This window comes from Kitasatospora sp. NPDC127067 (genome assembly GCF_042724755.1).
GTDB classification, from domain to species: Bacteria; Actinomycetota; Actinomycetes; order Streptomycetales; family Streptomycetaceae; genus Kitasatospora; species Kitasatospora lactacystinica.
The window spans coordinates 1-57,671 of sequence record NZ_JBHXEM010000040.1 but is presented as its reverse complement, the minus strand read 5'-3'; the positions used below and the strand labels follow the sequence as shown (position 1 = coordinate 57,671).

General features: G+C 76.6%; 20 protein-coding genes and 1 pseudogene (1 of these 21 running past the window's edge). 13 read left to right on the top strand and 8 right to left on the bottom strand.

Annotated elements, in window-relative coordinates; genetic code table 11:
• Positions 1–1,349, bottom strand: partial view of a Y4yA family PLP-dependent enzyme gene (locus ACFWJ4_RS18335; protein WP_380545111.1) — the 5' portion only. 181 nt of this gene lie to the left of the window's left edge; the window shows 1,349 of its 1,530 coding nt (coding positions 1–1,349); it begins with the start codon at positions 1,347–1,349; its stop codon lies off the left edge, out of view.
• Between the two features lie 293 nt (positions 1,350–1,642).
• Positions 1,643–2,401, bottom strand: a complete 759-nt coding sequence (locus ACFWJ4_RS18330; protein ID WP_380545109.1) for a class I SAM-dependent methyltransferase — start codon at positions 2,399–2,401, stop codon at positions 1,643–1,645.
• A 313-nt stretch (positions 2,402–2,714) separates the two neighbouring features.
• On the opposite strand from ACFWJ4_RS18330, the gene ACFWJ4_RS18325 reads away from it, so the two are divergent.
• Entirely contained in the window at positions 2,715–3,173 is a 459-nt protein-coding gene (locus ACFWJ4_RS18325) for a universal stress protein (protein WP_380545108.1), read from the top strand.
• 36 nt (positions 3,174–3,209) lie between these two features.
• Here ACFWJ4_RS18325 and ACFWJ4_RS18320 read toward each other — a convergent pair whose 3' ends face one another.
• Positions 3,210–4,256: a lactonase family protein gene (locus tag ACFWJ4_RS18320; protein WP_380545106.1), complete on the bottom strand. Its 1,047-nt coding sequence runs from the start codon at positions 4,254–4,256 to the stop codon at positions 3,210–3,212.
• 273 nt (positions 4,257–4,529) lie between these two features.
• Between ACFWJ4_RS18320 and ACFWJ4_RS18315 the strand changes: the two genes are divergently transcribed.
• The 12 genes from ACFWJ4_RS18315 to ACFWJ4_RS18260 all read left to right on the top strand — a co-directional run bounded on the left by ACFWJ4_RS18315 (position 4,530) and on the right by ACFWJ4_RS18260 (position 53,942).
• Positions 4,530–6,359, top strand: a complete 1,830-nt coding sequence (locus ACFWJ4_RS18315; RefSeq protein ID WP_380545104.1) for a glycoside hydrolase family 15 protein — start codon at positions 4,530–4,532, stop codon at positions 6,357–6,359.
• Complete coding sequence (locus ACFWJ4_RS18310; protein WP_380545102.1) at positions 6,356–7,726, top strand: glucose-6-phosphate dehydrogenase; 1,371 nt, start codon at positions 6,356–6,358, stop codon at positions 7,724–7,726. Before ACFWJ4_RS18315 ends, ACFWJ4_RS18310 begins: the two co-directional genes overlap by 4 nt.
• A gap of 8 nt (positions 7,727–7,734) precedes the next feature.
• The gene (locus ACFWJ4_RS18305) at positions 7,735–8,286 is read left to right on the top strand and encodes a gluconokinase (protein ID WP_380545100.1); all 552 of its coding nucleotides are present in this window, start codon (positions 7,735–7,737) and stop codon (positions 8,284–8,286) included.
• A gap of 798 nt (positions 8,287–9,084) precedes the next feature.
• A complete protein-coding gene (locus ACFWJ4_RS18300) occupies positions 9,085–10,452 on the top strand; it encodes a serine hydrolase domain-containing protein (protein WP_380545098.1) in 1,368 nt (455 codons plus the stop codon).
• Positions 10,453–10,603: 151 nt separating this feature from the next.
• The gene (locus ACFWJ4_RS18295; protein ID WP_380545096.1) at positions 10,604–28,315 is read left to right on the top strand and encodes a non-ribosomal peptide synthase/polyketide synthase; all 17,712 of its coding nucleotides are present in this window, start codon (positions 10,604–10,606) and stop codon (positions 28,313–28,315) included.
• A 10-nt stretch (positions 28,316–28,325) separates the two neighbouring features.
• Entirely contained in the window at positions 28,326–48,293 is a 19,968-nt protein-coding gene (locus ACFWJ4_RS18290) for a non-ribosomal peptide synthase/polyketide synthase (RefSeq protein ID WP_380545094.1), read from the top strand.
• A 49-nt stretch (positions 48,294–48,342) separates the two neighbouring features.
• Positions 48,343–48,546, top strand: a complete 204-nt coding sequence (locus ACFWJ4_RS18285) for an MbtH family NRPS accessory protein (protein WP_359903885.1) — start codon at positions 48,343–48,345, stop codon at positions 48,544–48,546.
• A gap of 132 nt (positions 48,547–48,678) precedes the next feature.
• A complete protein-coding gene (locus tag ACFWJ4_RS18280) occupies positions 48,679–49,191 on the top strand; it encodes a GNAT family N-acetyltransferase (protein ID WP_380545092.1) in 513 nt (170 codons plus the stop codon).
• Positions 49,192–49,760: 569 nt separating this feature from the next.
• Positions 49,761–51,026, top strand: a complete 1,266-nt coding sequence (locus ACFWJ4_RS18275; RefSeq protein ID WP_380545090.1) for a molybdopterin-dependent oxidoreductase — start codon at positions 49,761–49,763, stop codon at positions 51,024–51,026.
• A 47-nt stretch (positions 51,027–51,073) separates the two neighbouring features.
• Positions 51,074–51,511: a hypothetical protein gene (locus ACFWJ4_RS18270; protein WP_380351073.1), complete on the top strand. Its 438-nt coding sequence runs from the start codon at positions 51,074–51,076 to the stop codon at positions 51,509–51,511.
• A 122-nt stretch (positions 51,512–51,633) separates the two neighbouring features.
• A complete protein-coding gene (locus ACFWJ4_RS18265; protein WP_380545088.1) occupies positions 51,634–52,488 on the top strand; it encodes an S-methyl-5'-thioadenosine phosphorylase in 855 nt (284 codons plus the stop codon).
• Between the two features lie 86 nt (positions 52,489–52,574).
• Positions 52,575–53,942, top strand: coding sequence for a hypothetical protein (locus ACFWJ4_RS18260; RefSeq protein ID WP_380545086.1), 1,368 nt, complete (start codon positions 52,575–52,577; stop codon positions 53,940–53,942).
• 67 nt (positions 53,943–54,009) lie between these two features.
• On the opposite strand, the gene ACFWJ4_RS18255 is transcribed toward ACFWJ4_RS18260, so the two are convergent.
• The 5 genes and pseudogenes from ACFWJ4_RS18255 to ACFWJ4_RS18235 all read right to left on the bottom strand — a co-directional run.
• Positions 54,010–54,684: an SAM-dependent methyltransferase gene (locus ACFWJ4_RS18255; protein WP_359903868.1), complete on the bottom strand. Its 675-nt coding sequence runs from the start codon at positions 54,682–54,684 to the stop codon at positions 54,010–54,012.
• The gene (locus ACFWJ4_RS18250) at positions 54,681–55,208 is read right to left on the bottom strand and encodes a DUF2064 domain-containing protein (protein ID WP_380545124.1); all 528 of its coding nucleotides are present in this window, start codon (positions 55,206–55,208) and stop codon (positions 54,681–54,683) included. The genes ACFWJ4_RS18255 and ACFWJ4_RS18250 overlap by 4 nt, the downstream gene beginning before the upstream one ends.
• 99 nt (positions 55,209–55,307) lie before the next feature.
• A pseudogene (locus ACFWJ4_RS18245) lies at positions 55,308–56,030 on the bottom strand (glycosyltransferase family 2 protein); the annotation flags it as partial.
• 131 nt (positions 56,031–56,161) lie between these two features.
• Positions 56,162–57,217 carry an NAD-dependent epimerase/dehydratase family protein gene (locus ACFWJ4_RS18240; RefSeq protein ID WP_380545084.1) on the bottom strand — a complete coding sequence of 352 codons (1,056 nt, stop codon included), beginning with the start codon at positions 57,215–57,217 and terminating at the stop codon, positions 56,162–56,164.
• Between the two features lie 281 nt (positions 57,218–57,498).
• Positions 57,499–57,671, bottom strand: a 173-nt coding sequence (locus ACFWJ4_RS18235) for an oligopeptide/dipeptide ABC transporter ATP-binding protein (RefSeq protein ID WP_380545122.1), incomplete at its 5' end; no start/stop codon positions are given.

Here is a 57,671-nt window from a genome sequence, read left to right as displayed (position 1 = left end):
GCGAGCAGGTCGCCGGGGGCGGGGAGGCGGGGCAGGAAGACCGTCCGGCGGGTGATCAGGTCGGTCTCCAGGCAGAGGTTGCCGATCAGGTAGACCCCGACCGGGTCCCCCGGTGAGTCGTCCGGTGAGCCGTCCTGCGGGCCGTCCGACGCACAGGGAGTGGCCGGCGCACCGGGCCGGGGGATCAGCAGAGGGTCCATCAGCAGCCCGTGCTCCTCCAGGCCGACGTCCCGCGCGTTCATCTCCAGCCGCACCAGGTGCTCGCCGGCCGCCGTGTGCCGGACCTCCAGGACGCGGGCGAGGGTGGCCCCGCACTGGTCGGCCAGCGCCCGGCCGGGTTCCACCGCCAGGTCGTACAGGTTCTCCAGCAGCAGGGTGCCGAGCGGCCGTCCGAGCGTGGGCGCCGGGTAGGAGAGCAGTTCGTCCAGGTAGGCCTCGGCGGCCACGGGGCGGTGCGCCGGGTACAGGCCGAGGGTGCCGCGCAGTCTGCCGGACTCGTTGCGCAGCCCGTAGCCGTGGCCCTGCCAGGTCAGCGCGGGCCGCTTGCCCAGGACGGCATGGGTCAGTTCGGTGGTGTACCGCTCCCACTGGCCGGCGTCGGCGAGGTAGTCGACCCCGAACCCGCCGCCGATGTCGACGGTGCGGGGCCGCAGCCCCCGGCGCCGGCACTCGTTCAGCACCGTGATGCAGGTTTCCAGGGCGACGGCCTTCTCCGGTACGCCGGTGGTGTCCAGGTGGTAGGCGACGCCGGTCGTCTCCACGGCGTCCCGGTGGCGTTCGAGCGCGTCGAGCAGCTCCGTCAGCTCGCCGACGTCGGTGCCGAACCGGCTCGGCCGGGTGAGCACGGTGGTCCCCGGTGCCCGGAAGCCCGACAGCCGGGGCATGACGCGCACCGGGGGCAGGGCCTGTTTGCGCACCAGGTCGGCCAGGTCGTCGAGTTCGGCGCGGGAGTCCAGGTGGACGGTGACGCCGGTGCGGGCCGCCAGCCAGAGGTACTCGCGGTTCTTCGGCCCGGTCGCCATGATCCGCTCGGGTGGGCAGCCGGCTCCGAGCACGTGCTGGAGCTCGGCGAGCGAGGCGACGTCCAGTCCGGCGTCGGTGGCGGCGAGCCGGCGGACCAGGGCGCTGGAGCGGTTCGCCTTGTGGGCGAAGTGGATCCGGCCGGTGAGGTGGTGCTTGCGGTAGACGGCCTGGAAGCGTGCCAGGTTCTCGGCGATCTGCTCGGGCAGGAGCAGGTTGAGGGGCGATCCCAGGGCGTCGGTGAGGGTGTGGAGGAGGTCGCGTTCCTCCAGGAGGGATCGGAGCGGGGGCTCCAGCCGTGGTTCGAGATACAGCGGTAAGGGCCGCATGCGAAACCAGCTCTCCGTGAGAAGTCGGCGGAGGGGGCCGCAGCCGCCGACAGGCTGCCCCGTGTCGGCCCGCGTCCCCCGGCGGTCCGCGCGTCGGCGTGGCGCGCGCGGTCGGACGCCGCGTGCGGCTCCCACCGCGGCGGGCGTCGGCGACCGAGGGAAACGCTAACCGTTTCCCTGGGTGATCAACAGGGCGCGTGTGTCACGCGCTCGCAAAGACTGTGCCGGTACGGAAGTCGGTGCTCCGGATCGCTGTCCGGACGGGTCGCTCCGGATCGCTTTCCGGGCCGGGGTCAGCGCAGGGCGACGAGGACGGAGCTGGTGCCGTACTGCCACACCGGTCCGGCCTGCCGGAAGCCGGCCTCCCGCAGCAGTTCGCCGTGCCGGGCGGCCGACAGGCCGTTGCCGGCGCCGTCGGTCGGGGGCAGCTGCCGCTCGCGGGCCGTCAGCAGGTCGGCGAACTCGGGGACCCGCCCGGCCGCGGCCCACCACTGGGACCAGTCCTCGGCGGCTTCGGCGCCCCGGCGCTGGGCGCGGCGCCGGCCGATCGCGAGGGCGAGCTCGGCGAGCGGCCGGTCCTCGGGGATCAGGTGGTCGCCGTTGACCAGGACGCCGCCGGGCCGCAGCGCGCCCGCGAGGTCGCGGTAGATCCCGAGCAGCGCGTCCGGCGGTGGGTAGTGCAGCGCGGTGGTGGACACCACGGCGTCCAGCGGGCGGTCGAGCCCGAGGTCCCCGACCCAGCCCGGGCGGCCGATCAGGGTCTCGATCCAGCGGGCGACCTCGGGGTGCCGGGCGCGGCCGAGGGCGAGCAGCAGCGGGTCGATGTCGACGGCGAGGATCTCGGCGTGCGGCAGGCGGGCGGCGACGCGCGCCGACAGCGAGCCGGGGCCGCTGCCGAGATCGGCGACGAGCGGCCGTCCGCGGTGTCCGACGGTCTGTTCCAGTACGTCGGCGATGACGGTGAAGCGCTCCTCGCGCTCCACCGCGTACCGCTCCTGCTGGCGCTCCCAGCGGTCCACCCAGGTCCCGGCCAGCGCGGCGTCCACTCGCATCCCGACTCCCGCCGTGTCCGTGCGCATTCGAGGCTTCGCCTTCTGCCAGTGTTTGTCATGTTCATATGGCCCCGCAACCGGTCCGGCACGGGGGATCCGGCGAAACGATATCCGTTTTCATGTGCAGGTTTCCAGTCGGTGCGCCCGCGCCGCCGACCCGGGGCCCGCCCGTCGTCGGCCGCGGCCCACCCACCCGCCCGGACCAGCCGCACTGCGCGCCCGGTGCGGTCGGTACCAGGCTGGACACCGAGCCCGGTGACGGCGGACCACCGACCGGTGCGATCCTCCGCCACCGTCGAGTCGAGGAGGAGCCATGGCCGACCGGCCTGAGGACAAGGGCCGCATCGTGGTCGGGGTGGACGGCTCGGAGCCGTCCCGGCGGGCGCTGCGCTGGGCCGTGCGCCAGGCGGAGCTCACCGGCGGTGCGGTGGTGGCGGTGATCGCCTGGGAGTACCCGACGTACCACGGCGCGCGCGGCTGGTTCCCCCCGGGGATCACCGACGAGGCGGCGCTGGAGGGCCGGGCGCGGCAGGAGGCCGACCGGACCGTCCGGCAGGCCGTGGGGGAGCGGCCGCCGGTCGAGGTGCGCACCGAGGCGCGCCACGGCACCCCGGCGGGGGCGCTGGTCGAGGCGGCCCGGGGGGCGGACCTGCTGGTGGTGGGCAGCCGCGGCCTCGGGGGCTTCACCGGGATGCTGCTGGGCTCGGTGGCGCAGCACTGCACCCGGCACGCCACCGTCCCGGTCGTGGTGGTCCGCGCCGAGGACGAGTGAGCTGCCGGGCGCCCGGAGACGGGCCGGGCGCCGCGGTCAGCCGAAGAGCACGGTGGACGCCGACGGGACGGCCAGCGAGCCCGCCCGGTGGGGGACGCCCGTCACGCCGTCCACCTCGAACCAGGTGACGTCGCCGGAATGCTCGTTCGCCGCGTACAGGCGGGTGCCCGTGGGGCCCAGCACCAGGTCCCGCGGCCAGCGGCCGCCGCAGGGCACCGAGGTGACCACCCGGGCCCGCTCGCCCGTCCCGTCGAGGGCGAGCACCACGATGGTGTCGGTGCCGCGCTCCGCCGCCCACAGGAACCGGCCGTCGGGGGAGACCACCGGGGCCGACGGGGAGACCGGGCCTTCGACGCCCTCGGGGAACAGCGGGACCTCCGCGACCGGTTCGAGGGCCCCGGCCGCCGCGTCCCAGCGGCAGACCGTCACCACGGGGCGCAGCTCGCCGAGCACGTACGCGTGGCGGCCGGAGGGGTGGAAGGCCAGGTGCCGAGGACCGGTGCCGGGCGGCAGCGCGGTCTCCGAGTGCGGGGCCGGCCCTCCCGTCGCCGGGTCCAGGGCGCAGATCCGCACCGAGTCGGTGCCGAGGTCGACCGCGAGCACCCAGCGCCCCGACGGGTCGGGGAGCACCTGGTGGGCGTGCGGGGCCCGTTGGCGGTCCGGGTGCGGGCCGCTGCCCCGGTGGCGCAGCACGGTGCTCGGGGGCCGCGGGGTGCCGTCGGCGGCGAGCGGCAGCACACTGACGCTGCCGGAGCCGTAGTTGGCGGTCAGCAGCTGGCCCTGGAAGAGGCTCAGGTGGGTGGGGTGGTCCCCGTCCACCGGGACCGGGGCGCCGAGCGGGCGGGGAACCGGACCGGCGATGTCGTAGGCGGTGACGGCGCCCGGCTCCGTCTCGGACACGGCGTAGAGCACGGGGCCGCCCGTCGCGAGCCCGAGGGCGAGGTAGGAGGGGTCCACGGCGTCGACGGCCCCGGTGGCGGTCAGCGCCCCGGTGTCCGGGTCCAGCGCGGCCAGGACGATCCCGCGCCCGCCCGTCGAGGTGAACGACCCGATGAAGGCCCGCCCCGCGCCCCTGTCCACCACAGCAACCTCCGCCGTCCGTCGTCCGTGCTCAGACGCTAGCAGTTGCCCCACCGTGCCCGGCAGGGCCGCGCGGGCAGCGGCGGGCCGCGGGGGCCGGGGTCTTTCACCGGAATGCACCGCAGCCGGCAGCGGCCGGATCGCGGACCGGCCCGATCCCCGGGAAGGTGGGAGCCGTCGGCCGCGCGGCCGGTCACCGGCCGCCGGCGGAGCGGGAGCCGCACCGGGACCACCCCCCCTTCGACCGACTCCCCGGCACTGCGGAAGCGAGGCGGCATGCACGACCCCGACCCACCGTTCCGGCCGGTGCGCCGGCGCCGGGGCTACCCGCCGCTGGAGGACCTCGGCCTGATCGGGAACGGCGCGACCGCCGCCCTGGTCGGCCTGGACGGTGCCATCCCGTGGCTGTGCCTGCCCCGGTTCGACTCCGAACCGCTGTTCTGCGGCCTGCTGGACCACGCGCGCGGCGGGCACTTCACCCTCGCCCCGGAGGACCTCATCGAGGCCAGGCAGCGCTACGAACCGGACACCGGCGTCCTGATCACCGAACTGCGCGGCCCCACCGGCCTGGTGCGCGTCACCGACGCGCTGACCCTGCGCTCCGGCGCCGACCTCACCGACGACGTCCCGGCCGACCGGGGCGAACTCGTGCGCTCCGCCGTGGTGCTGGACGGGACCGTCCGGCTGCGCGCCGAACTGGAGCCGCGCGGCGGCGCGCAGGCCCGGTCCCTGTTCAGCGGACTGGAGGTGCGGCCCCACCGGCGCCCGGACCTGCGCCTGCACCTGCGCTCCAACCGTCCGCTGACCGGCCTGCACAGCACCCACGAGCTGCGGCAGGGCGAACGCCTGGACCTCGTGCTGTCCTGGGGCCGCTTCCACCGCCACCACCGCTTCGACACCGACGCGACCCTGAAAGGCACCGCCGAGGCCTGGCGGCGCTGGATGGGGCACTTCTCGTACGACGGCCCCCGGGAGCCCCTGGTCCGGCGGGCCGCGATCACCCTGAAGCTCTGCGACGACTGGGCCAACGGCTCGCTGGTCGCGGCGCCCACCTCCTCGCTGCCCGCGCCGATCGGCGGGATCCGCAACTGGGACTACCGCTACAGCTGGATCCGCGACGCGGCGTTCGCCGTGTTCGCGCTGCGCCGGATCGGCTTCCGGGGCGAGGCCGACGCCTTCCTCGGCTGGGTCCTGGACGCCTTCGAGGCCAGCCGGGGGCCCCGGATCATGTACGACCTGCGGGGCGGCCCGGTGCCGGACGAGATCGAGGACGGCGAACTGGAGGGCTACCAGCGCTCCGCCCCGGTGCGCTGGGGCAACGGCGCGACCGACCAGCGCCAGCACGACGTGTACGGCGAGATCCTGGACTGCGCCGAGCAGTGGCTGCGTGCCGGCGGCGAGATCCAGCCCGCGCTCTGGGCCGGCCTGGCCAAGCTGGCCGACACCGCCGGGCAGGCCTGGCGGCAGCCGGACCAGGGCATCTGGGAGGTGCGCAGCGAGGGCCGGGTGTTCACCTACTCGGCGGGCCTGTGCCAGGTGGCCCTCGACCGGGCCGCGCGGATCGGCGAGCGGCTCGGCCGGCCCGCCGGGACGGACCGCTGGCGCGCCTCGGCCGAGGAGCTGCGCCGGCTCGTCCTGGAGCAGTCCTGGGACGAGGACGCCGGGACCCTCAGCGCCCACCTGGACGGCGGCGGCGCGCTGGACGCGAGCCTGCTCGCGCTGCCGCTGCGCCAGGTGGTGCCGGCCGACCACCCGCGGATGGTGGCGACCGCCGCGGCCGTGGCCGAGCGCCTGTCGGCGGGCGGCGGGCTGCTCTACCGCTACCTCCACGAGGAGTCCCCGGACGGCCTGCCGGGCGACGAGGGCGCCTTCGTCCTGTGCAGCTTCTGGCTGGTCGAGAACCTGGTCGGCCAGGGCCGGATCGAGGAGGCGGAGGAGCTGTACGACTCGCTGTGCTCCCGGGCGAGCCCGCTGGGGCTGATGTCCGAGCAGATCAACCCGTCCACAGGAGAGTTCATGGGCAACTTCCCCCAGGCGTTCAGCCACATCGGGATCATCGCCGGCGGCGTGAGCATCGGCCGGGCGAGGGCCGGAGGGCGGGGATGATCGACCGGCTCGCGATCCTCGGCGCGACCGGGGACCTCAGCGCCCGCTTCCTGCTGCCGGCGCTGGCCGCGCTGCGGGCGGCGGGACACGTCGGCGACTCGCTGCGGGTGACCGGGGCGAGCAGGGAGGACTGGGACACCGAGCGGTACCGCGGCTGGGCCGCGGCCCGGCTCGACCGGCACGGCGGCGACCTCCCGGCCGGGGCCAGGGAGGCGGTGGCGGCCGCCGTCCGCTACCGGCGGGCCGACGTCACCGACCCCGCGGACGTGGCCGCGGTCGTCGCCGGCGAGGGACCGGTGGCCGTCTACCTCGCCCTCCCGCCGGCCCTCTTCCCCGCCGTGATCACCGCCCTGCACGCGGCGGGCCTGCCGGCCGGCAGCCGGATCGTGCTGGAGAAGCCGTTCGGCGAGGACCTGGCCGGCGCCCAGGAGCTGAACCGGCTGCTCGCCGACCTCCTGCCGGAGCGGGCGGTGTTCCGGGTCGACCACTTCCTGGCCATGACGACCGTCCAGAACGTCCTGGGCAGCCGACTGGCCAACCGGGTGCTGGAGCCGATCTGGAACAGCACCCACATCTCCGAGGTGGACATCGTCTGGGACGAGACGCTGGCGCTGGAGGGCCGGGCCGGGTACTACGACCAGGTCGGAGCGCTCAAGGACATGATCCAGAACCACCTGCTGCAGCTGCTCTGCCTGGTGGCCATGGAGCCGCCGATCACGCTCGGCGAACGGGACCTGCGCAACCGCAAGGTGGACGTGCTGCGCTCCGTACGGCCGCTGACCGAGCACGACGTGGTGCACCGCACCCGCCGGGCCCGCTACCTGCCCGGCCGGATCGGGGAGCGCGACGTCCCCGCCTACGCCGAGGAGGAGGGCGTCGACCCGGAGCGCCGCACCGAGACCTTCGCCGAGGTGGAACTGGAGCTGACCAGCTGGCGGTGGGCCGGGACGAGGTTCCGGCTGCGCAGCGGCAAGGCCCTGGGCGAGGACCGCAAGGAGGTCGCGGTGCACTTCCGCCCGGTGCCCCACCTGCCGTTCGGCCGGGGTGAGGAGGCCCGGCCCAACGTGCTGCGCTTCGAACTGGAGCCGGAGGGGCTGACCCTGGACCTGACCGGCATCGGCGCCCACGCCCACGGGCTGGCCCCGTTCTCGATGACCGCGCGGATGGACCCGCAGGAGCTGCCCGCGTACGGCCGGCTGCTGCTGGACGTCCTGAACGGGGACCCGGCGCTGTCCATCCGCGGCGACGAGGCGGAGGAGGCCTGGCGGGTGCTGGAACCGGTGCTGACCGGCTGGGAGCGGGGCCTGGTGCCGCTGGAGGAGTACCCGGCCGGCTCGCAGGGGCCGCCCCCGCAGTTCTGGGGGTAGGGGCGCCGATGGCCCCGGGCAACGAGCGCCGCGCCCCGTGCGTCGTGGTCATGGGGGTGGCCGGCACCGGCAAGTCGACGGTGGGCCGGCTGCTCGCGGAGCGCCTGGAGGTGCCCTTCGCGGACGGGGACGACTTCCACCGGCCGGACTCCATCGCCCGGATGGCGGCCGGCATCCCGCTCGACGACGGGCGGCGCCGGCCCTGGCTGGAGGCCGTCGGGCGGTGGCTGCGCGAACGGGAAGCGGCGGGCACCGGCGGTGTGGTCAGCTGCTCCGCGCTGAAGCGGCGCTACCGGGACGTCCTGCGGGAGGCCGGCCCGGACGCCTTCTTCCTGCATCTGACGGGGAGCCGCGAGCTGCTGGCGGAGCGGATCGGCGGGCGCACCGGCCACTTCATGCCGGGGTCGCTGCTCGGTTCGCAGCTCGCCGCGCTCGAACCGCTCCAGCCGGACGAGCGGGGTGCGGTGCTGGACGTCGGCCCGGCCCCCGGGGTGCTCGTCGACGCCGCGCTGGACCTGTTGTCGCGTCCGGGTGGTTTCACTCACGGCTCACCCGATTGATTCCGTTGTATTCCGGCACTTCCGTCACAGTCGTCCGGGAAATCACTCGGATATTGCTGCGAATAGCTGTTCGAGTGGCTGGTGAGATCTGAACCTCATATTTTCGGCCAAAGAATTCGAGCCCGTTCTCGGGTGCTCCGGGCACGGCCGGGAGTCGCACCAGGGATTTTGGCGTTCCGATTACCGACGGAGTCGCTTTCCGTTCAATCGGAAGGGGTTGCGAGCGGCTGACCCGCCGTGAAGACTGTTGCGCGTTCGTCGTCCGGGCGTTCGGGACGGCAGGGATTCTGCGGCTCCCCGGCCGCGTCGGCGCGTTCCGCACGACGGGTGCGGGGACGGATCGCAAACAGGGGGGATGGACATGCCGGGTACGGCCATTGCGCAGGTGGGGGCCGGGAGAGCGGCTGGTCGCCGGGGGACGGGATTCTGTCCGACCGTTCCGGCGGGGTAAGGGTATTCGGCCGTTCGCGGTTCACCGCGTGCCGGCCCGCCGTTCATCGTGCGGCGGGGAATTCGGGTCGCATTCGCACCGTCCGCCCCGGGCACGTCGATGCGCCCCCGGAACGGCTCCGCGAGGGCGGGTGCGGCGCCCGGCCGCGGGTGTCCCGGGGATTCCCGATGCCGGGCCGGCCGGTCGCGGGCGACGGGGCTTCCCACGATTCCCCTCGTTCCCGCGCGTCCTGAAGCGGGCGGCGCCGACGGCCGGAAATTCCCCGCTGTGCCGCACTCCAATCCGCAATTCCCTTGCGGGCGCCCGGCGCGCCCGCACCCGAGAACCAGTCAACGGGAGCTTCCGCCATGCCCTATGCCAGTCCGGCGCCCGTACGAGAACGGGTGCCGCAGGTCCTGCGCAGCGAGCTGCAGCACCGGCTCGACGCGCTCGCGCGCGCCCACCGGGTGCCCGGTGCCCAGCTGGTGCTGGACACCGGCGCGGAGACCGTCGCCCTGCACACCGGGGTGGCCGACACCGCCACCATGGAGCCCTTCACCGAGGACACCGCCGTTCCGGTGGGATCGCTCACCAAGCCCTACACGGCCGCCCTGGTGATGCTGCTCGCCGACGACGGCGACCTCGACCTCGACGAGCCGGCCGCCGAGCACCTTCCGGAGCTCCGGCAGCTGCCTGAAGTAACGATTCGTCACCTCCTGGGCCACACCGGCGGACTGCCCACCGGGCCGGACTCCGACGCCGCCGCCCGCACCACCGCCACCCGCTACCTGTCCGCCGTGTGCACCGCCCCGGACGCGCTGTTCCGGCCCGGGACGGACTTCTCCTACTCCAACGCCGGCTACGTCGCCGCCGGGCGCCTGGTCGAGACGGTGACCGGGATGCCCTGGCAGGAGGCGGTGCGCGCCCTGCTGCTCGAACCCTTCGGCACCGGGCCGGTCTTCGTCGACACGGCCGCGCCCGGGCGACCGGTCGCCGCCGGCCACGCGCTCAACGCCGCGACCGGCCGGCCCCGGGCGGTCCGGCAGAACCTGGCCCCGCTGGAAGCCCCGGCCGGCGCCCTGCTGGCCGGCGCCGCGGACCTCGCCGCCCTCGGCGCCGCCCTGGTCGGCCGCTCCAAGACGCTGCCCCCGGACGTCGCCGAGCTGATGCGCCGCCCCCAGCCCGCCGCCCGGCCGGGAGCGCTCGCGGACGGCTGGGGCGCCGGCGTGGCGCTCTACCGGCAGGACGGGCGGTTCTGGTGCGGCCACGACGGCAACGCCATGGGCACCTCCTGCCACCTGCGGGCCGACCCGGACAGCGGAGTGGTGGTCGCCTTCACCGGCAACGCCGGCGCCGCCACCGCGCTCTGGCGCGAACTCGCAGCCGAACTGGAGGAGTCGGCCGGGCTGCGGGTGCCCGCGGCGATCGAACCGGTGGACGCGCGCGGGCCCGTGCCGCTCGCCGAACCCGCGACCCTGGCCGGATGCGCGGGCGACTACCGCAACGGCTCGGTCCGCTACCGGATCGAGGCGGCCGGCGACGGAACCGCCACCCTCTCGGTCGACGGCGACCCGCCGATCCCGCTGCGCTGCTACACCGACCTCTCCTACGACCTGCTCGCCCCCGACACCGGCCGCCCCGAGCCCGGCGGACGCTTCCACCGGGACCTGGCCACCGGCCGCGTCGACCGGGTGCAGGTCTCCGGGCGCACGGCCCGCCGGGCCGCCTCCGGCTGAGCCGGTCGGCCCCGCAGCCGTAGGCCCGATCCCCGCACCGCCGCACCACCGTTTTGCCGTGTTCCCGTTCCCCTGTTCCTCCGGGCCCGAGGGCGGGCTACCGCCTGCCCCGGTGCCCTCGTCGTCGCCCCCATCGGAAGGACCTTCCGCCATGGCCGACCGGCCTGCCCAGCCCGTGCACCCGTCCGCCCCGCCGCAGGCCGGCGGCACCACCGGAGCCCCCGGAGACACCTCCCCGACGCCCCGGACCCTGGACGCGCTGTTCGCCGCCCAGGCGGCCCGCACCCCGCTCGCGCCCGCGGTGACCGACGGCCGGCGCAGCTGGACCTACCGGGACCTGGCGGAGCGCGTCGAGCGACTGGCCCGTGACCTGCGCCGGCGCGGCGCCGGCCCGGAGCGGACGGTGGCGCTGGTCCTGCCGCGCTCCATGGAACTGGTCGCCGCCGAACTGGCCGTCGTCCGGGCGGGCGCCGCCTTCCTGCCCGTGGACCCGGCCTACCCCGCCGAGCGGCGGGCGCTGATGCTCGCCGACGCCGCCCCCGCGATCGTCCTGGACGACCCGGCCGCCGTGAGCCGGGTCCTGGAGACCGCCCTGCCCGCAGGACCGGACGACCCGGCCGCCGCGGACGGCACGGGCGATCCGGCCCCGGCCGGCACCGACCACCCGGCGTACGTGATCTACACCTCGGGCTCCACCGGCACCCCCAAGGGCGTCGTCGTCACCCACCGGGGGATCGCCGGCTTCACCGCCGCCGCCGTCGAGAACTACGCGCTGCGGCCCGGCGACCGGGTACTCCAGTTCTCCTCGCCCAGCTTCGACGCCTCCGTCCTGGAACTGTTCGTCTCCGTCCTCACCGGTGCCACCCTGGTGATCCCCCCGGACGGCCCCTGGCTGGGCGAGGAGCTCGCCGCCGTCCTGGACGACCACCGCATCACCCACACCCTGATCCCGCCCGCCGCCCTGGCCACCGTCCCCGCCGGCGCGGGCCGCCACCTGCGCACCCTGATCGTCGGGGCCGAGGCCTGCTCCGCCGAACTGGTCGACCGCTGGGCGCCCGGCCGACGCATGATCAACTCCTACGGTCCGACCGAGGCCACCATCGTCGCCACCTGGACCGGCCCGCTCACCGCCGGCACCGGTTCACCCACCATCGGCGGCGCCCTGCCGCACGCCCGGGTGTACGTGCTCGACGAGACCATGCGGCCCCAGCCGCCCGGCACCGACGGCGAGCTGTACCTCGGCGGCGAGGGCGTCGCCCGCGGCTACCTCGGCCGACCCGGCCTGACCGCCGCGCGCTTCGTCGCCGACCCCTTCGGCGCGCCCGGCGCCCGGCTCTACCGCACCGGCGACCGGGCCCGCTGGAGGGCCGACGGGGAACTGGAGTTCCTCGGCCGGCTCGACCGGCAGGTCAAGGTCCGCGGCTTCCGGATCGAACCGGGCGAGATCGAGGCCGCGCTGCGCGCCCACCCCGCCGTCGACCAGGCCGTCGTGACGGTCCGCGAGGACGAGCCCGGCCACACCCGGCTGGTCGGCTACGCCACACCCGCCGACCCGCGGCACGCCCCCGACCCGGCCGAGCTGCGCACCGCCCTGGCCGCCGCGCTGCCCGCCCACCTGGTGCCCGCCGCCGTCGTCGTGCTGCCCGAGTTCCCGCTCACCCCGCAGCTCAAGATCGACCAGCGGGCGCTGCCCGCGCCCGCCCGGCAGGCCGCCGCCGGGAGCACCGCCCCGCGCACCGAGCGGGAGCGCGCCCTGGCCGCCGTCTGGGCCGAGGTGCTCGGCCACGACGCCGTGGGGGTGGAGGACGACTTCTTCGACCTCGGCGGCGACTCCGTCCTCGCCGCCCGCACCCTGGCCCGGATCACCGAACGCCTCGGCGTCCGGCTCACCCTGCGTGACGTCTTCACCGCCCGCACCGTCGCCGCCCTCGCCCCGCTGCTCGACGCGATGCCCGCCGCCGCACCGACCGGCCCGATCCCGCCCGCCCCGCGCGGGGAGCCGCTGCCGCTGTCCAGCGCCCAGCGCCGGCTCTGGTTCCTGGACGACCTCGCCCCCGGCGGCACCGGCAACCACACCGGCGTGGCCCTGCGGCTGCACGGCGCCCTCGACCGGGACGCCCTCGACCGGGCCCTGCGGCGGCTCACCGCCCGGCACGACTCGCTGCGCACCACCGTCGCCACCCTCGACGGGCAGCTGGTGCAGCGCGTCGCCGAGCGGGCGGAGCTGCCGCTGCGCACCGAGGACCTCGGCGCCCTGCCCGAGACGGAGCGCGCCCCGGCGGCCGAACGCCTGCTGGCCGAGGAACTGGAACGGCCCTACGACCTCGCCCGGGGCCCGCTCGCCCGGGTGCTGCTGGTCCGGCTCGCCGCCGAGGAGCACCTGCTGCTGCTGGCCCAGCACCACATCGTCACCGACGGCTGGTCGGTGGGCGTCCTCACCCGCGAACTGGCCGCCCTCTACCGGGCGGAGACCACCGGCGAACCCGACGCCCTGCCCGCCCCCGCCCTCCAGTACCCCGACTTCGCCCACTGGGAGCAGCACCGCCGGACCGACCACGCACCCGACCTCGCCTACTGGAAGCACACCCTCGCCGACCTGCCGACCCTGCGCCTGCCCACTGACCGCCCCCGGCCCGAGCAGCGCACCACCAACGGCGCGGCGCACCGCCACCGGCTGCCGGCCGACCTGGTCGACCGGCTGCGCCACCTCGCCGCCGGCCGCGGCACCACGGTGTTCACCCTGTTCGCCGGGGCGTGCGCGCTGCTGCTCTCGCGCCACTCCGGCCAGCGGGACGTGGCCTTCGGCACCGTCACCAACGGGCGGGACCGGCGGGAACTGGAGGAGGTGACCGGCTTCTTCGTCAACACCGTGGTGCTGCGCGGCGACGTGGACGAGCGGGCCACCGTCGACGACTTCGTGGCGGGCATGCGCACCACCCTGCTGGACGCCTTCGCCCACGCCGAGGTGCCCTTCGACCGGGTGGTCGAGGAACTGGCCCCGCCCCGCGACCCCGGCCGCACCCCGCTGGTCCAGGTCGTCGTCGTCCAGCAGACCCCTGTCGCCCCGGCGCCCGCCGGGGGCCTGCGCTTCGCCGAGCACCCGCTGCCCCGCCCGGCCGCCCGCTTCGACCTGGTGCTGGAGTTCACCCCCGATGACGGCGGCGGCTGCACGCTGACGGCGGAGTACAACACCGACCTGTTCGACCGGCGGACCGTGACCGCGCTGGCGGACCACCTGCACCGCCTGCTGGCCGGGATGGCGGACGGCCCGCAGCGCACCCTCGCCGAGCTGCCGCTGATCCCCGAGGAGGAGCGGCGGGCGCTGCTCGACGCCTGGAAGCCGGACACCGCGCTGCCCGGGGCGCTCACCGCGTCCGGCCTGCCCGGCTGGACCCGCGGCTACGTCCTCGACCGTGCGATGCGCCCCCAACCCCAGGGCGTGCCGGGCGAGTTGTACCTCGCGGGCGACTTCCCCGAGCAGCCGGAAGGCGCCGCCGGGCAGTTCGTCGCCGACCCGTACGGCGCGCCGGGGGAGCTGCTCCACCGCACCGGGGAGCTGGTGCGGTGGACCGCAGACGGCGAGCTGGAGCACCTCGGGCGGGTCGAGCAGTGGGCGAAGCCCCGCGGGCTGCGGACCGACCCGGACGAGGTGGCGCGGGCGCTGCGGCGCTGCCCCGGGGTGGCCGAGGCGGCCGCCGTCCTCACCGGCGACCCCAGGCGGCTGGTCGGGTACGTGGTGCCCGTCCCCGGCGGCCGGGTCGAGCCCGAGGCGGTGCGCCGCACCCTCGCCCTGACCCTGCCCGACCACCTGGTCCCCGCCGTCGTGGTGCCGCTGCCCGCCCTGCCGCTGGGCCCCGACGGCACCCTCGACCGCGGCCGGCTGCCCGACCCCGGGCCGGCGGCCGGCGCCGTCCGCCACGTCGCCCCCCGCACCCCCGCCGAACGGGCGCTCGCCGGGATCTGGGCCGAGGTGCTGCGGCTGGAGCGGGTCGGCGCCGACGACAACTTCTTCGACCTCGGCGGCGACTCCATCCTCGGCATCCAGGTGGTGGCCCGCTCCCGGCAGGCCGGGCTGGCGCTCACCTCCCGGGACCTCTACCGCCACCAGACGGTCGCCGCGCTCGCCCTGGCCGCGGAGGACGCCGAGGCGCCGCCCGTGCCCGCGCCGGCGGCCGCCACCGGGGAGGCCGTGCCGACCCCGATCCAGCGCTGGTGGCTCGGCCGGGCCGCCGACCGGGTCGGCCACTTCGGCCAGGCGCTCTCCCTGCTGCTGCCCGGCGACCTGGACCGGGCGGCCCTGGAGGAGGCCCTGAACGACCTGGTCGCCCACCACGACGCGCTGCGTTCGGCCTTCACCGCCCCGGACGGTGCCGGCGCCGCGCGCTGGCACATCCGGGAGCCGGCCGCCCGGCTCACCCTGACCCGGCACACCGGCCCGGACCGGGACACCCCGCACTTCGGCCCCCACGACCTGGGCGGCGGCGGGCCGCTGCTGCGCGCCGTGCTGCACGAGCGCGCCGGGGACCGGCCCCCGGTCCTGCACCTGGCCGTCCACCACCTGGTGGTCGACGGGGTCTCCTGGCGGGTGCTGCTGGAGGACCTCGACACCGCCTACCGCGCCCGCCGCGAGGGCCGGGACGGGGCGGCCGCCCTGCCGGGCAAGTCCTCGCCGCTGCGGCAGTGGGCCGAGCGGCTGAGCGCCTTCGCCGCCGCGGGCGGCTTCGAGGACGAGACGGAGTACTGGGCGCGGGCCGTGCCCGGGCAGCCCGACCAAACGCCCGGGCAGCCCGCCGCCGAGCCGTTCCCCGCCGAGCTCGACGGCCCCGACACCTACGCCACCGAACGCTCCGTCACCGTCCGGCTGAGCCCCGCCGACACCGCCGCCCTGCTGCGCACCCTGCCCGACACCTACCGCACCCAGGCCAACGACGTGCTGTTGAGCGCGCTCGGCCGGGCGCTGTGCGGGGCGAGCGGGCTGGAGCGGGTCGTGGTGGACGTCGAGGGCCACGGACGCGAGGAACTGTTCGCCGAGCTCGACCTCGGCCGTACGGTCGGCTGGTTCACCACCCGCCACCCCGTCGCCCTGGCCGTGCCCGCCGGAGCCGACTGGGACACCGTCCTCAAGCAGGTCAAGGAACAGCTGCGCGCCGTCCCCCGGCGCGGCCTCGGCTTCGAGGCGCTGCGCTACCTCGGGCGCCCCGGCACGGCGCCGGACGTCCCGGCCGCCCGGATCGGCTTCAACTACCTGGGCCGCATCGCCCTGCCGGACGACCCGGACGGGCTGTTCCGCGGCACCTTCCGGCCGCTGGAGCTGGACGCCGACCCGGGCACGGAGCGCCCCCACCCGCTGGAGGTGGTCGGCCGCCTCGACGGCGACGCGCTGGAGTTCACCTGGTTCCACTCCGCCGCCGTCCACCGGAGCGGGACCGTCGAGGCGCTGGCCCGGCGCTTCGCCGAGGAACTGGCCGACCTCGCCCGCCACGCGGCCCGCCCCGGCGCCGCCGGGCGCACCCCGTCCGACTTCCCGCTGGCCCGGCTCGACCAGGCGGCCGTGGACCGGATCACCGGCGCCGACCCGGGCGCGGTGGAGGACGTGCTGCCGCTCACCCCGACCCAGTCCGGCATGCTCTTCCACGGCCTCGCCGAGGAGGACAGCGGCGCCTACTTCCAGCAGCTGGACTTCGTCCTGGACGGCGTGCCCGACCCGGCCCGCCTCGCCGCCGCCTGGCAGTGGGTCACCGACCGCACCGCGGTGCTGCGCGCCCACGTCCGCTGGCAGGAGGTGCCCGAGCCGCTGCTGGTGGTGCACCGCCGGGTGGCCGTCCCGGTCACCCACCTGGACTGGCGCGAACTGCCCGAGCAGGAGCGCCGCGACCGGCTCGCCGAACTGCTGGACCGCGACCGGGCCCGCAGCCTCGACCTGGCGCGGGCCCCGCTCCAGCGGCTGCTGCTGATCCGGCTCCCGGAGAGCCGGGTGCGGGTGCTCTGGTCCTTCCACCACCTGGTCCTGGACGGCTGGAGCCTGTTCCAGGTGCTCTCGGACGTCTTCGCGGTGCACGCCGCCCTGGCCGGACCGGGACGGGACGGCGAGGTCCCGTACGGCACCGTGCCGGAGCGCCGGCCCTACCGCGACTACCTGGCCTGGCTGGGCGAGCGCGACCACGCCGAGGCCGAACGGCACTGGCGCACCCGCCTCGCCGGGCTCGCCGAGGCGACACCGCTGCCCTACGACCGCGAGCCGGTGCACAGCCACCGCGCCGAGTCCACCCGGGCCGTGCCGTTCACCCTGCCCGCCGCCGCGACCAGGGCGCTGGAGGACCTCGCCCGCGGCTCCGGGCTGACCTTCAACACCCTGGTCCAGGGCGCCTGGGCGGTGCTGCTGGGCCGCCGGGCCGGGCGGGCCGAGGTGGTGTTCGGCACCACCTCCTCCGGGCGCCCGCCCGAGCTGCCCGGCGTCGAGACCATGACCGGCCTGTTCATCACCACCCTGCCGGCCCGCACCGCGGTGCCCGCGGACGGCACCCTGGTCGACTGGCTCCGGACCCTGCAACGGGAGCAGAGCGAGGACCGGCGGCACGGCTTCGTCCCGCTCACCCGGATGCGGGCCGGCACCGAACTGCCCGAGCGGACCGGCCTGTTCGACAGCCTGGTGGTCTTCGAGAACTACCCCGTCGACGAGGACGCGGCCGACGCCCACGGCCTGCGGCTGCGCGACCTGGACGGGATCGAGACCACCAACTACCCGCTCACCCTGCTGGCCTACCCGGGCCCGGAGCTGTCCCTGCGGCTCTGCTACGACCCGCGGCTGTTCGACGAGTCCACGGTGCGGCAGCTGGCCGGGCAGCTCACCGCCGTCCTGACCGCCCTGCCCGAGGGCGCCCACCGCCCGCCCGCCCGGCTGCCGCTGCTGACCGGCGAGGAACGCCGGCGCGTCCTGGCCGACTGGAACGCCACCGCCGTCGAGGAACCCGCCGCCGACATCGCCGAGCTGTTCGCCGCGCAGGTGCTCCGCACCCCCGCGGCCGTCGCCCTGGAAGCCGGCGACCGGCGTCTGACCTACCGCGAACTCGACGCCCGCGCCGCCGAGCTGGCCGGACGGCTGACCGCGCACGGGGTCCGGGTGGAGCAGCCGGTCGGGGTGCTGATGGAACGCTCCGTCGAGCTGGTCGTCGCCCAGCTGGCGCTGGTGCGCACCGGCGCGGTCTACGTGCCGCTGGACGGCCGGGCGCCGCGCGAGCGGCTGCACCGGATGCTGGCCGAGGCCGGTGCCGACCTGCTGCTCACCGACGCCCACCGGGCCGGCACGGCCGCCGAGCTGCGCCCCACCGGGCAGGTGCTGCGGGTGGACCTCCCCGACGACCGGACGGCGGCCCCGGCCCCGGCGGCCGTCCACCCCGACAACGTCCAGTACCTGATGTTCACCTCGGGCTCCACCGGCACCCCCAAGGGCGTCGCGGTGCGCCGCCGGGACGTCGCCGCGCTCGCCCTGGACCGCGCCTTCGCCGGCCACGACCGGGTGCTGGTGCACTCCCCGCACGCCTTCGACGCCGCCACCTACGAACTGTGGGTGCCGCTGCTGCGCGGCGGCACCGCCGTGCTCGCCCCGCCGCAGGACCTGGACGCCGCCGCCGTCCGGCACGCCGTCACCGAGCAGGGCGTGCGCTGCCTGTGGCTGACCGCCGGCCTGTTCCGGCTGCTCGCCCAGGAGGACCCGGGCTGCCTGCGCGGCGCCCACGAGGTGTGGACCGGCGGCGAGGCGGTGCCCGGCGCCGTCGTCCGCAAGGTCCTGGCGGCCTGCCCCGGCCTCACCGTGGTCGACGGCTACGGGCCCACCGAGACCACCACCTTCGCCACCCGCCGGGCCTTCCGGGCCGGCGACGAACTGCCCGCCGTCCTGCCCATCGGCCGCCCGCTGGACAACACCCGGGTGTACGTCCTGGACGGCGCGCTCCAGCCGCAGCCGCCCGGCGTCACCGGCGAGCTGTACATCGCCGGGGCCGGCCTCGCCCGCGGCTACGCGGGCCGCCCCGGCGAGACCGCCGCCCGCTACCTCGCCGACCCCTTCGGCCCGCCCGGCGAGCGGATGTACCGCACCGGCGACACCGTCCGGTGGAGCGAGGACGGCGAACTGCACTTCGTCGGCCGCGCCGACGACCAGATCAAGATCCGCGGCTTCCGGATCGAACCCGCCGAGATCGAGGCCCGGCTCACCGCCCACCCGGCCGTCGCCGAGGCCGTCGTCTCGCTGTACCAGGACGCCGGACGCAAGAGCCTCGCCGCCCACCTGGTGCCGGCCGAGGGCGCCGAGCCGCCCGGCGCCGCCGAGCTGCGCGCCCACCTGGCCGCCGACCTGCCCGACTACATGCTGCCCGCGGCCTTCGTCACGCTGCCCGAACTCCCGCTCACCGCCAACGGCAAGGTGGACCGCCGGCGGCTGCCCGCCCCCGACAGGTCGGCGGGCGGCGACCGCCCCCACCGCGCCCCCGGCACCGACCGCGAGCGGCTGCTCGCCGCGATCTGGGCCGAGCTGCTCGGGGTCGAACGGGTCGGGCTGGACGACGACTTCTTCCTGCTCGGCGGCGACTCCATCCTGAGCATCCAGGTCGTCTCCCGGGCCCGCGCCGCCGGACTCGCGCTCTCCCCGCGCGACCTGTTCCGCCACCCCACCGTCGCCGCGCTGGCCGCGGCCGCCGGCAGCGCCGTCACCGTCGCCGGGACCGAACCGGTCAGCGGCGAGGTCGGCCTGACGCCGATCCAGCACTGGTTCCTCGACCCGAACCCGCCGCACGCCGAGCACTTCGACCAGTGCGTCGTGGTGGAGGCCCCCGGGGCCGTCGACCCGCAGGCCCTGCGCCGCGCGCTCGCCGCCCTGTGGGCCCACCACGACGCGCTGCGCTCCCGCTTCACCCGGGCCGGGGACGGCACCTGGCAGCAGCACTGCGCCCCGGCCGAGGAGAGCGCCCCCGAGCTGCTGGAGGTCCACGACCACGGCGCGGAAGCGGCGGTGACCGAGGCCGCCCACGCCTCCTTCCGGCTGGACGGCGGCCCGCTGTTCACCGCCCGCCTCTTCACCGCCCCGACGGCCACCGCGTCGGCCACCCCGCAGGCCGACGCGGCCGGCGCCCGGCCCGACCGGCTGCTGCTGGCCGTCCACCACCTGGCGGTCGACGGCGTTTCCTGGCGGGTGCTGCTGGAGGACCTGGAGACCGCCTACCGGCAGGCCGTCGAGGGCCGCCCGCTGCGGCTGCCCGCCCGCACCAGCTCCGTCCGGGAGTGGGCCCGCCGGCTGGCCGGGCACACCGCGGCCGGCGGCTTCGCCGACCAGCGCGCCCACTGGGCGGCCGCCACCCGGGCCTGCGCCACCCCGCTGCCGGTGGACGGCGACGGCGGCAACACCGCCGCCGACCTGCGCGAGGTGACCGTCCGGCTGGACCGCGAACGCACCGACGCCCTGCTGCGCGAGGTCCCCGGGGTCTACCGCACCCGGATCGACGACGTGCTGCTCACCGCGCTCGGCCGGGTGCTCGCCGAGTGGACCGGGCGCGGCACCGTCGCCATCGGCCTGGAGGGCCACGGCCGCGAGGACCGGCTCTTCGACGGCCTCGACCTGTCCCGGACGGTCGGCTGGTTCACCTCCCTCTTCCCGGTCGCCCTCGACATCCCGGCGGGGGACTGGGGCACCGCCCTGAAGGCCGTCAAGGAACAGCTGCGGGCCGTGCCGGACCGCGGCCTCGGGTACGGCGCGCTGCGCCACCTGGCCCGGGACGAGGCGCTCGCCGACGCCCCCGCCCCCGGCGTGAGCTTCAACTACCTGGGCCGCTTCGACTGGTCCGCCGACGGCGCCGCCCTGGTCCGCGCCGTCCCCGGCGGCCTCGGCGGCGCGGAGGCGCCCGGCACCGAGCGCCCCCACCTGCTGGACGTGGTCGCCCGGGTCGAGGACGGCGAGCTGGAGATCGGCTGGTACTACAGCGCCGGCCGGCACCGCGCCGACACCGTCACCGCCCTGGCCGAGGCCATGCTCGACGCACTGGAGCGGATCGTCGCCCACTGCGCCGAACCCGGCGCCGGCGGCCGCACCCCCGCCGACTTCCCGCTCGCCCGCCTCGACCAGGCGGCGGTGGACCGCATCGCCGGGGACGGCCGCACCGTCGCCGACGTCCACCCGCTGACGCCGATGCAGGCCGGGATGCTCTTCCACAGCCTGCTCGACCCGGACGGCGACACCTACGTCAACCAGGTCCAGCTGGTGCTGACCGGGGTCACCGACCCGCACGCGCTGGCCGAGGCCTGGCAGCGGACCGCCGACGCCAACGCCGTCCTGCGCACCCGGCTCAGCTGGCAGGACGGCGCCGAACCGCTCCAGGTCGTCCAGCACCGGGCCACCGTCCCGGTGACCCACCACGACTGGACCGGCCGCCCCGCCGAACAGGTCGAGCAGGACACCGCCCGGCTGCTCGCCGAGGACCGGGCGGCCGGGATCGACCTGGGCGGCGCGCCGCTGCTGCGGCTGGCCCTGATCCGGCTGACCCCGAGCCGGGTGCGGGTGGTGTGGACCTTCCACCACGTGCTGCTCGACGGCTGGAGCGCCGCCCAGGTCTTCGACGAGGTCTGCGAGCGCTACGCCGCCCTGACCGCCGGACGCCCGCCCGCCCCGGTCGAGCGCGCACCCTACGCCGACTACCTGCGCTGGCTGGCCGGCCAGGACCGGGCGGCGGTCGAGCGGTACTGGCGCGACACCCTGGCCGGCTTCCCCGCCCCCACCGAACTGCCCCGGGACCGCCGCCCGGCCGGCGCCCACCGCGCCTCCTCCTCGGCCTCGGTGAAGGTCGCCCTCGGCCCCGAGCTGTCCGAGCGGCTGCGGGCCACCGCCCGGCAGGCCGGGCTGACCGTCAACACCGTGCTCCAGGGCGCCTGGGCGCTGCTGCTCTCCCGCTACGGCGGCGGCGAGGACGTGGTGTTCGGCACCATCGTCTCCGGCCGGCCCGCCGAACTCCCCGGCGTCACCTCGATGGTGGGGCTGTTCATCAACGCCCTGCCCACCCGGGTGCGGATCGACGGCCGGCGCCCGCTGCTGGACTGGCTGCGGGAGGTCCAGGACCACCAGTCCGAGGCCCGCCGGCACGACGCCGTCTCGCTGGCCCAGCTCCAGGGCTGGAGCGAACTGCCCGGCGGCACCGCCCTGTTCGACAGCATCGTGGTCTTCGAGAACTACCCCTTCGACGCGCATTCGCTGACCCGGCACGGCCTGGGCGTGGAGACCGAGCACGTGCTGGAGCCGACCAGCTACCCGCTCGGCGTGGTGGTGGCGCCCGGCGAGTCCATCGAGGTCAGTCTGGACCACGACCCGGCCGCCTTCGACGCCGCCACCGTCGAGCGGCTCGGGGCGAGCCTGCGCACCCTGCTCGCCGGGATGGCGGCCGGCCTCGACCGGCCGGCCGGCGAACTGCCGCTGCTGGACCCGGCCGAGGGACGCGAGCTGCTGGAACGCCTCGGCGGCCCGGTGCGCCGGGCGCCCCGGCGCACCCTGCCCGAGGCCTTCGCCCGGCAGGCCGCCCGCACCCCCGACGCCCCGGCCGTGCGCTCCGGCGACGCCCGGCTGACCTACCGGGAGCTGGACGAACGCTCCAACCGGCTGGCCCGGCTGCTGATCGCGGCCGGGGCCGGACCCGAGCGCTTCGTCGCGCTCGCGCTGCCCCGCACCGTCGAACTGGCCGTGGCGCTGCTCGCGGTGCTCAAGAGCGGCGCCGCGTACCTGCCGGTCGACCCCGGCTACCCGGCCGAGCGGATCGCCTACCTCTTCGAGGACGTCCGGCCCGACGCCGTGATCACCGACGCCGCGACCGAAGGACGGCTCCCCGACGGCCCGTACGCCCGGATCGTGCCGGACGACCCGGCCTGCCGGGAACGGCTGGCCGCCGCCCGCACCGACGCCGTCGGCGACCCGGAACGGCACGGTGCCCTGCTGCCGGAGCACCCCGCGTACGTCATCCACACCTCCGGCTCCACCGGCCGCCCCAAGGGCGTGGTGGTCGCCCACGCCTCGGTGCTCGCCCTGACCGACTGGGCCGCCGCCGAGTTCGCCGGCCGAGGCCTGGAGCACGTGGTCGCCGCCACCTCGCTCAACTTCGACGTGTCGGTGTTCGAGATCTTCGCGCCGCTGCTCTCCGGCGGCTGCGTGGAACTCCTGCGCGACCTGCTGGCCCTGGCCGAGAACCCCGGCCCCCGGAGGGCCGGCCTGCTCAGCGCGGTGCCCTCGGCCCTCGGCGGACTGCTCGCCGACGGCGCCCTGCGACTCGGCGCGGACACCGTGGTGCTGGCCGGCGAAGGACTGCCCGCCCGCACCGTGCGCACCGTGCGCGAGGCCGTCCCCGGCTGCCGGGTGCTGAACATCTACGGCCCCACCGAGGCCACCGTCTACGCCACCGCCCACACCTGCGACCCCGCCGACCCCGACCGCGACCCGCCGATCGGCCGACCGGTCGGCGGCGCCCGGGCCTACGTCCTGGACGAGCGGCTGCGCCCGGTGCCCGTCGGCGCGCCCGGGGAGCTGTACCTGGCCGGCACCGGCGTGGCGCGCGGCTACCTGGGCCGCCCCGGCCTGACCGCCGGGCGCTTCCTGCCCGACCCCTACGGCCCGCCCGGCAGCAGGATGTACCGCACCGGCGACCGGGTGCGCTGGAGCGCCGACGGCGAGCTGGACTACCTCGGACGCGCCGACGACCAGGTCAAGGTGCGCGGCTTCCGGATCGAACTCGGCGAGGTCGAGGCCGCGCTGGCCCGCCACCCGCAGGTGGCGGCGGCCGCGGCCCGGGTGGTCGACCAGGACGGCCACAAGCGGCTGGTGGGCTACGCGGTGCCCCGCGACGGCGCCCTGCCCGACCCGGCCGAGTGGCGGACCTTCCTCGGCCGCACCCTCCCCGACCACCTGGTGCCCGCCCTGGTGGTGCCGCTGGAGCGGCTGCCGCTCGGCGCCACCGGCAAGCTGGACCGGCGCGCCCTGCCCGAACCGGTCCCGGCCACCCGGGCCACCGGCGGCGACCGGCCGCCGCGCACCGAAACCGAGCAGGCCCTCGCCGCGATCTGGCGCGAGGTGCTGGGCGTGCCCGAGGTGAACGCGGACGACAACTACTTCGCCCTCGGCGGGGACTCCATCCTCGGCATCCAGATCGTCTCGGCGGCCCGCCGGGCCGGCCTCGCGCTGACTCCCCGGCACCTGTTCGCCCACCAGACCCTCGCCGAACTCGCCGGTGCCGCCGAACGCGCGCCGCGCCCCGGCACGGACGCCGACCAGGGCGCCGTCACCGGCGAGACCCCGCTCACCCCCGTCCAGCACTGGCTGCTGGACACCCTCGACGGCGACCCCGCCCGGCTCACCCAGTCCGTCTCCTTCACCCTCGCCCCCGGCACCGAGGAGCCCACCCTGCGGGCCGCCCTGGCCGCCGTCCTGGACCACCACGACGCCCTGCGGCTGCGCTGCGAGCCGCTCCCCGACGGCCGGTGGCGCCAGTACGGCACCGACCCCGGCCAGGCCCCCGACCTGCGGGTCCACGAGCTGCCCGCCGCCGAGGGCGAGGAACGCGAGAGCGCCCTGCGCGACCTCGGCGAGCGCCTCGCCGAGGGCTTCGACCTGGCCGCCGGGCCGCTGCTGCGCGCCGCGCTCTGCCGCTTCGCCGACGACCCCCGCCCGGTGCTGCTGCTGGCCGCGCACCACCTGGTGGTCGACGCGGTGTCCTGGCGGATCCTGCTGGAGGACCTGGAGCGCGCCCACCGCGCGGCGGCCGCGGGCGAGCGGTCCGACCTCGGCGCCAAGAGCACCTCCTTCCGGGCCTGGGCCGAACGCCTCGCCGCGCACACCGCGGCCGGCGGCTTCGACGCGGAACTCCCGTACTGGCAGCGCCTGGCGGACGGTGCGGCCACCGCGCTGCCCACCGACCTCGACGGCGCCAACACGGCCGAGGCCGAGGAGTCGCTGACCTTCGCCCTGGGCGCCGAGGACACCCGCCGGCTGCTCCAGGACGTCCCGGAGGCCTACCGCACCCGGGTCAACGACGTCCTGCTCTGCGCCCTCGGCCGGGTGCTGGCCCGCTGGACCGGACAGAACCGGGTCCTGGTCACCCTGGAGGGCCACGGCCGCGAGGAACTCCTCGACGGCGTCGACCTGTCCCGCACCGTCGGCTGGTTCACCGCGATGTACCCCGTCGCCCTGGACGTGCCCCCGGACGCGGACACCGGCACCGCCCTGAAGGCCGTCAAGGAGAGCCTGCGCGCCGTCCCGAACGGCGGCCTCGGCCACGGCGCCCTGCGCCACCTCAAGCCGGAGCCCGGCCTCGCGCTGCCGCAGATCGGCTTCAACTACCTGGGCCGGCAGGACCGGAGCGCCAGCCCCGGCGGCCTGCTGCACGCCCCGGCAGGCCCGCTCACCGGCGGCATGGACCGCACCGCCCGCCGCCCCCACCTGCTGGACGTGCTCGGCCTGGTAGCCGAGGGCCGGCTCTCCTTCACCTGGTCCTACTCCCGCGAGGTGCACCACAGCGGGACGGTCGCCCGGCTGGCCGCCGAACTGCTGGACGAGCTGCGGGAGATCGTCCGCCACTGCGCCGAACCCGGCGCCGGCGGCCGCACCCCCTCCGACTTCCCACTGGCCGGCCTGGACCAGGCCGGCGTCGACCGGCTGGCCGGCACCGGCCGGGACGTGACGGAGATCCAGCCGCTCACCCCCACCCAGACCGGCATGGTGGTGCACGGCCTCGACGAGGCCGAACACGGCCTGTACGTCGAGCAGATCACCTTCGTCCTGGACGGCGCCCGCGACCCCGGCCTGCTGGCCGCCGCCTGGCAGCACGTCGTCGACCGCACCCCGGTGCTGCGCACCTCCGTGGTGCTGCGGGACGTTCCCGTGCCGCTCCAGGTGGTCCACCGGCAGGCGACGCTCCCGGTCACCGAACACGACTGGAGCGACCTGGGCGCGGCACAGCGCGAAGCCCGGCTGGAGGACCTGCTCGCCGAACGGCGGGCGCACCCCCTGGCCCTGGACCGGGCCCCGCTGCTGCGGCTCGACCTGATCCGGCTCGGCCCGGACCGGGTCCGGGTGGTCTGGGCCTTCCACCACGTGCTGCTGGACGGCTGGAGCGTCTTCCACGTCCTCGCGGACGTGCTGGCCGCCCACGCCGCCCTCGCCCGGGGCGAGCGGCCCGAACTGCCCGAGCGCCGGCCCTTCGCCGACTACGTCGGCTGGCTCGCGGAGCGCGACACCGGCGCCGCCGTCGAGCACTGGCGCACCGCGCTGGCCGACCTCACCGCCCCCACCGCGCTGCCCTACGACCGCCGCCCCGCCCCGGGCGACACGGCCCGCTCCGGGGACTGGCTCTCGCACCGGCTGGACGAGGCGGACACCGAGCGGCTCCAGGAGTTCGCCCGCCGCCACCGCCTCACCCTCAACACCGTGGTGCAGGGCGCCTGGGCGCTGCTGCTGTCGCGCTGGAGCGGGGAACAGCGGGTCTGCTTCGGCACCACCGTCTCCGGCCGGCCCGCCGACCTGGCCGGATCCGACGGCATCGTCGGCCTGTTCATCACCACCCTGCCCGCCCGGGTCGCCGTCGACGGCCGCCGGCCCTGCGCCGACTGGCTGCGCACCCTCCAGGAGGAGCAGGCCGAGGACCGCCGCTTCGACCACCTGCCGCTGGCCCGGATGCACGGGCTCAGCCAGGTCCCGCCGGGCACCGAGCTGTTCGACAGCCTGGTCGTCTTCGAGAACTACCCGGTCGGCGACGCCACGGCCGGCGCGCACGGCCTGCTGGTGCGCGAACTGGACGCCCGGGAGGCCACCAACTACCCGCTCACCGTGGTGGTCTCGCCCGGCGAGCGGCTCGCCGTGGAACTCGGCCACGACCCGCGCTTCCTCGACCGGGAGACCGCCCGGCGCCTCGCCGACCAGCTGCTGCACACCCTGTCCGCGCTGGCCGACTCGGACGGCACCACCCCGCTGGACGGGCTCGACCTGCTGCCGCCCGGCGAACGCGAGCGGCTGCTGCGCGGCCCGGCCCGCCCGGAGACCGGCCCGGTGCCCCCGGCGACCCTGCCCGCCCTGGTCGAGGCCGCCGTGGACCGGTGGCCGCAGGCCGTCGCGCTGAGCGCGGCCGGCCTGGAGCTGACCTTCGCCGGGGCCGAGGTCCTCGCCAACCGGCTGGCCCACCGGCTGATCGCCCGCGGCGCCGGCCCCGGGCGGCTCGTCGCCCTGCTGCTGCCCCGCTCGGCCGACACCGTGCTCGCCGAACTCGCGGTGGCCAAGACCGGCGCCGCCTTCCTGCCCGTCGACCCGCACTACCCCGAGGAACGGATCGAGGCGATGCTGCGCGACGCGGCCCCGGCCCTGACCCTGGACGCCAAGGAGGTCGCCGAGCTCCTCGCCGCCGAGCCGGCCGGCACCCCCGGCCACCGGCCCACCGACGCCGACCGGACCCGCCCGCTCGACCCGGACGACCCCGCCTACGTCATCTTCACCTCCGGCTCCACCGGCACCCCCAAGGGCGTCGTCGTCACCCACCGCGGGCTCGCGGCCTTCGCCGCCGCCGAGGCCGCGCACTACCGGGCCGCCCCGGGGGACCGGGTGCTCGCCTTCGCCACCCCCAGCTTCGACGCCTCGGTGCTCGAACTGTGCCTGGCCCTGCCGCACGGCGCCCGGCTGGTGGTGCCCGAGCCCGGCCCCCTGCTCGGCGACCGGCTGGCCGGGCTGCTGCGGGCGGAGCGGATCACCCACACCCTGCTGCCGCCCGCCGCCCTGGCCACCCTGCCGGCCGACACCCTCGGCAGCCTGCCCGACCTCAGGACGCTGATCGTCGGGGCCGAGGCCTGCGGCGCCGACCTGGTCGCCCGCTGGGCCCCGCACCACCGGATGGTCAACTCCTACGGCCCCACCGAGGCCACCGTGGTCGCCACCTGGTCCGCGCCGCTGACCGCGGACGGCGCCGCCCCGCCGATCGGCCGCCCGCTGCCCGCCACCGGCGCGTACGTCCTGGACGCCCGGCTGCGGCCGGTGCCCGACGGCGTCCCCGGCGAACTGTGGCTCAGCGGACCGGCCCTCGCCCGCGGCTACCTCGGCCGCCCCGGCCTGACCGCCGCCCGCTTCACCGCCGACCCGTACGGGCCGCCCGGCGGCCGGATGTACCGCACCGGGGACCTGGTGCGCCGCGACCGCCACGGCGAACTGCACTACCTGGGCCGCACCGACCACCAGCTCAAACTGCGCGGCCACCGGATCGAGGCGGGCGAGGTGGAGGCCGTGCTGACGCGCCACCCGGCCGTGCTGGACGCCGTGGTGAGCATCCGGGAGGACGAGCCCGGGCTGCCCCGGCTGGTCGCCCACCTGCTGGCCGCCCCCGGCGCCGAACCGCCCACCGGTGCCGAACTGCGCGCCCTGGCCGCTCGCTCGCTGCCCGGCCCCATGGTCCCCACCGCCTTCGCGGTGCTGGAGCGCTTCCCGCTCACCGCGAGCGGCAAGACCGACCGCGCCGCCCTGCCCGCCCCCGGGCCGGAGGAGACCGGGCCGGCCGAGCGGGTCGCACCCCGCACCCCCACCGAGGAGGCGGTGGCGGAGATCTGGGCCGAGACCCTGCACACCGACGTCGGCGCCACCGACGACTTCTTCCAGCTCGGCGGCGACTCCATGCGCGCCCTGCTGATCGCCTCCCGGGCCAACGACGCCTTCGGCGTCACGCTCACCCCCCGCGACGTGCTGGTCTCCCGCACCGTGGCCGCCCTGGCGGACCTGGTCGAGGACCTGGTGCTCAGCGAACTCGAAGCCGCCGCCCTGGGCGGACCCGACGAAGCCGCCGTCTCCGGCCGCCCCGACGACGACGAACGGTGAGGAGCCGACCATGACGACTTCGAAGCGAGACCGTGCCGCCGCCCTGCCCGCCGACCTGCGCGAGGCCCTGCGCCGGCGGCTGGCCGGCCGGGCCGGCACCGCGCAGGCCGCCGCCGACCGGGCCATCCCGCGCGCCGACCGCAGCCGGCCGCTGCCGCCCTCCTTCGTCCAGCAGCGGCTCTGGTTCCTGGACCGGCTGCGCCCCGGCGACCCGCGCTACAACAGCGCCGTCGCCCTGCGGTTCACCGGCGCGCTGGACCGCGCGGCCCTCGCCGCGGCGCTGACCGCCGTGGTGGCGCGCCACGAGGCGCTGCGCACCACCTTCGCGGAGAGCGACGGCCGGCCGGTGCAGACCGTCCTTCCGGCCGGGCCGGTGGACCTGCCGGTCCGCACACCGGCCGACGGCGAGAGCCTGGACGCCGTCCTGCTCCAGGAGTACTCCCGGCCCTTCGACCTCGCCCGCGGGCCGCTGCTGCGCGCCCTGCTGGTGGCCGAGTCGCCGCACGCCCACGTGCTGCAGCTGACCGCCCACCACATCGTCACCGACGGCTGGTCCATGGGCGTCGTCCTGGACGAACTGTGCACCGCCTACGACGCCCTGGCCCGCGGCGCCGAACCCGGGCTGCCCGAGGTCGCCGCCCAGTACCCCGACTTCGCGGTGTGGCAGCGCGAGCAGCTCTCCGGCGACCGGCTGGAGAAGCAACTCGCCCACTGGAAGGAGAAGCTGGCCGGCGCGGTGCCGCCGGAACTGCCGCTGGACCACCCCCGGCGCGGCGAGGAGGCCGGCCCCGGCGCCGTGCACACCTTCACCGTCCCCGCGCCGCTCACCGCCCGGCTGCGCGAACTCGCGGCCGAGCGGCAGGGCACCCTCAACACCGCGCTGGTGGCCGGCACCCAGGCGCTGCTGGCCCGCTGGTCCGGCCAGGAGGACGTCACCGTCGGCTCCCTGATGGCCGGCCGCACCCGCACCGAGCTGGAACGGGCCGTCGGCTGCTTCGTCAACACGGTGGTCCTGCGCACCCGGGTGGCGCCCGACGCCTCCTTCCGCGAGCTGCTCGCGGCCGCCACCGGGACCGGCAACGACGCCCTCGCCCACGGCGACACGCCGTTCGAGCGGATCGTCGAGGCGGTCGGCGCGCCCCGCGAGGCCGGCCGCAACCCGCTGTTCGACGTGCTGGTGCTGCTGCACCCCGCCCCGGCCGCGGCCGGTGACCCGCACGGACTCGCCACCGCCCCGGTCACCGTGCCCCGGCAGGCCGCCACCTTCGACCTCAGCGTGGAGTTCGTCCCCGACGGCGAGGCGCTCACCGGCGTCCTGGAGTACCGCGCCGACCTCTTCGACGCCCCCACCGCCCGCCGGACGGCCGACCAGCTGCTGCGGCTGCTGGAGGGCGCCGCCGCCGAACCGGACCGCCCGCTCGCCACCCTGCCGCTGCTCTCCGCGCGGGAGACCGAGCGGGTCACCCGGGACTGGAACGCCACCGCGCTGCCCGTCGAAGCCGTGAGCCACCCCGAACTGTTCCGCCGCCGGGCCGCCCTGACCCCGCACGCCCTCGCCCTGGTCGCCGGGGAGGAGCGGCTCGACTACGCGACCCTCGACGCCCGCGCCGAACGGCTCGCCCGCCACCTGGTCGCCCGCGGCGCCGGCCCCGAACGGCTGGTCGCGCTGCGGCTGCCGCGCACCGCCGACCTGGTGGTGGCCGTCCTCGCGGTCTGGAAGGCCGGCGCCGGCTACCTGCCGCTGGACCCGGCGCTGCCCGAGGAGCGCGTCCAGTACCTGCTTCAGGACGCCCGCCCGGCCCTGCTGCTGGACGAGGAGACCCTGCGCGCCCTGGCGGACCCCGCCCCCGGTGACACGGTCCCCGGCGGCACGGACACCGGCGCCACCGGCCCGCTCGCCCCGCCGGACCTCTCGACCACCGCGTACGTGCTCTACACCTCCGGCTCCACCGGCCGCCCCAAGGGCGTCACCGTCACGCACCGCGCCCTGGCCCACCTGCTCGCCGCCCACCGGGCCGGCTTCGTCGCCGACGCCGGCGGCGGGCCGCTGAACGTCGCGCTGACCGCCTCCCTCTCCTTCGACACCTCGCTGGAGGGCCTGCTGCTGCTGGCCGACGGCCACCCGCTGCACCTGGTCGACGAGACCACCCGGATGGACCCGGCTGCCCTGGTCGAGTACGTCGTGCGCCACCGGATCGACTTCCTCGACCTCACCCCCTCCTACCTGCGCCAACTGCTGCCCGCCGGGCTGCTCGACGACCCCCGCCACCGCCCCCGGGTGCTGATGCTCGGCGGCGAGGCGGTCGCCCCCCGGCTCTGGCGCGAACTCGCCGCCCGCCCCGGGACGGCCGCCTACAACTACTACGGCCCCACCGAGTGCACCGTCGACGCGCTCGCCTGCCGGATCGACGGCGGGGACCGGCCGCTGGTGGGCCGCCCGCTGCCCAACGTCCGCGCCTACGTCCTGGACGGGCGGCTCCGGCCGGTGCCGCCCGGGGTGAGCGGCGAACTCCACCTGGCCGGCGAGCAGGTAGCCCGCGGCTACGCCGGCCGCCCCGGCCTGACCGCCGCCCGCTTCACCGCCGACCCGTACGGCCCGCCCGGCAGCCGGATGTACCGCACCGGCGACCTCGCCCGGTGGACCGCCGACGGGCGCCTGGAGTACCTCGGGCGCGCCGACGACCAGGTCAAGGTGCGCGGCCACCGGATCGAACCCGGCGAGATCGAGGCCGCCCTGCTCGACCTGCCGGAGGTCGCCGCGGCCGCCGTGGTCGCCGTCCCCGACGCCCACGGACAGAACCGGCTGGCCGCCTACCTGGTGTTCGCCGACGGCGCCGCCCGCCCCTTCGCCGAACTGCGCGCCGCCCTGCGCCGGGTGCTGCCCGACCACCTGGTGCCGTCCTCCTTCACCGTGCTCGACGCGCTACCGCTCGGCACCAGCGGCAAGCTCGACCGCCGCGCCCTGCCCGCCCCCGAAACCGAGGCCAGGGAAGGGGAGTTCGTCGCCCCGCGGACCCCGGAGGAGGAGACCCTCGCCGCCATCTGGGCCGAGGTGCTCGGCGTGCCCAGGGTCGGCGTCACCGACAACTTCTTCGAACTCGGCGGCGACTCGATCCTGAGCATCCAGGCCGTCTCCCGGGCCCGCGCCGAAGGCCTGCGGATCGGCTCCCAGGACGTCTTCCGCCACCAGACCGTCGCCGACCTGGCCGCCGCCGCCCGCACCGCCGGCGCCGGGGCCGCCGTCGAGCGGCACCGGGAGGAGGGGCCCGCCCCGCTCACCCCCGTCCAGGAGTGGTTCTTCGCCGCCCACGGCCCGCTGCGCCACTTCACCATGTCGATGCTGCTCGACCTGCCGCACGACCTGGACGAACCGGCCCTGGAACGGGCACTGACCGCCCTGGTGGCCGCCCACCCCGCGCTGCGCACCCGCTTCACCCGCACCGGGGCCGACTGGCGCCAGGAACCGGTCGCCGACGCCGCGGGAACGCTGACTGTCCTCGACCCGGGCGCGGACCGGACCGGAGCCGCCGAGACCGCCAGACTGGAGGCCGCCGAGACCGCCCGCGCCCAACTGGACCCGGCCACCGGCGCCCTGCTGCGCGCCGTCCTGTTCCGCCCCGCCGACGGGCAGCGGTCCCAGCTCTTCCTGACCGCCCACCACCTCGCCGTGGACAGCGTCTCCTGGCGGGTGCTGCTCGCCGAGCTGCCCGAGGCCTACCGGCGGGCCGCCGCGGGCGCCACCCCCGAGCCCGCGCCCGAGCCCACCGCGTTCACCGACTGGGCCCACCGGCTCGCCGCACTCGTCCGGGCCGGCGGCCTGGACGCCGACCTGCCGTACTGGAGCGCCGAGACCGCCGCCCCCGCCGAGCCGCTGCCCGCCGACCTGCCCGGCACCCCCACGGCCGGCTCGGTGCGCACCCTGCGCAGCCGGCTCGACCGGGCCACCACCGGGGCGCTGCTGCGCAAGGTCCCCGAGGTCTACCGCACCCAGGTCAACGACGTGCTGCTCAGCGCCCTGGGCCGGGCCCTCGCCGACTGGACCGGCACCGGACGGGTCACCGTCGCCCTGGAGGGCCACGGCCGCGAGGACCTCTTCGACGACCTCGACCTGTCCCGCACCGTCGGCTGGTTCACCACCCAGTACCCCGTCACCCTCGCCCCGGCCGGCCCCGCCGACGCCCCCGACTGGGCCGCCACCCTCAAGCAGGTCAAGGAGCGGCTGCGCGCCGTGCCCCGCCGCGGCCTGGGCTACGAGGCCCTCGCCCGGCTCGGGTCGCCCGCCGAGGGCGCCGGGGCCCTGCGGGACGTCCCGCTGCCGCAGGTCTGCTTCAACTACCACGGCCAGTGGACCGCCCCCGAGGCCGGCGACTTCGCCCCCGCCGGGCCGGCCCCCGGCCCGGACCTCGCCCCGGACGAGCCGCCGGCCCACCTGCTCGACGTCTCCGCCGTGGTCGCCGACGGCGAACTCGAACTCACCTGGCACTACAGCGACGTGGTCCACGAGGCCGACACCGTCCGGCGGCTGGCCGAGGCCGTGACCACCGCCCTGGGCGCCATCGTCGAACACTGCGCGAGCCCCGGCGCCGGCGGCCGCACCCCCTCCGACTTCCCGCTCGCCGGGCTCGACCAGGAGACGCTGGACCGGCTGGTCGGCGACGGCCGGGACGTGACGGACCTGCTGCCGCTCACCCCCCTCCAGGAGGGCATGCTCTTCCACCGCCTGGTCGGCGGCGAGGACGACGTCTACCTGGACCAGGCCGCCCTGCTGCTGGAGGGCGTCGCCGACCCGCACGCCCTCGCCCTGGCCTGGCAGCGGATCGCCGACCGCACGCCCGCGCTGCGCACCTCGGTGGTCTGGGAGGGCGTCCCCGCCCCGCTCCAGGTGGTGCGCCGGGGCGTCCGGCTGCCGGTGACCCACCTGGACCTGCGGGCCGCCGACCCGGCCGAGCGCGCCGAACGGCTGGCCCGGCTGCGCGCCGAGGACCTCGCCCTCGGCCTGGACATCGCCACCGCCCCGCTCACCCGGCTCACCCTGGTCCGGCTGCCCGAGGCCCGGGTCCAGCTGCTGTGGACCTCCCACCACCTGATCCTGGACGGCTGGAGCCTCGCCCAGGTGCTCACCGACGTGTTCGCCGAGTACGCGGCGCTCACCACCGGCGCGGCGCCCGCCCCGGCGGTGCGCCGGCCCTTCGCCGACTACGTCCACTGGCTCGCCGGGCAGGACGCCGGGGCCGCCCGGGCCCACTGGCGGTCCGTCCTGGACGGCTTCGCCACCGCCACCCCGCTGCCCGCCGACCGGGTGCGGCACGAGGCCCACCGGGCCCGCTCGGCCGGCAGCCACAGCGCCGCCCTGTCCGAGGAGGTCTCCGAGCGGCTCGCCCGCACCGCCCGCCACGCCGGGCTGACCCTGGGCACCGTGGTCCAGGGCGCCTGGGCGCTGCTGCTCTCCCGCTACAGCGGCGAACCGGACGTGCTGTTCGGCACCACCGTCTCCGGCCGGCCCGAGGAACTGCCCGGCGTCGAGTCGATGATCGGCATGTTCATCAACACCCTGCCCACCCGGGTCCGGGTGGACGGCGCCCGCACCGCCGCCCACTGGCTGCGGGAACTCCAGGACGACCAGGCCGAGGCCCGCCGGCACTCGGCGGTCTCGCTCGCCGAACTCACCGGCTACAGCGACGTCCCGTCCGGCAGCGCGCTGTTCGACAGCATCGTCGCCTTCGAGAACTACCCCTTCGACGACGCCCGGGCCGCCGGCACCGGGGTGCGCCTGGCCGAGGTCTCCTCCCGGGACGCCACCAGCTTCCCGCTGGTGCTGCGCGCCTACCAGGGCGGGCAGGTCGGCTTCGACCTCGCCTACGACCCCGGCCTGTTCGACGCCGCGACCGTGCGGGCCCTCGCCGAGCGGCTCTGCCTGCTGCTCACCGAGCTGGCCGCCGGACTGGACCGCCCGCTGCGCGCGCTGGCCTGGACCACCGCCGAGGAGCGGCGCCGGCTGCTGGTCGACTGGAACGGCACCGCGCAGGGCCGGCCCGGGCGCAGCCTGGTCGAGCTCTTCGAGGAGCAGGCCGCCCGCACCCCGGACGCCGAGGCCGTCACCTGCGGCGAGGAGCACCTCGACTACGCCGAACTGGACGCCCGGGCCGACCGGCTCGCCCACCGGCTGGCCGAGTTCGGCGCCGGCCCCGAGCGGTACGTCGCCCTCGCGCTGCCCCGCACCGCCGAGCTGGTGGTGGCCGTCCTCGCCGCCCTCAAGACCGGTGCGGCCTACCTGCCGCTCGACCCGGCCCTGCCCGCCGAACGCAGAGCCGAACTGCTGCGCGACGCCGCCCCGGTGGCGCTGGTGACCCTGGAGACCGGGGAGGCCCCGGAGACCCCGGACGGGCCGACCGGCGTCGACGTGCCCGTGCTCGCCCTGGCCGACCCCGGGGTGCGCGCCGACCTGGCCCGGCGCCCGGCCGGCCCGCTCGGCCCGCGGGGAGGCCCCGGCCACCGCCCGCTGCCCGACAGCCCCGCCTACGCCATCTACACCTCCGGCTCCACCGGCCGCCCCAAGGGCGTCGTGGTGCCGCACGCCAACGTGGTGCGGCTCTTCGAGCGGACCCGGGAGCTGTTCGGCTTCGGCGCCGAGGACGTCTGGACGCTCTTCCACTCCTACACCTTCGACTTCTCGGTCTGGGAGCTGTGGGGCCCGCTGCTCCACGGCGGCCGACTGGTGGTGGTGCCCGAGGACACCGCCCGCTCCCCGGAGGACTTCCTGCGGCTGCTCGCCGACGAGCGGGTCACCGTCCTCAACCAGACCCCGTCCGCCTTCCACCAGCTGGCCCGCGCCGACGCCCGGCTCCCTGACGTCTCCGCCCGGCTGGCGCTGCGCACGGTGGTCTTCGGCGGCGAGGCGCTGGACGTCACCCGGCTCGCCGACTGGTACCGGCGCCACCCCGAGGACGCGCCGCGCCTGGTGAACATGTACGGCATCACCGAGACCACCGTGCACGTCACCCACACCGCGCTGGACCTCGCCACCGCCACCGCCGGCGGCCCCGGCCCGATCGGCACCGGCATCGCCGACCTGCGGCTGTACGTGCTCGACGACGACCTGGCCCCGCTGCCCCCGGGCGCGGTCGGCGAACTGTACGTGGCGGGCGAGGGATTGGCCCGCGGCTACCTCAACCGGCCCGGCCTGACCGCCACCCGGTTCCTCGCCGACCCGTTCGGCGCCCCCGGCACCCGGATGTACCGCACCGGCGACCGGGCCCGCTGGCAGGCCGACGGCACCCTGCGCTACCTGGGCCGCGCCGACCAGCAGGTCAAGATCCGCGGCTACCGGATCGAACCCGGCGAGATCGAGGCCGCCCTCCAGACCCACCCCGGCGTGGGCCTGGCCACCGTCGGCGTCCACGAGGACACCGCCGGCACCCGCCGGCTGGTCGCCCACGTCGTCGGCACGGACCCGCTGCGGCCCCCGGGCGCCGCCGAGCTGCGCGCCCACCTGGAACGGCTGCTGCCCGCCTACCTGGTGCCGGCCGCCTACGTGCCGCTGGCCGCCCTGCCGCTCACCCCCAACGGCAAGCTCGACCGGCGCGCCCTGCCGGCGCCCGGACCGGACGGCTACGCCGCCGGCCGCGAGCGCACCGCGCCCCGCACCCCCGCCGAGCGGCTGGTCGCCCGGGCCTGGACGGAGGTGCTGGACGCCGGCCCGATCGGCGCCGAGGACGACTTCTTCGCCCTCGGCGGCGACTCCATCCTCGCCGTGCGGGTCACCGCCCGGCTGCGCGCCGCCTTCGGCACCGCCGACCTCTCGCCCCGGCTGCTGTTCACCCACCCCGTGCTCGCCGACCTCGCCGAGGCGCTCGGCGAGCCGGGCCCGGGCGCCGCACGGACCGCCGCCCCGGCCGTCCTCCCCGCCGCCGACCCGGGCAGCGAACCGCCGCTCTCCTACGCCCAGCAGCGGCTCTGGTTCCTCGACCGCTTCGAGCCCGGCAGCACCGAGTACACCTCGCTGTCCGTGCTGCGGCTGCGCGGCACCCTCGACCGGGCCGCGCTGGGCGGCGCCCTGGACGCCCTGGTCGAGCGGCACGAGGCACTGCGCACCACCTACGCCGAACGGGACGGCCGGGCCCGGCAGGTGGTGCGCCCGCCCCACCCCGTCGAACTGCCCCGCGAGGACGTCCCGCCGGCCGACCTGGACGCCCGCCTGGAGCGGATCGCCGCCACCCCCTTCGACCTCGAAGCCGGCCCGGTGCTGCGCGCCCGCCTGCTGCGCACCGCCGCCGACGAGCACGTCCTCGCCCTGGCGGTGCACCACATCGCCACCGACGGCTGGTCGATGGGCGTGCTCGGCCGCGACCTCGGCGAACTGTACGCCGCCGCCCTCGAAGGCCGCCGCCCGCGGCTGCCCGCGCCGCCCGTCCGGTACACCGACTACGCGGCCTGGCAGCGCACCCGCACCGCCGCCGCCGAGGCCGACCTCGACCACTGGCGCCGGACCCTGGACGGCCTGGTCCCGCTGGAGCTGCCCACCGACCGGCCGCGCCCGGCGGTGCGCACCCGGGAGGGCGCGCTGGTCACCTTCACCCTGCCCGCCGAGCTGACCGCCCGGCTGCGCGAGCGCGGCCGGGAGGCCGACGGCACCCTCTACACCGTCCTGCTGGCCGCCTGCCAGGTGCTGCTGGCCCGCTGGACCGGGCAGACGGACATCGCCGTCGGTACCGTCACCTCCGGCCGCGAACAGGGCGAACTCCACGACGTGGTCGGCATGTTCGTCAACACCCTGGTGCTGCGCGGCGACATCCGCCCCGAGCTGTCCTTCCACGAGCTGCTGACCGCCGCGCGGGCCACCGTCCTGGACGCCCTGGCCCACCAGGAGGTGCCCTTCGAACGGCTGGTGGACGTCCTCCAGCCGGAGCGCGACACCAGCCGCACCCCGCTGTTCCAGGTGATGGTGGCGCTGCACAACCTCGGCGCCGAGGCGCCCCGGCTGCCCGGTCTGACGGTGGAACCCCTCACCCCGCCCGTCCGCAACGCCACCTTCGACCTCTCCTTCGACTTCGCCGAGCACGACGGCGGCCTGACCGGCTACCTGGAGTACAGCACCGGGCTCTTCGACGCCCGCACCGCCCAGCAGCTCGCCGACCGGCTGGCCACCCTGCTGGCGGCCGCCGCCGACGCGCCCGCGACGGCCGTCGGGGCGCTGCCGCTGATGACCGGGGAGGAGCGGGAGCAGGTGCTGCGGCAGGGGCGCGGCGAGCCGCTGCCCGGGCCCGACACCACCTTCACCGCCCTGTTCGAGGAGCAGGCCGCCCGCACCCCGGACGCCACCGCGCTGGTCGCCCGCGACGCCACCCTCGACTACGCCGCGCTCAACACCCGGGCCAACCGCCTCGCCCGCCACCTGGCCGCCCTCGGCGCCGGCCCGGAGCAGGTGGTCGCCGTCCGGCTGCCGCGCACCTCCGACCTGCTGGTGGCACTGTTCGCGGTGCTCAAGGCCGGCGCCGTCCTCCAGTTCGTCGACCCGGACCTGCCCGAGGAGCGGGCCGCCCTGCTGCTCGACGACACCCGGCCGCGCACGGTGCTGACCGATCACACCCTGCGCGAGGTGCCGTGGGAGGCCCTGCCCGGCCACGACCTCACCGACGCCGAACGGACCGCCCCGCTGCTGCCCGGGCACGCCGCCTACCTGATCCACACCTCCGGCTCCACCGGCCGCCCCAAGGGCGTGGTCGTCGAGCACCGCCAGCTGGTCAACCTCTGCCGCGACCACCGGGAGGGGATGCTCGCCCCGCACACCGCCGACGGCAGCCGGCTGAAGGTCGCCCTCAGCGCCTCCCTCTCCTTCGACACCAGCTGGGAGGGCCCGCTGCTGCTGGTCTCCGGCCAGGAACTCCACCTGATCGACGAGGACGTCCGGCTGGACCCGCAGGCCTTCCTCGCCCGGATCGTCGACCAGCGGCTCGACGTCGTCAACGTCACCCCCTCCCTGCTGCGCGAACTCACCGCCGCCGGACTGTTCGCCCCCGCCCCCCACCACCCCCGGCTGCTGCAGCTCGGCGGCGAGGCGATCCCCGCCGCCACCTGGCGGGACCTGTGCGCGGCCCAGGCCGAGTACGGCATGAGCACCTACAACCTGTACGGGCCCACCGAGTGCACCGTCGACGCCGCCTACGCCCGCTGCGCGGACCACCCCGGGCGCCCGGTGATCGGCCGGCCGGGCCGCGGCGTCACCGCCCACGTGCTCGACGGCGCGCTGCGCCCGGTGCCGCCGGGCATGCCCGGGGAGCTGTACCTGGCCGGGGAACAGGTCGCCCGCGGCTACCTGAACCGGCCCGGGCTGACCGCCACCCGCTTCCTCGCCGACCCGTTCGGCGCCCCCGGCACCCGGATGTACCGCACCGGCGACCTGGCCCGCTGGGACGCCGAAGGACAGCTGGAGTTCCTCGGCCGGGTCGACGAGCAGGTCAAGATCCGCGGCTTCCGGATCGAGCCCGGCGAGGTGGAGGCCGCCCTGCTGACCCACCCCGACCTCGCCGACTGCGCCGTCGCCGCCCGCGAACAGGGCGGCCGGACCCTGCTGGTCGGCTACCCGGTGCCGGCCAGCGACCGGGTGCCGCCCGCCGAGGAACTGCGGGCCTGGCTGCGCCGCACCCTGCCCGACCACCTGGTGCCCACCGCGTTCGTCCCGCTGGCCCGCGTCCCGCGCACCGTCAGCGGCAAGACCGACCGGCGGGCCCTGCCCGCCCCGCCCACCCAGCCGGACCGCACCACCCCGTACGTCGCCCCGCGCCCCGGCACCGAGCAGCGGCTCGCCGCGATCTGGGCCGAGGTGCTGGGCGTGGAGCGGGTCGGCGCCCGGGACAACTTCTTCGCCCTCGGCGGCGACTCCATCCTCAGCATCCAGATCGTCTCCCGGGCCCGCGCCGCCGGCCTCGCCCTCACCACCAAGGACGTCTTCCGCTACCAGAACGTCGCCGAACTCGCCCTGTGCGCCGGTGAGTCGTCGGTACGGACGGAGGCGGACGTGGCCGAGCCCGCCGAGGCCCCGCTCACCCCGATCCAGCACTGGTACCTCGACGGCCGCCGGGAGGGCGAGGCGCTGCGCTTCACCATGACCCAGCGGCTGGCCCTGGCCCCGGGCACCGACCCGGCCGCCCTGCGGACCGCGGTGCTGGCCCTGGCGGAGCACCACCCGGCGCTGCGCACCCGCTTCCGCCGGGGCGGATCCGGCTGGCACCAGGAGGTCCTGGAGCAGGCACCGGACGGCGTCTACACCCACCACCCGGCCACGGCGGAAGCGCAGGTGCAGCGCGCCGCCGACGAGGCGCAGCGCTCCCTCGACCCGGTCGAGGGCCGGATGCTGCGCGCCCTGTTCTTCGACGGCGGCGCCGACCAGGCCGGCCAGCTCGTCCTGACGATCCACCACCTGGCCGTCGACGGCGTCTCCTGGCGCATCCTGCTCGCCGACCTCGAAGCGGCCTACCGCGCCGCCCGCACCGGCGCACCCGTCCGGCTCCCGGAGCCGGGCACCTCCTACACCCGCTGGGCCGCCCGGCTGGAGCGGCACACCCGCTCCGGCGCCCTGGACGGCGACAGCGCGTACTGGACCCGCACCGGCCAGGCCCCGGCCGGGCTGCCCGAGGGGCGGCCCGGCCCCAACACCCACGGCACCGCCGCCACGGTCACCGTCACCCTGGACGAGCGGACCACCGAGGCGCTGCTGCGGCACGTCCCGGACGTCTACCGCACCCAGGTCAACGACGTCCTGCTCAGCGCGCTGGGCCGCACCCTGGCCCGCTGGTGCGGCCGCGACTCCGTGCTGATCGGGGTGGAGGGCCACGGCCGCGAGGACCTCTTCGCCGACCAGGACCTCTCCCGGACGGTCGGCTGGTTCACCGCCGAGTTCCCGCTCGCCCTGCACGTCGACCCCGAAGCCGGCTGGCACGACACCCTGCGCTCGGTCAAGGAGCAGCTGCGCGCCGTCCCGCTGCGCGGACTCAGCCACGGCGCCCTGCGCCACCTGCACCCGTCCGCCCTGCCGGCCGACGCGGCCGCGCCGCTGATCGGCTTCAACTACCACGGCCAGTGGGACAGCCGCAGCGCCGCCGCCGACGGGCTGCTGCGCGGCTCGCTGCCCCCGGCCGGACGGGACACCGACCCCGACGAGCCCCGCCCCTACCTGCTGGACGTCATCGGGGCGGTCCAGGACGGCCGGCTCGAACTGGGCTGGACCTACCCCGCGGCCCGCTACGACGAGGCCACCGTCCGCGCCCTCGCCGAGCAGACCCTCCAGGCGCTGCGCGAGCTGGCCGAGCACTGCGCGAGCCCCGGCGCCGGCGGCCGCACCCCGTCCGACTTCCCGCTGGCCGGCCTCGACCAGGAGCGGCTGGACGCCCTGGTCGGCGACGGCCGCGACACCGAGGACGTGCTGCCGCTCACCCCCCTGCAGTCCGGCATGCTCTTCCACGGCCTGGTCGACGAGGACGGCGCCTACGTGGACCGGATCGCCGTACGGCTGGCCGGCGTCGCCGACCCGGCGGCCTTCGCCGCGGCCTGGCAGCAGGTCGCCGACCGCACCCCGGCGCTGCGCACCTCCGTGCACTGGCGCGGCCTGCCGCACCCCGTTCAGCTGGTCGCGCGCCGTGCCGCCCTGCCCGTCCGCCACCTGGACTGGCGCGCGCTGACGGCCGAACAGCGCGCCGGGGGGACCGAACGGCTGCTCGCCGAGGAGCGGGCCGCCGGGCTGGACCTGGGCACCGCACCGCTCAGCCGGCTGGCCCTGGCCGCGCTGCCCGGCGAGGAGGTGCTGCTGCTCTGGTCCACCCACCACGTGATCCTGGACGGCTGGAGCACCGGACAGCTGCTCACCGAGGTGTGCGAGGAGTACGCCGCGCTCACCGGCGGACCGCAGGCGCCCCGCCCGGTCCGGCGCCCGTTCGCCGACTTCCTGGCCTGGCTGCGCGAGCAGGACGAACAGGCCGCCGAGGACCACTGGAGCGGCGCCCTGGCCGGGTTCACCGAACGGACCGCGCTGCCCTACGACCGCCGGCCCGCGGGAGCGCACCGGGCCCGGGCCACCGCCGCCGTCCACCGCGCCCTCGACGAGGCGCTCTCCGCGCGGCTGCGGGAGAACGCCGCCGCCGCCGGACTGACCGTCAACACCCTGGTCGAGGGAGCGTGGGCGCTGCTGCTGGCCCGCTACGGCGGCACCGCGGACGTCGTCTTCGGCACCACCGTCTCCGGGCGGCCGGCCGAACTGCCCGGCGTCGAGACGATGATCGGCCTGTTCATCAACACCGTGCCGGCCCGGGTCCGGCCGCCCGCGACCGGCGGCGTGCTGCCCTGGCTGCGGGACCTCCAGGACCGGCAGAGCGACGGCCGCCGCCACGACCACCTGGCGCTGCCCCGGATCCATGCCCTGAGCGAACTGCCCGCCGGGGAACCGCTGTTCGACAGCATGCTGGTGTTCGAGAACTACCCCGTCGACGAGTCGGCCGCGGACCGCACCGGCGTGCGGGTGGTCGAGGTGCGCGCCGACGACGCCACCACCTTCCCCTGGTGCCTGCGCGCCCACCTCAGCGGGCAGCTCGCCTTCGACCTGGCCTACGACCCCGCCCTGTTCGACGACGGCACCGTCCGGGACGCCGCCGACCGCCTCGCCCTGCTGCTGACCGCCCTCGCCGACGGCCTGGACGGCGACCTCGCCGCGCTGGACCCGCTCACCGCGGCCGACCGCGAACTGCTGGCCTCCTGGCACGCCACCGCCCGCCCGCCGGTGCCGCGCAGCCCGCTGGGGATCTTCGCCGAGCAGGCCCGCCGCACCCCCGACGCCCCCGCCGTGCGCGACGGCGAGCGGGAACTGACGTACCGCGGGCTCGACGACTGGTCCGACCGGCTGGCCGCCCGGCTGCTCGCCGACGGCCTGGCCGCCGAGGACCGGGTGGCGCTGGCGATGGACCGCGGCACCGAACTCGTCGTCGCCCAACTGGCCGTCCTCAAGGCGGGCGGCGCCTACCTGCCCGTCGACCCGCGCGCCCCCGAGGAGCGCCGCCGCGCCCTGCTCGACCGGGCCGGCGCCGCCCACCGGCTGACCGCCGAACAGGTCGCCGCCGCACGGACCGGCGAGGCCGCCCCGCACCTTCCGCCCGCCGACCCCGACCGGCTGGCGTACGTGATGTACACCTCCGGCTCCACCGGCGAACCCAAGGCCGTCGCCGTCCGGCACCGCGACGTGGCCTCGCTCGCCACCGACAGCCGCTTCACCGACGGCAGCTGCGCCCGGGTGCTGCTGCACTCGCCGGTCGCCTTCGACGCCGCCACCTTCGAGGTGTGGGCGCCGCTGCTGAACGGCGGCTGCGTGCTCGTCGCCCCCGCCGGCCCGGTGGACGCCGCATTGCTGCGCCGCCTCGCCGGACCGGACGGACCGACGGCGCTGTGGCTCACCGCCGGACTGTTCCGGCTGCTCGCCCAGGACGCGCCGGACTGCTTCACCGGCCTGCGGGCCCTGTGGACCGGCGGCGACGTGGTGCCCGCCGCCGCCGTGCGCCGCGTCCTGGCGGCCTGCCCCGGACTGACCGTGACGGACGGCTACGGCCCCACCGAGACCACCACCTTCGCCACCGCCCACGCCCTCCCGGACGCCGCGGCCGTGCCCGACACCGTCCCGATCGGCCGCCCGCTGGACGACCGGCGGGTGCACGTCCTGGACGGCCGGCTGCGGCCCGTCCCGCCGGGCTGCGCGGGCGAGCTCTACCTGGCCGGCGAGGGCCTGGCCCGCGGCTACCTCGGCCGCCCCGGCGCCACCGCCGCCCGCTTCCTCGCCGACCCCTCCGGCCCGCCCGGCGCCCGGATGTACCGCACCGGGGACCTCGCCCGGCGCCGCCCCGACGGCACCGTCGAGTTCCTCGGCCGCGCCGACGACCAGGTGAAGATCCGCGGCTTCCGGGTCGAGCCCGCCGAGGTGGAGGCCGCCCTCGCCGCCCACCCGAAGGTCACCGACGTCGCCGTGGTCGTCCGGGAGGACCGGCCCGGCGCCCGCCGGCTGGTCGCCTACCCGGTCGGCGCCGTCGACCCCGAGGAACTGCGGGCCTTCGCCGCCCGCACCCTGCCCGACTACCTCGTCCCGGCCGCCGTCGTCCCGCTCCCCGCCCTCCCACTGAGCCGCAACGGCAAGGTCGACCGCGCCGCCCTCCCGGCGCCCGAGGAGCGGCCCGGCCACGGGCGCCGCGCCCGCGTCGAACCGCGCACCGCCGCCGAACACCGCACCGCCGAGGTCTTCGCCGAGGTCCTCGGCATCCGCCCGCCCGGCACGGACGAGGACTTCTTCGCACTGGGCGGCGACTCCATCCTCAGCATCCGGCTCGCCGCCCGCCTCGCCGAGGCCTTCGGCGCCGACCTCGGCCCCCGCGCGGTCTTCGACCACCCCACCCCGGCCGGCCTGGCCCGGCTGCTCACCGAGGCGTCCGGCACCCCGGCCCGCCCGCCCGTCGTCCCGGTGCCCCGCACGGGCGCGGCCCCGATGTCCCACGCCCAGCAACGCCTCTGGTTCCTGGAGGAGTTCACCCCCGGCGTCGCCGAGAACGTCGCGCTCGCGCTGCGGCTGCGCGGCACTCTCGACCCCGGCGCCCTCGGCGCGGCCCTGGACGCCCTGACGGCCCGGCACGAGTCGCTGCGCACCACCTTCGACAGCGTCGACGGCCACGGCGTCCAACTGGTCAACCCGCCGCACGTCGTCCCGCTGCCGCTGCACGACCTCTCCGGCCGGCCCGCCGACGAACGGCCGCAGGCCCTGCGCGACCTGCTCGCCGCCGAACGCGCCCGCCCCTTCGACCTGCGCCGCGGACCCCTGCTGCGCGCCACCCTGGCCCGGCTGGCCGACCACGAACACGTGCTGGCGCTGACCCTGCACCACATGGTCACCGACGGCTGGTCCACCGGCGTGCTGCTCACCGACCTGGCCCACCTCTACCGTGCCGAACTCGACTCCACGGAAGCCGAGTTGGCTCCACTTCCGGTGCAGTACGCCGACTACGCCCACTGGCAGCGCACCGAAGGCGCCCCCACCGGGGAACAGCTCGCCTACTGGAAGCGCCAACTGACCGGCGTGGTGCCGCCGCGGCTGCCCACCGACCGGCCCCGGCCCGCGGTGCGCACCGCCAACGCCGCCAACGCCGCCACCGTCCGCCTGGAGCTGCCCGCCGACACCGCCCGCCGGCTGACCGAGGTCGGGCGGGAGCGCGGCGCCACCCTGTTCACCACCCTGGTCGCCGCGGCCCAGGCCTACCTGGCCCGGCTCTGCGGGGACACCGACATCACCGTCGGCACCATCACCTCCGGCCGGCACCGGCCCGAGATCCAGCAGCTGGTCGGATTCTTCGTCAACACCCTGGTGCTGCGCTCCCGGGTGGAACCCGGCCAGTCCTTCGCCGCCCTCCTCGGCGAGGTGCGGCAGACCGTCCTCGACGCCTTCGCCCACCAGGACGTGCCCTTCGAGAAGGTGGTCGACGAGGTCCAGCCGGTGCGCGACACCAGCCGCAGCCCGCTCTTCCAGGTCCACGTGGTGCTCCAGAACGCGCCGTCCGCCGAACCCGACCTGCCGGGCCTCGACGTGACCGGCATCGAGCCCGACGCCGTACGGACCGCCTTCGAGCTGGTGCTGGAGTTCGTCGAGACCGGGAGCGGCGCGCTGCACGGCCTGCTCACCTACAACACCGACCTGTTCGACCCGGCCACCGTCGAGCGGATGGCCGGCCAGCTCGCCACCCTGCTGACCGCCGTCGCCGAGGACCCGGCCCGCGCCGTCGGCGCGCTGCCGCTGGCCGGACCGGACACGCCGCCCGGCGAGACCGGCGGCACCTTCCGCCCGGTGCCCGAAGCCACCCTGCCCGAGCTGTTCGAGCGCCGGGCCGCCGCCACCCCCGACGCACCCGCCCTGCTCGACGGCGAGCGGCAACTCAGCTACGCCGAACTGGACCGGGCCGCCAACCGGCTTGCCCACCACCTCATCGGGCGCGGCGTCGGGCCCGAGCGGCTGGTCGCCCTCGCCCTGCCCCGCTCGGCGGCCATGGTGGTCGCCCAGCTCGCCGTCGCCAAGGCCGGTGGCGCCTTCCTCCCGGTCGACCCGGACTACCCGGCGCCCCGGCGCGCGTTCATGATCCGTGACGCCGCCGCCCACCTGGTGCTCGACGACCCGGACGGGGTCTGGACCGCCGAAGGCCCGGACACCGCACCCACCAACGCCGACCGCACCACCGCCCTCACCCCCGCCCACCCGGCCTACGTCATCTACACCTCCGGCTCCACCGGCACCCCCAAGGGCGTCCTGGTGACCCACGCCGGCCTCGCCGTCTTCGCGGCCGCCGCCGCCGAGCAGTACGCCGTCGGCCCCGGCGACCGGGTGCTCCAGTTCGCCTCGCCCAGCTTCGACGCCTCCGTGCTGGAACTGTGCATCTCCCTGCTCTCCGGGGCCGCCCTGGTCACCGGCGAGGAAGGACCGCTGGTCGGCGAACGGCTCGCCGAGGTCCTCGCCGCCCGCCGGATCAGCCACACCCTGATCCCCCCGGCGGCCCTGGCCACCGTGGAACCCGCAACCGCCGCCGCCCTCCCGGACCTGCGCACCCTGGTGGTCGGCGCCGAGGCCTGCCCGGCCGACCTGGTCGACACCTGGGCCCCCGGCCGACGGATGATCAACTCCTACGGCCCCACCGAGGCCACCGTCGTCGCCAGCTGGACCGGCCCGCTCACCCCCGGCACCGGCACCCCCGCGATCGGCCGGCCCAGCGGCGCCACCCGCGCGTACGTCCTGGACACCGCCCTGCGGCCGGTGCCGCCCGGCGTCACCGGGGAGCTCCACCTGGCCGGCCCCGGCCTCGCCCGCGGCTACCTCGGCCGCCCCGGCCTCACCGCCCAGCGCTTCCTGCCCGACCCGTACGGCGCCCCCGGCGACCGGATGTACCGCACCGGGGACCTCGCCCGCCGCGACGCCGACGGCCAACTCCGCTTCACCGGCCGCGCCGACGAACAGATCAAGCTGCGCGGCTTCCGCATCGAACCCGGGGAGATCGAGAGCGCCCTGCGCCGCAGCCCCCTGGTGCGCGACGCCGTCGTCACCGTCCGCGCCGACGGCCCCGGCGGCGGACGGCTCGTCGGCTACGTCGTCCCGACCGACGCCACCACCGGCGCACCCGCCCTCGAACTCCGCCTCCACCTGGCCGAAACCCTGCCGCCCCACCTGGTCCCCGCGGCCTTCGTCCCGCTGGCCGCCCTGCCGCTCACCCCCAACGGCAAGCTCGACCGCCGGGCCCTGCCCGACCCCGGGCCCGCCCACGCCACCGCCGGCCCGGGCCGGGCGCCGGAGACCGACCTCGAACGCCGGATCGCGCGGATCTGGGCCGACGTCCTCGGCCTCGACGAGGTCGGCGCCGACGACAACTTCTTCCTGCTCGGCGGCGACTCCATCCTCAGCATGCAGGTGGTGTCCCGGCTGCGCCGCGACGGCCTCCACCTGGCCACCCGGGACCTGTTCAGCCACCAGACCGTGGCCGAACTCGCCACCGTCGTGCGCACCGCCACCGAACGCGCGGACGACGGCCCGGTGACCGGCGGCCTGCCGCTCACCCCCATCCAGGAGTGGTTCCTGACCACCCCGCGCGCCGCCCACCACCACTTCAACCAGTCCACCCTGCTCGAACTCGGCGCCGACCCCGACCCGACGGCACTGCGCGCCGCCCTCGACGCCCTGCTGGAACACCACGACGCGCTGCGCATGCGCTTCACCCGCGACGAGGCCGGCTGGCACCAGTTCAACCCGCCGCCCGCCCCCGCCGAGGACCTCCTGATCCGCTACGACCTGACCGGGCAGAGCGCCGAGGCCGCCGACGCGGCCATGGCCAAGGCCGCCGACGAACTCCACGCCGGCTTCGACCTGGCCCGCGGCCCGCTGCTGCGCGCCGCCCTGTTCACCGGCCACCCGGAGCACCCCGCCCTGCTGCTCCTGGTCGCCCACCACCTGGTCGTCGACGCCGTCTCCTGGCGGGTGCTGCGCGACGACCTGGAGAGCGCCCACCGGCAGGCCGTCCGCGGCGGGGCGATCACCCTGGGGGAGCGCGGCACCTCCTTCCGGGACTGGGCGCACCGGCTCGCCGGACATGTCGCCGAGGGCGGCCTGGACCACGAACTCCCGTACTGGGAGGAGGCGGTGAGCGCCCGGACGGCCCTGCCCGGCGGCCCGGCCGACCCCGGCGGCGCCGCGAGTGATGACACCGCCGACGACGATGTCGCGAGCGACGGCGCCGAGAGCGACGCGGTCACCGTCGAACTCGACGAGGCGGACACCGAGGCACTGCTGCGCGCCGCCCCCGCCGCCTACCGCACCCGGGTCAACGACGTGCTGCTCGCCGCGCTCGCCCTCGCCCTGGCCCGCTGGAGCGGACAGCAGCGGATCGCCCTGGACCTGGAAGGACACGGCCGGGAGGACCTGCTGGAGGGCGTCGACCTGTCCCGCACCGTCGGCTGGTTCACCACCGTCCACCCCGTCACCTTCCACGTCCCCGACCCCGACCGGCCCGATCCGGACCGCGACTGGCGCGCCCTGGTGAAATCCGTGCGCCGGCAACTGCGTGCGGTGCCCGGCAACGGCCTGGGCTTCGGCGCCCTGCGCACCTTCGGCACCCCCGAGGTCCGCGAGCGCCTCGCCGCCGGCGGGCACGGCCAGGTCGTCTTCAACTACCTCGGCCAGTGGGACGCCCGGCCCGAGACCGCCGGCGACGGCCTGGTCCGCGCCGAACTCGGCTCCTTCGGCCAGGACCACGACCCCCGGGACGGCGGCTCCCACCCGCTGGAGGTGGTCGGCGCGGCCCAGCACGGACGCCTCGCCTTCACCTGGCAGCACCGGCCCGCCGTGCACGACACCGGGGCCGTCCGCCGGGCGGCCGAGGACTTCGCCGCCGCCCTGCGGCAGATCGCCCGGCACGCCCGGGAAAGCCGCTGACCGCACACCACCACCGACACCCGTTCGTCCGACGACAGAGGAGCCCGACATGGACGAGAACACCCGCTACCAGGTGCTGCGCAACGACGAGGAGCAGTACTCCCTCTGGCCCGCCGACCTCGACGTACCGGCCGGCTGGCAGCCCGTCGGCACCGAGGGCACCGAGGCCGAGTGCACCGCCTACGTCGACGAGGTGTGGACCGACATGCGTCCGAAGAGCCTGCGCGATCGCATGGAGAACGCCGGAGCCTGACCGGCCGCACGGACGGGGCCGCCGGTCGCGCCCACGCCGACCGGCCCCGTCCCGGCCGCACCACCCCACCACCGCGCCACTGAACGACCGCACCACCGAGCCGCCGCACCACCACGACCCGAGGAGAGCACCATGACCCCTCCGCTGCGCACCGAGCACCTGGACTTCATCCCCTACCGGCCCGAGGACGAGGACGCCTTCGTCTCCCTGCTGCGCAACGCGGACGTGTGCCGCTGGATGGGCCAGGACCTCGTGCCCGAGCCGGACATCCGCACGCTGTTCCGCGCGATCCTGGCCGACGTCTACCCGCAGAACCTCTTCGACGTCTGGGGCCTGTGGCTGGACGGGGCGTACGCGGGCCACGCCGAGGTCAAGCGCACCGGGAACGTCGACGGCCACGAGCTGGTCACCGCGCTCGCCCCGGAGTTCTGGGGCCGCGGCCTGGGTGCCGAGGCGGTACGCGGCCTGATCCGCTACGCCGGTGACGAGCTGGGCCTCAAGGAGGTCTACGGCATGGTCGGCGCCGAGAACACCCCGAGCCTGACGATGAGCCACCGGCTCGGCTTCCGGCACCTGCGCGACGTCGTCGGCGACGACGGCTCGGTGACGAAGCTGCTGGCCATCTCCACCACCGACCGGGCCTGACCCCTTCCCCGCCCCGGCCCGACCCCTGCCCCGTCCGGAGCAGCGAACCGGCCCCTCCGTCGGTCCCGCCCCGCCCGCCGTCCGCGAAGGCGCACACCGTGCCCGGGACGGACCGCGTCCGCGGAACCGCCGAGTACCCTGCCGGCCGCCCCCGCCGGCTCGGCACCCGGGACCGCGGCAGGGGCGGGATACCTCCGCACGGGTGATGTTGCCGCCCCGCGTGTCCGGCCTTGCGGTGAAGTCCGTGCGCTGCTGGTTTGCTGTCCGGCGGGGTTCCGACGGTGCGGCTCTCGTTCCGGCGACCCAGGCCGGGCGCGGTCGCCGCTTCTCCTCACAACGGGAGGCCGGTGGGCCCGCCCGTTCACGGACGGTTCCGGAGCTGGAGGTGACGGGTGGTCGGGGCCCGACAGGGGGGCGGATCGCCCGGGGAGGACCCCGCGCGGGGCCGGGGCGGCACAAGGGTGCGGGATCTGCCCGGGCGCGGTGCCAGGAGGCTGCGCGGGGCGGCCCGAACCGTAGGCCGGTCCCTCGCCTCGGCCGGTGCGGCCCTCGCCGCCCGGGCCGGTCGGATGCCCCCTCCACCCGGCCCGTTCCGCCGAGGGTTCTGGCGCAGCCCGATCCGCGGCCCGTGGCTCACCTCCGTGTTCGGGTTCGTCCTGCTCGCCGGGATCCCGGTGCTGTTCGTGACCGGGGCGCTGTCCTACGCCGCGTACAACCCCGGCCTCGGCCGGCTCAACGACCAGACGCCGGAGAAGGGGCTGCTGGGCTTCTACCTCTTCGACTGGCCCACCGATCCGTCCTGGCTGTACCGGCTCACCCAAGGCGTGCACGTGACGCTCGGCGTCGTGCTGGTTCCGGTGCTGCTGGCCAAGCTGTGGTCGGTGATCCCGAAGCTCTTCACCTGGCCGCCCGTCCGCAGCGCCGCGAACGCGCTGGAGCGGCTGTCGCTGCTGATGCTCGTCGGCGGCGCCGTGTTCGAGTTCGTGACCGGGATCCTCAACATCCAGCTGCACTACGTCTTTCCGGGATCCTTCTACCCGCTGCACTTCTACGGTGCGTGGGTGTTCATCGCCGCCTTCGCCGTCCACGTGGTCCTCAAGCTGGGCAGCGCGAGCCGTGCCCTGCGGTCGCGTCCGCTGCTGGCGGAGCTGCGGACCGGGCTCGCGGCGACCAGGCCGGAACCCTCCGACGGCGGGGGCCCGGTGGCGGCCTCGCCGGCCGTGCCGACGACCTCCCGGCGCGGTGCGCTCGCCCTGGTGGGAGGCGGCTCGCTCGTCCTGTTCGCGGTGACGGCCGGGCAGAGCCTGGGTGGCGGCCTCCGCGCGACCGCGCTCCTGGCGCCGCACAACCGGGCCCCCGAGCAGGGCCCGAACGGCTTCCAGATCAACAAGACCGCCGCCGCCGTCGGGATCACCCCGCAGCTCGTCGGTCCCGACTGGCGCCTCGAACTGCACGGCGCCGCGGCGCCGTTGGTCCTCACCCGCGAGCAGCTGCTGGCCATGCCGCAGCGGTCGGCCCGGCTGCCGATCGCCTGCGTGGAGGGCTGGTCCACCGAGGACCAGCTGTGGAGCGGACTGCGGCTGGCCGACCTGGCGGCCCTGGCCGGCCTGCCCGGTGCGGCCGATGTGCTGGTGGAGTCGGTCCAACCACCCGGTCCCTTCACCTCGGTGCTGCTGCGGGGCAACCAGATCCGCGACCTCCGGTCCCTCCTGGCCCTGCACGTCAACGGAGTCGACCTGTCGCTCGACCACGGCTTCCCGGCCCGGATCATCGTCCCCGCCAACCCCGGTGTGAACAACACCAAGTGGGTCGGCCGACTCACCTTCAGGGCGTGACCGTGGCCCGACCCGCCCGCCTCACCCGCTGGTACGGCGCAGGGCCGATGCACCTGCTCGTGCTGCTCGCCTCGTTCGCGCTCACCGGTTACGCCGCCGAGCGGCTGGTGTCCGACCGGGCCCTCGCGGTGGTGGTCTGGTTCGTCGGCGGGGCCCTCGTCCACGACCTGGTCCTGCTGCCGCTCTACTCGCTCGCCGACCTCTCCGCCCGGTCCGTCCTGCGCCACCGCCACGAGCGGGCTCCGACCGTCGAGTGGATCAACTACCTGCGGGTACCGGTCGTCCTGTCCGGCCTCCTGCTGCTCGTCTGGTTCCCCCTCGTCCTGAACCTGTCCGAGCCGTACCCGGGGGCCACCGGGCTGTCGGAGGAGGTCTACCTCGGCCGGTGGCTCGCCGTCAGCGGAGTCCTGTTCGGCGCGGCGGCCGTCGCCCTCGCGCTCAAGCTCCGCCGCGTCGGCCGATCCCGACGGTCCGCGCCCGGGTGAGCGGCGGGCCGGCCCGTACCGGCGGTGCGGGGTTCGTGAACCGTAAGACCGGATGTCGAGACCCGAGGCCCGCTGGTTCCCGCAGTGGCCGGAACGGTCTCGCCGAGAGAGAGGTGGAACACATGACGGTACGTGGGGACGCGCCGCGGGCCGAGGTCGGTGTGATCGGCGGCTCGGGCTTGTACGCGCTGCTGGACGAGGTGACCGAGGTGCGGGTCGACACGCCGTACGGGCCGCCGAGCGACGCGCTGTTCCTGGGCGAGGTGGCCGGTCGCCGGGTCGCCTTCCTGCCCCGGCACGGGCGCGGGCACACGCTGCCGCCGCACCGGATCGACTACCGGGCCAACCTCTGGGCGCTGCAAGCGCTGGGGGTGCGGCAGGTGTTCGGCCCGTGCGCGGTGGGCGGGCTGCGGCCGGAGTACGGGCCCGGCACGCTGCTGGTGCCGGACCAGTTCGTGGACCGGACCTCGGGCCGGGTGCAGACCTTCTACGACGGGCAGCCGCTGCCGGACGGCTCCGTCCCCGAGGTGGTGCACGTGCCGATGGCCGACCCGTACTGCCCGGCGGGGCGGCGGGCGGCCCTGGACGCCGCCGCCGCGGCGGCCTGGGGGCCGGTGGACGGCGGCACCCTGGTGGTGATCGAGGGGCCGCGCTTCTCGACCCGCGCCGAGTCCCGCTGGTTCTCCGCGAGCGGCTGGTCGGTGGTCGGCATGACCGGGCACCCGGAGGCCGCGCTGGCGCGTGAACTAGCGCTCTGCTACAGCACGTTGGCGCTCGTCACCGACCATGACGCGGGCGTCGTGGCAGGCGAGGGCGTCACCCAGGCCGAGGTGCTGAAGGTCTTCGCGGGCAACGTCGACCGGCTGCGCACGGTGCTGTTCAAGGCGATCGAGCTGCTGCCCGTCGACCGGGACTGCGTCTGCTCGCACGCCCTGGACGGTCTCACCACCGGCCTTCCGGGCGTCCCCGGAGCCTGACCGGGCCGCAGCCGCGGCGCCACCGCCGGGCGAGCGCGGCGGTGGCGGTCCTCGGTGACGGGGCACCGCGGTGGCAGGGTGGGCGCGTGCTCACCCGACGCCTCCTGCCCTGTGTCCTCGCCCTCGCCGCGCTGACGGCGGCCCTGGCACTGACCGTGACCGGCGGCGGGACGCTCGCCGACCGGGCGCCGCTGTACGGCTGGTACGCCCTCGACGCGGCGCTGTTCACCCTCGCGCTCGTCCTGCTCCGCGGGGTGGGCGACCGTCACGTGGTGCCGCTCGTCCTGGCCGGGAGCGTCGCCGTCGCCGCCGTGGGGCTGTTGGCGCCACCGCGCACCAGCGACGACGCCTACCGGTACGTGTGGGACGGCCGCGTCCAGGCGGCCGGCACCTCGCCCTACGCGCGCACCCCGGACGACCCGGCGCTGGCCCGATTGCGCGATCCGGGCCTGTTCCCGGCGGGTGACGGCTGCGCGGGGTGGGACGAGCGGCGGACCGCGGACGGCGACTGCACCCGGATCAACCGGCCCGCCGTGCACACCATCTACCCGCCGGTCGCGGAGGCGTGGTTCCTCGCCGTGCACCCGTTCGGCGGCGGCGTCCGCGGTGTGCAGGCCGCAGGGGCCGTGCTGGCCGTGGCCACCACCGGCGCACTGCTGGCGGCACGGCGGGGCGGCCGACGCGCTGCGCTGTGGGGCTGGTGCCCCGGAGTGACGGTGTGGGCGGTCAACGACGCGCACGTCGACACCCTCGGTGCGCTCCTGATGGTCGCCGGACTGGGCTTCTCCGCCCGTCGCCGGGCCGGTGCCGGCGGCGCCCTGCTCGGCGCGGCGGTCGCGACCAAGCTGCTGCCGGCGCTCGCCCTGCCCGGAGCGCTCTCCGGGCTGCTGGCCCGGCGTCCGACCAGGTCCGACGTGCTGCTGCTCGCAGTGGCCCTCGGGACGTTCGTGGCGGTCTATCTGCCCTACCTCGTCGCCTCCGGGCCCGGTGTGCTGGGGTACCTGCCCGGATACCTGCGGGAGGAGGGGTACGAGCAGGGGCACCTCGACCGGTTCGGCCTCCTGCGGATCGTCGTCGCCGACCGGTGGGCCCCGTGGGCGGCCGCGCTGGTGCTGGCGGTGGTGGCGCTGTGGGTGCTGCTGCGCGGCGATCCCGGCCGACCGTGGCGCGGCGCCCTGCTGGTGACCGGAACGGCGCTGCTGGTCGTCGCGCCGAGCTACCCCTGGTACGGCCTGCTGGTGGTGGCCCTGGTCGCGCTCGACGGGCGGGGGGAGTGGCTGGCCGTTCCGGCGGCCGGACAGGCGCTCTACCTCATCGGCGGGGCGGACGCCCAACGGTCCGCGTACGCGGTCGCGCTGGCCTGTGTGCTCGCGGTGCCGACGGCCCGTGGGCTGTCCCGCGCCGTACCGCCGCGGCCGGCGCGCGGCCCGGCGCCGGGGACGACGAAGGCCTGACCGGCCGCCGACGTTCCGAGGCGCGTGGCGCACCGCCGACTCGGAGGGGGCGGGTCGAAGCGCCCCGTCACACGAGTGTGCCGGCGGAGGACTTGCGGAGGGCGAGGAACCGCCGTCCGTGGGAGGTCCAGCGTTCGGTCTCGACGAGCCCGGCCCGGCGGGCCCGCCGGGTGACCGCCCCGGCGCCGCACCGGGCCCAGGCGAACGCCGGACCGAGGCGGCCGTCGGAACCCTCGACCCGTACGGTGATCCGTTCGTCGAGCTCCCACGGCTCGACCTCGACCAGCAGGACGCCGTCCGGTGCCAGGAGTTCGGCGCCGCGGCGCAGCAGCACGGCCGGGTCGCCGCCGATGCCGAGGTTGCCGTCCGCGAGCAGCGCACCGCCCCAGCGGCCCTCGGCGGGCAGCCGGTCGAACACGGACCGGCACAGGGCGGGGCCTCCGAGGTGGCGGGTCCGTTCCACCGCCGCCCCGGTGACGTCGACTCCCAGGGCCGGGACGCCGAGGGCCAGCAGGGCGGCCACGAGCCGGCCGGGTCCGCAGCCCAGGTCCACCACCGGGGCGGCCAGGCCCACGCAGCGCCGCAGCAGGCTGTGGTCGCCTCCGGCGGCGGGGGCGCACCACCGTTCGACGTCGAGTGCGATGCGCGAGCCGTCCTCCTGGCGCAGCCACAGGGGGCCGCGTCCGGCGCGTACGGCCTCGGCGAACGGGTCGTCGATCCAGGCGGCGGCCGGGGCGGTCATCCGGCGAACTCCGGGGCGGTGTCGATCGTGCGCAGGCGCACGGCGAACCCGGTGTGCGGCGCTTCGGCCGCGACGCGGCGGGCGTCCTGGATGGTGTCCACATCGGTCATCACCGGGAGGTGGCGGACCGTCAGGCGCTCGGCCGCGAGGCGGTCGAGCAGGGCGGCGCCGGTGCGGGAGGTGGACATCGGCACCCCCCGGAGCAGGCGTCGGGCCAGTCGCTCGGTGGGGTGGGCCAGGCCGAGGGCCCAGAAGCCGCCGTCGGCCGCCGGGCCGTACCAGGCGTCCGCACCGGCGCGGTGGGCCGGGGAGAGCGACTCGGCGAGGACGGTCGGGTCCAGCTGCGGGGTGTCCATGCCGACCAGCAGGGCGGGTGATCCCGGAGCCCGCCGGGCAGCATGGGCGAAGGCCGCCGCGAGCCGCTCGTCGAGCCCGCCGCCGCACTGCGGGACGACGTCCCAACCGGGCGGCAGCCACGGACCGGCGTCCCCGTCGAGGACGAGCAGCCGTCGGCCGGCCGGCATCCGGTCGAGAGCGGCGAGGGTGTCGACGAGGGCGGCCCGGGCCAGCGCCGCCGCCTGCCCCGGACTGCACGGCGGGGTGAGACGTGTCTTCACCCGGCCCGGAACCGGCGCCTTGGCGATGACCAGCAGGGTGGGCGGCGGTGCGGCCAGCACGGCCCGCATGTCGCGTACGGCCTGACGGGTGCCGCGCACGGTCCCGGTGACCTTGGAGCGGCCGGAGCGCGGCAGGTAGTCGACGTCGGTCTCGGTGATCCGCATCCCGGCCGCCGAGGCGGCGAGCACCATTTCGAGCGGATAGCCGGAGCGGCGGTCGCCCAGCCCGAGGGCGATCAGCCGCTCCCGCCGGGCGGCCCGCATCGGTCCGAGGTCGTGCAGCGGCGCCCCGGTGAGGGCGCGCAGCCGGCGGGCGAGGACGGTGTTGGCGAGCCGGGCGTGCACCGGCCAGGCGCCGGCGGTCGCGGGACGGCGGCGGCCGAGCACGAGGTCCGCCGTGCCGGCCGCCACGGGACCGGCGACGCGGGGCAGTTGGGCCGGATCGAGCGAACCGTCGCAGTCCATGAAGCAGACCAGTTCGGCGGTCGCGGCGAGCAGACCGGCGTGGCAGGCGGCGCCGAAACCGCGCCGGGGCTCCTCGACGACGGTGGCGCCCAGCGACCGGGCCAACTCCGCCGAGCCGTCGCGCGAACCGTTGTCGACGACGATCGCGCGCCAGCCGTCCGGGACACGGCCGAGCACCCACGGCAGGGCCGCGGACTCGTCCAGACAGGGGAGGACGACATCGGCGACGGGGACGGGATGGAGGGGAGAAGTCACGCCGGTCACGCTAACCGCAGCCCGGCCCGCCGAGGCCGAACCGCGCCTTGCGGAGGTGCCACGTCGGCGAGGCTCGACCCGTCCGGGGGAGCGGACGGGATCCGGCGGCACCCGCGCACGGCTGACGTCGCGCGCCGTTCTCACGCCCGCTGCGGCGCGGCGGCGAACTCCAGCATCCCGTCGGCGAAGGAGACCCGGGCCCGCCACGTGAGTTCCGTCCGGATCCGGGCGGAGTCCGCGGTGATGTGGCGGACGTCGCCGAGCCGGTACTCGCCGGTCACCACCGGCGTCGGCCCACCGTGGGCGGCGGCCAGCGCCCGTGCCATCTCCCCGACCGTACGGACCTCGCCGCTGCCCACGTTGTAGGCCCGGGTACTGCCCGGCGGGCGGTCGCCGAGCGCCGCCAGCGCGGAGAGGTTCGCGGCGGCGACGTCCGCCACGTGGACGAAGTCCCGGCGCTGCCCGCCGTCCTCGAACACCCTGGGCGATTCGCCCCGGGCCAGGGCCGAGCGGAAGAGCGACGCCACTCCTGCGTACGGAGTGTCCCGCGGCATCCCGGGGCCGTAGACGTTGTGGTAGCGCAGGGTCAGGGCACGGCCCGCACAGGCGCGGGTCCAGGCGGAGACCAGGTGCTCCTGGGCGAGCTTCGTCGCCGCGTACACGCTGCGCGGGTCCGTCGGTGCGTCCTCCGTCACCAGGCAGGGCAGGAGTTCGGCACCGCAGCGCGGGCACGGCGGCTCGAACCGGCCGGCGTCCAGTTCGTCCGGGCGCCGTGGACCGGGTGCGACGTCCCCGTGCAGCCGGCAGCGGTAGCGACCCTCGCCGTAGACCACCATGGACCCGGCGAGGACGAGGCCGCGCACGCCCGAGTGCGCCATCGCGGCGAGCAGCACCGCCGTTCCCAGATCGTTGCAGCCCGCGTAGGCGGGCGCGTCGTCGAGGTCCGTCCCCAAGCCGACCATGGCCGCCTGGTGGCAGACCGCGTCCACTCCGGCCAGCGCCCGCTCGACCGTCGCCCGGTCCCGTACGTCCCCGTGCCGGAAGTCCACCGCCGCGGGCAGCTCGGGTGGCATCCCCGAGGGATGGACGGCGGGAAGCAGCGCGTCCAGGACACGGACCTCGTGGCCCGCCGCCACGAGGCCCCGGACGACCGCCGAACCGATGAACCCGGCGCCGCCGGTGACCAGAATCCTCATGACCGGTGACGCTACCGGGCCCCGACCGTGGAACGGCCGAAGGCGGCGGCCGCGTCATGCCTCGGTCAGGGGTTCGGCCGCGCCGCCGTTGTCGGGCGGCCGACCGGGGCCGGTGCTTCCGTGCGGGCTGCGACACCTCCGGGGGAGTGCCGCCGCGCGCTCGCCATCCGTCGGCGGCTCGGCGTCGCGGGCGGGCCGGCCGGGGACGAGCGCCGCGCCCTGTTCACCGGCGACCCGGTCCCGTCCGCCGCCCGATCGGGTACCGGGACGGCCCCGGCCGGTCAGGCCTCCGCGGCGCCGACCAGCGGGCGGTGGCAGGCCACCGTGCGGCCGGGCGCCACCTCCCGCGGGCGGGGCTCCTCGGTGGCGCAGCGGCTGTCCGCCAGCGGGCAGCGGGTGCGGAAGCGGCAGCCGCTGGGCGGGGCGAGGGGGGAGGGCGGGACGGTGGGGAGCA

Coding starts and splice junctions, on each gene's coding strand:
- ACFWJ4_RS18330 (WP_380545109.1), bottom strand. CDS start 2,401: ATGCGAGTGGACGCCGCGCTGGCCGGGACCTGGGTGGACCGCTGGGAG.
- ACFWJ4_RS18325 (WP_380545108.1), top strand. CDS start 2,715: ATGGCCGACCGGCCTGAGGACAAGGGCCGCATCGTGGTCGGGGTGGAC.
- ACFWJ4_RS18315 (WP_380545104.1), top strand. CDS start 4,530: ATGCACGACCCCGACCCACCGTTCCGGCCGGTGCGCCGGCGCCGGGGC.
- ACFWJ4_RS18310 (WP_380545102.1), top strand. CDS start 6,356: ATGATCGACCGGCTCGCGATCCTCGGCGCGACCGGGGACCTCAGCGCC.
- ACFWJ4_RS18305 (WP_380545100.1), top strand. CDS start 7,735: ATGGCCCCGGGCAACGAGCGCCGCGCCCCGTGCGTCGTGGTCATGGGG.
- ACFWJ4_RS18300 (WP_380545098.1), top strand. CDS start 9,085: ATGCCCTATGCCAGTCCGGCGCCCGTACGAGAACGGGTGCCGCAGGTC.
- ACFWJ4_RS18295 (WP_380545096.1), top strand. CDS start 10,604: ATGGCCGACCGGCCTGCCCAGCCCGTGCACCCGTCCGCCCCGCCGCAG.
- ACFWJ4_RS18290 (WP_380545094.1), top strand. CDS start 28,326: ATGACGACTTCGAAGCGAGACCGTGCCGCCGCCCTGCCCGCCGACCTG.
- ACFWJ4_RS18285 (WP_359903885.1), top strand. CDS start 48,343: ATGGACGAGAACACCCGCTACCAGGTGCTGCGCAACGACGAGGAGCAG.
- ACFWJ4_RS18280 (WP_380545092.1), top strand. CDS start 48,679: ATGACCCCTCCGCTGCGCACCGAGCACCTGGACTTCATCCCCTACCGG.
- ACFWJ4_RS18275 (WP_380545090.1), top strand. CDS start 49,761: ATGCCCCCTCCACCCGGCCCGTTCCGCCGAGGGTTCTGGCGCAGCCCG.
- ACFWJ4_RS18270 (WP_380351073.1), top strand. CDS start 51,074: ATGCACCTGCTCGTGCTGCTCGCCTCGTTCGCGCTCACCGGTTACGCC.
- ACFWJ4_RS18265 (WP_380545088.1), top strand. CDS start 51,634: ATGACGGTACGTGGGGACGCGCCGCGGGCCGAGGTCGGTGTGATCGGC.
- ACFWJ4_RS18255 (WP_359903868.1), bottom strand. CDS start 54,684: ATGACCGCCCCGGCCGCCGCCTGGATCGACGACCCGTTCGCCGAGGCC.
- ACFWJ4_RS18250 (WP_380545124.1), bottom strand. CDS start 55,208: ATGCCGGCCGGCCGACGGCTGCTCGTCCTCGACGGGGACGCCGGTCCG.
- ACFWJ4_RS18240 (WP_380545084.1), bottom strand. CDS start 57,217: ATGAGGATTCTGGTCACCGGCGGCGCCGGGTTCATCGGTTCGGCGGTC.